Origin of the sequence: Thermus caliditerrae (genome assembly GCF_021462525.1) — a bacterium.
Classification (GTDB): domain Bacteria; phylum Deinococcota; class Deinococci; order Deinococcales; family Thermaceae; genus Thermus; species Thermus caliditerrae.
In genome coordinates this window covers 54,551-108,265 of sequence record NZ_JAKEDT010000002.1, presented here as the reverse complement: position 1 = coordinate 108,265, position 53,715 = coordinate 54,551, and the positions used below count along the sequence as shown (strand labels likewise).

Below are 53,715 nucleotides of genomic sequence, written 5' to 3'. Positions count from 1 at the left end.
AAGGGCCTTTACGGCCGCCCCTCGGAGGAGACCTTCACCCCGTGAACCAAGCCCAGGCCTTCGCCAAGAGGGTGCAGCGGGTGGCGCTGAACCGCCAGGGCACGGAGGCCCAGGTCTTCCTCGAGGCAGGCTTCCTCTACCTGCGCCAAGACGCCTTCGCCCGCTTCGCCCAGGGGGAGGGGGCGGAGGCGCTTGCGGGCTTTGTTTTGGAAAGGGGTGGGGTGCGCCTCCGTTTCCGGGACGGAAGCACCCTGACCCTCGCCTACCGCCTGGGCCGGCTCCGGGTAGTCCTGGAATGAAGGCTACTTCTCGTAGGGCTTGCCCACCGCCGCCGGGGGCCGGCTCCTGCCGATGAGGCCCGCCAGGACCAGCACCGTGACCACGTAGGGGAAGGCCTGCACCAGAACGGCGGGCAGGATCTCCGTGCCCTGGAGCTGGATGGCCAGGGCGCTGGCGAACCCAAAGAGCAGGGTGGAGAAGAGAATGCCCAAGGGGTGCCACTTGCCGAAGATCATGGCGGCCAGGGCGATGAAGCCCAGCCCCGCGGACATCCCCCGCACAAACTGGTTGAGGAAGCCGATGGCCAGGTAGGCCCCGGCCAAACCCGCCAGGATCCCGGAGAGAACCACCCCCACGTAGCGCATGCGGTAGACGTTCACCCCCAGGGTGTCGGCGGCCTCGGGGTGCTCGCCCACCGCCCGGAGGCGCAGGCCGAAGGGGGTCTTGAAGAGGACCCACCAAGACAGGGGCACCAGGAGGAAGGCCAGGTAGACCAAGGGGGAAAGGGCGAACCCCTCGGGCCCCCAAAGCGGGAGGCGGTTCACCACCTCCTTGGAGCTGGTGGCGTTGCCGTAGAAGTAGGTGAGGACCAGGCTGGGAGCCCCCAGGGCCAGGAGGTTGATGGCGGTGGCGCTGATGATCTGGTCGGCCCGGTACCGGATGGAGACCACCGCATGCACCAGGGCCACCAGCCCTCCCACCGTCATGGCGCTCAGGACCCCCATCCAGGGGAGCCAGGGGTGGGGCCCAGGGCCTAACGCCGCCTCAAACCGCTCCACCACCACCGCCGCCGTGAGGGCCCCGAAGAGGATGATGCCCTCCAAGGCGATGTTCACCACCCCGCTCCGCTCGGAGAACATGCCCCCCAAGGCGGTGAAGAGGAGGGGCGTGGTCTGCCGCAGGGTGGAGAGAAGAAGGGCCGCAAGAAAAGCCGTGTCCAGGTTCATCTCGCCTCCTTCGCTTCCTCGGCTTCCCGCTTGCGGGCTTCCTCCTTGAGCTCCACCTCCGCCGCCCGCAGGGGGTCGGTGAAGTAGCGGGGCAAAAAGCCCCCGGCGGCGATGAAGAGGACCACCAGGGCCTGCAAAACCGCCACCAGCTCCCGGCTGATGCCAAGCTGCAGGTTCACCTGCAATCCTCCCGTAAGGAGGATGCCGAAAAGCCAGGCGGCGAGGCCCACCCCCAAGGGGGTGTTCTGGCCCATGAGGGCCACGGCGATGCCGTCAAAGCCCACGGAGTAGGGCAGGGACTGCTTCAGGCGGTACTCGTCAATTCCCCCGCCCAGCACGTAGTGGGTGGCGGCCAGGCCCGCCAGGGCCCCCGCCAGGAACATGATGAGGACCATCTTTCTCCCCGCCAGCACCCCCCCGTACTCCGCCGCCTTGGGAGCCAGGCCCATGGCCCTTAGCTCGTACCCCCCTACGGTGCGGAAGACGTAGAAGTGGAAGAAGAGGAGGGCGAAGAGGGCCAGGAGGAAGGCCCCGTTGAGCCTTACCGAGGTGAGGTCGGGGCCGAAGGCCACCGCGGGCCCAGGCAGGAGGCCGCCCAGCACGTAGCCCGCCACCACCCCCAGGAGGCCAAAGAGCACCCGATGGCCCAGGCTCCTCCGGACCAGGAAGTAGCCCAAAAGCCCCAGGAGGAGGGCCAGGGGCAGGGCGAAGGAAAGCTCCCCCCCGGGGGCCACCAGGTCGGTCCAGTGGGGGATGCGGGCTTCCGGGCGGATCTCGTGGCTCCGGGCCTCGTAGCCGGGGTACTTGAAGGGCAGGAAGAGGGTATTCCCGAAAAACTTGTACTCGTTGGCGGAAATCAGGAAGAGGAAGAGGCTGGCAGCGATGTAGTTCAGCATGATGGTGTTGATGACCTCATGGGCTCCGAAGCGGGCCTTGAGCCAACCGGGCAGGGCACCCCATAGCCCGCCGGCCAAAGCGGCGGCCAGGATGGCGAGGGGCAGTACCAGCCACCTGGGCCCTGGCAGGTACACCCCCACCAGCATGGCGGCGATGGCCCCCAGGATGAGCTGCCCCGGGGCTCCAATGTTGAAAAGCCCCCCACGGAAGCCCAGGGCCACCGAGAGGCCGGTGAAGATCAGGGGCGTGGCCAGGAGGAGGCTTTGCAGGAAGCCCGAAGGGTTCACCAGGGGGCTGTAGAGGAGCTGGTAGGTGTAGGTGATGAGGTCCAGCTTGAGCATGGCGGCTTCCCGCCAGGAGGCGGCCTCCCCGGGATTTTCCTTCAGCACCGCCACCATGACCCCGCCCAGAAGGGAGGCCAGCAGGAGGGAGAAGACCGGCACCACCAGGCCCCGCCTGCGCACCAGGAAGGCCAGCCCCCCAGGGGAGAAGACCCGGGCCAGGAGGAGGAGGTAGAGGCCAAAGGCCAAGGTGGCGTAGCTTCCCAGCCCCAGGCTGTACCGTCTGAGGAGGGGCCTTTCCGCTCCGGCGTTCACCTGGGCTACGCTGGCTTGGAAGAGGAGGTAGGTGAGGAGGAAGAGGAGGAGGCCCGCAAAGCCTGCCCAGTAGAGCCCCCGGGTAGGGGCCTTGGTCCAAGGGGCAAGGAGGGCCAGGAGGAGCCAGGCCAAGGAAGCGTAGAAGAGCAGCCGAAGCCAGCCGTCGGAATAGCCTGGGGGCAGGCCCCCCTGGGGGAGGTGGTGGCCGAAGGGGTTGAGGAGGACGCCCTCGCCCCCAAAAAGGCGGTGGGGTACAGCCCAAGGGGCCAGGTACCAGAGGAGGAGGAGCACCCCGCCCCCCAAAAGAACCAGAACCCCTAGGCGCCTATGGTCCTTCAACACGCCCACGATTGTACCCTAGTCCCGTGGGCCAAACGCCCCCTAAGGTGCTAGACTGCCCCCGTGGCGCTTTCGCCCGAGGAAAAGGCCAAGCAGGTGCGGCGGATGTTTTCGGAGATCGCTCCCCGGTACGACCTCCTAAACCGCTTCCTCTCCTTCGGGACCGACCTAAGGTGGCGGCGCCGGGCGGTGCGGCTGGCCTTGGAGAAGCGCCCCGGGCGCGTTTTGGACCTGGCCACGGGCACCGGGGACCTGGCCCTTCTCCTGAAGCAAACAGCTCCGGGGGCGGAGGTGGTGGGGGCGGACTTCGCCCCCCCCATGCTGGAGCTTGCCCGCAAGAAGGCCCGGGAGAGGGGGCTTGCGGTGCGCTTCCTCGAGGCCGACGCCCTGGCCCTGCCCTTTCCCGAGGGCGCCTTTGACGCCATCACCATCGCTTTCGGCTTCCGCAACTTTGCTGATTACCGGAGGGCTCTGGGGGAGCTCCACCGGGTTCTGGCCCCGGGGGGCAGGCTGGTGATCCTGGAGTTCCCCCCGCCCCCCAAGGGGGCCTTCGGCCTGGTCTACCGGGTTTACTTCCAAAGGTTCCTGCCTCTTTTGGGAGGTCTCATCTCGGGAAATTTCGGCGCCTACCGCTACCTGCCCGAGAGCGTGGAGGCCTTTCCTCCCCCTGAGGCCCTGAAGGCCCTCATGGAGGAAGCGGGCTTTTCTGTGCGCTACGAGCTCCTCACCTTTGGGGTAGCGGCCATCCACGTGGGGGACAAGGCCTAAGTACCCCGTCGTGGCGTAAGCCACGACGGGGGCCCCAAAGAGGCCATGAGCACGCCACTTTGGCCTTGACCAGGGGGGCAACCTTTGCGTGCGGGTACTTAAGTACCCCCCGAGGATTAGGGGCACGACGAGCGGACCCTTGCCTATGGGGTAACTTTGGCGCAAGGGCGCTTCGTGCCGCCTTATACCACCCCACGCGGACTTTGTCCGCATGGCGGCCCCGGCGAAAGGGTACCCAGGGCCTCCGCCAGGCGAAGGGAGCGAGCCCCAGGGGGTGCTCAGGCGCCCCAAGCGGCCTGGGCCAGGGCCTCGTCGGAGGGTACCTGGCCTTCCTTTAGGTTTCGCACCAGGAAGAGGCTCATCCGCCCCAGGGCGTCCCGCACCCGGCGCCATTCCTCCAGGGGTTTCCCCGTGGGGTCGGGGAAGGAGACGTGGCGTTTTAGGGTACGTGCGGGGTAAGCGGGGCAGGCCTCCTTGGCTTGGTCGCAGACGGTGAGCACCAGGTGGAAGTTCCAGGGGTCGGGGACCTCCAGGAGGGTTTTGGAGCGGTGCCCTTCCAGGGGGAGACCCACTTCGGCCATCGCCCGCTGGGCCTCCTCTTTCACGTAGGTCTTTTCCGTGCCCGCGGAGTGGACCTCGAGGTCCACCCCCAGCTCCTGGGCGAAGTGTTTAAGCCAGGCCTCGGCCATCTGGCTGCGGGCCGAGTTGTGGGTGCAGAGGACGAGGAGGCGCATGACTCCCAAGGTAGCTTCCCCAGGTCAGGAAAGCGTCAAGAGCACCCCGTTGTGGCCACGGCGGGGTATTTAGGCCAGGCGCCTCTCCAGCTCCTCCACCTTCTCCGCCAGCACCCTCATCCCTTTGCGCCAGAAGTCCACGCTCTCCAGGTCAAAGCCGAAGCGGGCGGCGAGCTCCTTGGCGGGGTGCATGCCGCTAGCCGCCAGGAGCTCCTCGTAGCGTTGGGCGAAGGCAGGGTCTTCCTTGGCCTCCTGGTAGACCGCTAGGCCGAAGAGGAGGCCGAAGGTGTAGGGGTAGTTGTAGAAGTCAGCGCCGTAGTAATGCCCCTTCACCGCCCACATGTAGGGGTGATGGGTGGCAAGGACCTCCCCGTAGGCCTCCTTCTGGGCCTTCAGCATGAGTTCCTTGAACTCCCTAGGAGAAAGCTCCCGGGCCTTCCTCCTTTCAAAGACCCAAGACTCAAAGAGGTAACGGCTGTAGATGTCCACCACCACCTGGGCCGCCCCCTGGAGGTAGGCGTCCAGGATCAGAACTCCCTCTTCCGGGGAGGCTTCCTTAAGGGCTGCCTCCACCACCAGGGTCTCGTTCATGATGCTGGCGGTCTCTGCCAGGGTCATGGGCACCTCCCGGAGGCTGGCGGGCACCCGGGCCAGGGCGAAGTTGTGGTAGGCGTGGCCCAGCTCGTGGGCCAGGGTGGAAACCGACTCAAAGCTTTCCTCGTAGTTGGCCAGGATGAGGCTTTTGCCCCCGCCCCTTCCCATGCAGTAAGCCCCGCCGATCTTGCCCTTGCGGGGCAGGAGATCCATCCAGCGCTCCTGGAAGGCTGCCTCCGCCACGTGGGCGGCGTTTTCGCTGAAGGCGGCGAGCTTTTCCACGATGAAGCGCCGGGCCTCCTCCAGGGTCCACTTCCGGCCCTGGCCGATGGGGGCGAAGAGGTCCCACCAGTCCAGCCTCTCCTTGCCCAGGGCCTTGGCCTTCAGGAGGAAGTAGCGGTGGAAGAGGGGAAGGTTTTCCCGCACCGCTTCCAAGAGAGCCATGAGGGCTTTCCGGGTGATGCGGTTTCGGTGCAGGCTGGGCTCGAGGTCGTCCCGGTAGCCCCGCCTGCGGTTCAAGATGCCCGCTTCCCCCTTCACCCCGTTCAGGGCGTAGGCCAGGGGCACCTCGTGGCGCTCCCAGGCCAAAAGCTCTGCCTCGTAGGCCTTCTTGCGCACCTCCTCCTCGGGGCGGAAGTAGAGGTTCCGCACCTGGGTGATGGGCAACTCCTCCCCGTCCACCACCGCGGTGATCTGGCTGGTGAGGTTCTCGTGGAGCTTGGACCAGGCCTGGCGTCCGGAAAGGGATAGCTCCGCCGCCAGGACTTCTTCCCCCTCGGGCATCATGTGCAGGGCTTCCTCCCGGGCCTCCTCCACCAGGATGCGGTAAGGCCCTGCCTCCTCCGGGTCCTGCAGGGCCAGGTAGCGGGTGAGGCGGGGCCTGAGGCGCTGGAAGTCCAAAAAGAGCACCTCCAGCTCGGAGAGCTTGGCCAAAGCGGCCTCGTCGGCGGTGTCGGCGGTGAAGCGGGCGTAGAGGTAGGCCCAAAGGGGAGTGGATTCCTCCAAAAGGTTGTCCAGGGAGGCCAGGACCTCCTTTAGAGGGGCTTGTTGGTCCACCTGCTCCTTGAGTTGGCCAATCCGTTTCCTCACGCCTTCCCAGGCTGCCTGGAACTCGGGGCTTTCCAGGCCGGGGAAAAGGGGGGTTAGGTCCCACGTGGTTTCCATGGCCCCACTATACCTGACCCGCGGGTCAGCCCTGGTATACTCTGGCTTCGTGGAGGGTTTTCCCGTATCCGTACCCATACAGGTACGCTTCCGCGACCTGGATGCCCTGGGGCATGTGAACAACGCGGTCTACCTCACCTACTTTGAGGTGGCCCGCGCCGCCTACTTCCAGAGATTGGAAAGGGACTGGGTGGAGAAGGGGCATTTCATCCTGGCCCGGGCGGAGGTGGATTTCCTGAAGCCCATTCTCCTCGAGGATCCCGTGGAGGTGGGGGTGCGGGTGGTGCGCATCGGGCGGAGCAGCTTTGACATGGAGTACCTCCTCCTGGCCAGGGGGGAGGAGGCCGCCCGGGGCAAGACGGTTCAGGTTTGGCTGGAAGGAGGCAGGCCTGCGCCTTTGCCCCCGGTCATCCGAGGGCGCATAGAGGCCCTGGAAGGCCGCTCCTTCTAAGTGCCCCGTCGTGGCTTGCACCACGACGGGGGCCCCAAAGAGGTCATGGGCAAGCCGCTTTGGCTTTGGCCGATGGAGCGGCCTTTGTCCGTGGGTGCTTAGCTCTTCAGCACCACCACCGTGACCCCGTGCCCGCCCTCGTGGGGAGGGGCGTCAGCGAAGGTTTCCACCCGTTTGTCCCGCCTTAGGGCCTCGCGGATGGCCTGCCTGAGGGCCCCCGTGCCCTTGCCGTGGAGGAGGCGCAGGGTGGGAAGCCCCAAGGCCTTGGCCTCTTCCAGGGCGCTGTCCACCTCGAGGAGGGCCTCTTCCACGGTGAGCCCCCTGAGGTCCACCTCCTTCACCTCCCGCCTGGGCCTGGTGGAAAGGGCTTTGGGGGCTTCGGGGGCCTTGAGGGGCTTGAGCTCCTTGGCCTTCAGGGTCATCCGCACCGGGCCCACCTGGACCAGGGCCTCCTCACCCCGAAGCTCCAAGAGCCGCCCCTGGCGGCCCAGGGAGACCACCTCCACCAGCTGGCCCTCGGCCAGCTCCGCGGGGGGCGGGGGTGGGGGAGCCTTTTTGGCGTAGCGCTCCCTTAGGGCCATAAGCTCCCTAAGGGCGTCTTTCTTGGCTCCCACCCGAGCTTTTTCCTTCAGGGCCTTGAGCTCGGCCTCCACCTGGAGAAGCTGCCTGCGCACCTCCTCTTCCAGGGCCCGCATCCTTTCCGCCCGCTCCTCCTCGTAGCGGGCCTCGCGGGCCTCGAGGCGCCGCCTCAGCTCCTCCGCCCGGGCGAGCTCTTCCCGGAGTCTGCGCTGTTCCTCTTCGAGGGCGAGCCTTTCCGCCTCCAGCTTTTCCAGGAGGGTCTCCAGCCTACCCCCCTCGGGCAGAAGGGCCTCGGCCCGCTTCAGCACCCCTTCGGGCAGGGCGAGCCTCCGGGCGATGGCCAGGGCGTAGCTCCGCCCCGGCACCCCCAGGACCAGCTCGTAGGTGGGGCGAAGCCCTTCCAGGTCAAAGCGCATGGAGGCGTTCTGGATGCCCTCCTTCCCCTGGGCGAAGGCCTTCAGGGGGGAGAGGTGGGTGGTGACCATGCCCTTCACCCCCCGCTCCAAGAGGGCTTCCAGGATGGCCTGGGAAAGCGCCGCTCCCTCCTCGGGGTCGGTGCCGCTGCCCAGCTCGTCGATGAGGACCAGGCTTTGGGGCGTGGCCCCCTCCAGCATCTCCTTGAGGCGGCGGAGGTGCCCGGCGAAGGTGGAGAGGCTTTCCTGGAGGGACTGCTCGTCCCCGATGTCGGCAAAGACCCGGTCGGGCCAGGCCAAAAGGGCCCGCTTGGCCCCCACGAAGAGGCCGGACTGGGCCATGAGGACCGCCAGGCCCAGGGTCTTCAAGAGGGCGGTTTTGCCCCCCATGTTGGGGCCGGAGATGAGGAGGAGGCGGTGGGCATCGTCCAGGGCGAAGGAGTTTTTGACGGGGTTTGGGATGAGGGGGTGGAAGGCCTCCCAAAGCTCGTAGCGCTCCCCGAAGCGGGGACGGGTGAGGCCCAGGTCCCGGGCCAGGGCCGCCTGGGCCTGCACCAGGTCCAGAAGGCCCAGGGCCTTCAGGGTGCCCGGTACCCCGGGGTCCTGGGCCAGCCTCTCCGAGAGCTCCCGCAGGATGCGGTTCACCTCCTCCTCCTCCTGCAGGCGCAGGGCCTGGAGGCGGTTGTTGAGCTTCACCACAGAAGGGGGCTCGATGAAGAGGGTGGCCCCGGACTCGGACTCGTCCAGGAGGAGGCCCGGCACCTTGTGGGCCATGCCCGCTCGCACGGGGATACAGTAGCGCTCCCGCCTTAGGGTGACGAAGCGGTCCTGGATGGCCTCCCGCTGGCGGTCCATGAGGGCGTGGAGGCGGTCCAGGATCTCCTGGCGGAGGGGCAGGAGTTCGCGGCGGATCTGGGCCAGGCGGGGGCTAGCCTCGTCCCGCACCGCTCCCTCCTCGTCCAGGGCCTTTTTGACCCGGGCGAGGAAGGCGCTGTGGTCCCCTATGCCCTCCGCCACCTGGCTCAGGGCGTTTTGCAAGGGGAGGAGCTCCGCTTTGAGGGCCATGGCCTCCTCGAGGGCCTGGGCCGCCCGCAGGAGCTCAGGGCCCGAAAGCCTTCCCCCTTCTAGGGCCCGCCGGTAGGCCTCCTGCAACGCTCCCGCCTCGGGGAGGGCGTAGGGGTAGGCCAGGGCCTCCTGGGTGAGCCCGTGGCGCCTTTCCGCCTCCTCCTGGGGGAGGGGGGCAAGGGCCAAGGCCAGCCTTTGCCCTAAGGGGGTCTTGGCCCTTTCCGCCAAGAGGGCGCGGACCTTGGGGAACTCCAGGACCTCGAGGACATCCCGCACAAAGGAAGAGTATACCCCGGAAAGGGGTTAGCGTCTTAGAAGCCGCAGGAGAAGGCCCAAAAGGGCCTGGCCCTCGGGTCCGGCGGCCCGCTTCAGGAGCCATCCCACCCGCCCCAGCCGCCCCAGGGGTAAGAGGGCCAGAAGCCCGGTAAGCAGGGCGAGAAAGCGTTGCCTTTCTTCCGGGGAGAAAGAACCCCAGCGGCGTTGGGCTTCCCGAAGGAGCCCCAAGAGCCGCCTGCGGAAGCCTATAGCCCTGCCGCCTTCTCCCTTGAGCGCTTCGGCTTGCGCCAGGAGATCCCCGCGGGAAGCCTCCTTCCGCACCACCCGCCTCACCCTGCCGGAAAACCGCTTCAAGCGCACCCCCTTCAGTTTAAGGGTTGGAAGAGGAGGTATTGGGCCTCCACCTCCCCCGCCACCTCCTCCTCCCGCAGGAGGTCCACCCCCCTGGGGAGCCTTAGGCGCGCCCCCTCCTTGGCGAAGAAGGCCCAGACCTCCGCCCCCCGGTACCGCCTCCGAAAGGCCAGCACCCCCTCCGGGGCCTTCAGGGGCAGAAGGCTTCCCCGGCGCAGGGCGGGGTGGGTCTTCTTGAGGCGCACCAGGCGCCTCAAGAACCCCAGTGCCTCCCGGTTCCAAAGGGCCTCGTTCCAAGGGAAGGGAGCCCGGCAGTAGGGGTCTCCCTGCCACAGGGTGTAGGGGTTGGGTTGGGAGAGGCCCACCTCGTCCCCGTAGTAGATGGCGGGGCTCCCGGGGAAGGCGAAGAGGAGGGCGTAGGCCAACTGGAAAAGCTCCTGGTTGCCCCGAAGCCGCCACAGGGCCCGGGGGATGTCGTGGGAGGAGACAAAGGTGTACATGGCGTGGCGCACCTGCAGGGGCAGGGCCCGGTAGTGGTCCCAGAGCACCTCCCAGGCTTCCTCTGCGCTCAAGGTCGCTTCCCGCCCGTACACGTCCCGCCCGGAGAGCCAGGCCATCACCGGGTGGGCGAAGCCCGCGTAGTGCATGGCCCCGTCCAGGGTGTGGGCGCGCAGGGTGGGGGTGGCGTCGTAGGAGAGTTCCCCGATGACCAAGGCCTCAGGCCTTTCCTCCTTGGCTGCCCGGGCCAGGGCGCGGAGCCAGCGGGCGTTTTTGCGGTTCGTCCCCCCTTCCCCGATGGAGTGGGCCACGTCCAGCCGCCAGCCGTGGGCTAGGCGCATCCAGTGGCGGATGGGGGCCTTCCTGCCAAAGACGAAGCGCTCCTGGGTGAGGGGGGAGGCGTAGTCCAGCTTGGGCATGGACTTCACCCCCCAGAAGGCGGCGTAGGAGCCATCGGGGTAAAAGGTGAACATGCTCCGTTCCGGGCTCTCCAGGTCCTTTAGGGCCCTTTGAAACCAAGGGTGGGTGGCCCCCACATGGTTGAAGACGCCATCCAGCACCAGGTGCATGCCCCTTTTTTCCAAAGCCTGGAAGAGGGCTTCCAGGGCCTCTTCTCCTCCCAGGTGGGGGTCCACCCGCAGGTAGTCTTCCGTGTCGTAGCGGTGGCTGGAGGGGCTTTGGAAGATGGGGGTGAGGTAGAGCACCTCCACCCCTAGGCCCTCCAGGTGGGGAAGGGCCTCGAGGATGCCCCACAGGTCCCCCCCGTAAAACTCCCAGGGGCCTTCGGGCCCTGGGGGCTCGTGCCAGGCCTTCCTCCGGATGGGCCTCCCCTGGTAGCGCCAAGCCCCGTCCTGGGGGGCGAGTTCGGGGCGCCCCATGCGGAAGCGGTCGGGGAAGATCTGGTAGTAGACCGCCCCCTGGGCCCACTCCGGGGGCTGGGGTCCCGCCAGGAGGTGGAAGAAATGGTCGTAGCGGGGGAGGGCCTTTTCCAGGCCGTGGCTTCCCAGGAAGCCTTCCGGGAGGCGGAAGACGTAGCGGAAGGGGCTCGTGGGCAGGAAGACGCGCACCCTTAGGCCCCCTTCCGTCCTTTCCATGGGTTTTTGGTGGATCTCCCCGTCCTTCTCAAAAAGGAGAAGCCCCTCCTTTGCCGGGGTTTCCAAGGAGAGGACCACCTCCTCCCCCAGGTCGGGAAAGGGAGGGTCCACGTGTTCCAGGTCGTGGAGGCTCATTCCTTCACCGCCCCCGCGGTGTAGCCGGAGACGAAGTACTGCTGGAATCCGTAGAAGAGGAAGAGGATGGGCAAGGAGCCCAGGACGCTGGCCGCGGCGAAGACCCCCCACTTGGTCTGGAACTGGCCGGTGGTGAAGCTCCTTAAGCCCACCCCCACGTTCCAGCTCTCCACCCCGGTGAGGACCAGGTTGGCCAGAACGAACTCAGAGTAAGTGCCCACGAACTGCAGGAGGAAGATGAAGACGAACATGGGGGCGGAAAGGGGGAGGAGGATCCGGGTGAACACCTGCCACTTGGTGGCCCCGTCCACCATGGCCGCCTCCTCGAGGCTCGGGGAGATGCTCTCCAGGTACCCCTTGTACACCCAGGTGCCGAAGCTGATGATCCCCCCGGAGTAGGCCAGCACCAGCCCGGTGAAGGTGTTCAGGAGGTCCAGCCGGGAAAGCAGGTAGTAGATGGCCACCAGGGCCAAAAACCCCGGGAACATCTGCACGAAGATGAAGAAGAGGAGCATGGGGTAGCGGCCCGGCAGGTGGCGGAAACGGGCGAAGGCGTAGCCGGCGGTGGCGGTGAGGAGGACGGCCAGAAGCCCCGTGAGCCCGGAGATGAGGAAGGTGTTCCGCACCCAGAGGAGGAACTTGGCCTCCGTGCCCTGGCCGGTGAACTGCTTGGGGGAAAGGAAGAGGGCCAGGGCGAATACGGCAAGGGCTAAGACCAAAAGAAGCCTCCCCTGCCAGAGGTCCATCCAGCCGTCCGGGAGCAGGAGCCGCCTCAGGAGGCCGATGAGGGCTACACCCAGAAGGGCGAGCCCCCCGAGGAGGAGAAGGCCCACCTGGTAGGGGTAAAGCACCACCCCCTCCACCAGCTTGGCGTAGTTTTCCAAGGAGGGCTCGGGCACGTAAGGGATGACCTTGGCGTCCAGGAGGAGAAACCCCGTATCCGGCCTGCGGAAACTGAAGAGGTTGTTGGTGGGATCAAAGCTGGCGGCCACCACCTGCACCACGGGGTAGTAGACGAGGAGGATCAGCACCCAGAGGAAGAGGTGGGTCACCCCTTGCCAGAAGAGGGGCCAAGGGCTTCGCTTGCGCCCTTGGATGCGGTTGGCCAAGGCGGTGTGAATCACGCTGTAAAGGAGAAGCAGGAGGACCAGGCTCAAAAGGATGCCCAGGGCATAGGCCCAGCCATAGGGCACGAAGACGCTACCGAAGGCCACCTGCTTGCGGTAGGAGCCCTCGTCAAAAAGCCGGTGGACGGCGAACCAGTAGGCTCCATAGAGGATAAGGCCTGCAAAGAAGAAATAGAGCAGGCGCCGCATCTATCTCACCTCCCTTAGGGCCCCCGTGACCCGGAAGTTCACCAGGCTGATGGCTACGGTGATGGCGAAGATGAGGAGGCTGATGGCCGCCCCCAGGCCGTAGGCCGACTGCCCTTCGGCGCTGAAGGCGGTCTTGTAGGCCCAGGAGATGAGGATGTCCGTGGCCTGGGCTGTGGCCAGGCGCCCCTCCTGGGCCGGACCGCCCCCGGTGAGCAGGTAGATGATGTAGAAGTTGTTGAAGTTGAAGGCGAAGGAGGAGAGGAGGATGGGCACCATGGGTTTTTCCAAAAGGGGCAGGGTGATGCCCCAAAGGGCCTGCCAGGGAGTGGCTCCGTCCACCTTGGCCGCCTCGTAGAGCTCGTCGGGGATGGTGGAAAGGGCTCCCAAGGTGGCGGTCATCATGTAGGGGAAGCCCAGCCAAAGGTTCACCAGGAGGATGGCCACCTTGGCCCAGTCGGGGTCGTTGAGCCAGGGGATGGGGTAGATGCCCAGGACCCCCAGGAGGCGGTTGATGGCCCCGAAGTTGTAGTTCAAGAGGGCCACCCAGACCTGCACGGTGATGACCCCGGGGAGGGCCCAGGACACGATGAGCACCGTGCGGTAGAAGTTTCTTAGCTTCAGGGCCTTGTTGTTCAAGATGAGGCCCAGGACCAGGCCCACCAGGGCGTTCAAAAGCACGGTGGCGCCGGCGAAGACCACGTTCCAGGCGAAGACGGGCAGGAGGGCCTGGCTGGCCTGGGAGAGGATGAAGGCGAAGTTCTTGAGGCCCACGAAGCGGAAGGCGTTCACCTTGGCCACGAAGGCCGCCGGGAAGGGGAGGGCGCGGTCCAGGAGCAGGGTGCTTCCCTCGGCCTCGAGGACCTTGGCCCGCGCTCGGTGGCCTTCCGCATAAACCTCCACCGGTTCCCCCCGGCAGGGGTCGCAACGGAGAGCCTCCCGCACAGGTTCTTCCAGGGTGAGCCGGTTACCCTCCTGCTTCACCACCCGGGTTTCCGTGGAGCGGTCGGGGAAGCCGTTTTTGGCCCCGGAGTAGTCGGTGAAGGCCAGGTAGAGGGTGAGGCCGATGGGGTAGAGGGTGAAGACCAGGAGGAAGGAGAGGGCGGGGAGGAAGTAGTACCAGTCCGTGAGCCAGGGGAAGAGGCGCCCTATCAGGATGGCTCCAGGGACTAGGACCAAGAGGGCCAAAAGCAGGAGGGTCCAGCCGGGCGGGGCAAAGTAGGCCTCGAGGGCCAGGTAGCCCAGAAGGGCCACCCCCGTGGCCAGGACGAGGAGGCCCAGGAGGAGGCCGAGGGCCAGGAGAAAGCCTTTCAGGCCAGGCGGGTGCTTCATGCTTTAACGATACGCCCCCCACGGGGGAGGATGGTCCCGTAGGGGGCGGGCATGGGCCTTATTTGCCGATGGCCTTTTTGATCTCGGCCACCATGTCCTCCACGATCTTCTTCACGTTGGAGTCGGGTTTCTGCACCGCCAGGCTGATGGCGTTGCCCCAAGGGCCCCAGACTTTGCCCATCTCGGGGATGTTGGGCATGGGGGTGCCCAGGGCGAAGACATTGGCAAAGCCCGCCACCACCGGGTCCTTCTCCAGGGTCTTGGCGGCGCTCTTAGAAACGGGGATGCGGCCACCTGCCTGGTTGAAGGACACCAGGTTCTTGCCGGAGATAAGGGTCTTGGCGAAGTTGACCGCGGCGGTCTTGTTCTTGGAGTAGGCGTTCACCACCACCCCCTGCACGCCCAGGAAGGGGCCCCAGGGGTTCTTAGCCCCGGGCGGGGTGGGGAAGGGGGCGATGCCGAAGTCGATCTTCGCCTTCTTGTAGTCCCCCAGGGCCCAGGGGCCGTTGATGATCATGGCCAAGGCCCCGTCCTTGAAGGCTCCGTCGGCTACGCCGTAGTCCACGCCCTCGGGCACCAGGTTGTAGCGGTAGCGGAGGTCCTTGATGAAGGCCAGGGCCTTCTCTCCCACCTCCCCGCCCAGGAGGAGCCTAGCGGGGTCCAGGTTCCCCTTTGCGTCCTTGGCGAAGACGTTGTCGGCGCCAAAGGCCTTGAAGAAGCCGAAGTTGAAGTAGGGGTCGCCGATGTTGTAGAGGAAGCCGAAGGTGGAGCCGGTGGTGTACTGCCGGGCCAGGGCCAGGAACTCGTCCCAGGTCTTGGGGGCTTCCTTCACGTACTTCTTGTTGTAAATGAGGGCCACGCTCTCGGCGAAGGCGGGCAGGCCAAAGAGCTTACCTCCAAAGGTGAAAGCCTCCACCGCCACCCCCTGGAGATCGGAGAGGTAGCTTTGCGTTACGTACTTGCCCATGGGCTCCAGCACCCCGGCCTGGGCCATCTCCCCCAGCCAGTCGTGGGGGATGGAAACCACCAGGTCCGCCGCCTGCCCCTGCGGGGCCCCCAGGATGAACTTCTGCTTGATGTCCCCGAAGGGAACCTCCACCACCTCCACCTTGGTGCCGGAGGTTTTCTCGTAAGCCCGGGCCTGGGCCTTCAGCCACTCCAGCTCTGGGCCGCCGAAATGGGTCCACACCGTGATCTTCCCCTGGGCGAGGGCCAGGGAAAGCCCGAGAGCCAGTACCGCCAGTGCTTTCTTCATATCCCACCTCCGGGCGCGTGGTAGCGCTTCCGCTAACGTTTTTACCGCGCCCTGCTCCCCAAGCATACCACTCGTCCCAAGGACGCAAGTCCCAAAGACCCCTCCCCGGCAGGGGAAGCGGCGGCTTGGGGTTTAGTGCAGGGCCCGCACCACCTCAAAGGCGATGAGGGCCAGGATGCCCACCTCTACCGCCTGGCTCCTTAGGTGGACCACCTCTTCCGTGACCATCTCGTAGGTGGCCTCGAGGACCCTGAGCTTTTCCTCCAGGCTCCTTTCCAGCTCATGGGCCCCGTAGAGTTCCAAGGCCGCCCGGTAGATCTTGGCGTAGAAGAGGTCCTCGGTGATGCGCAAGGCCCCTTCCATCCGGGCCCGCACGTCGGCGATTTCCGCATGCCGGGCCATGAGGCGGCGCCTCAGGCGCTGCAGGCGCCCGTAGCCCCAAAGCCCCCGGGGCCGGAGGACCTGGGGCACTGCCTCCAGCTCCTGGGTGAGAACCCCGTCGTAGTAGGAGAGCTCCAGGAGCTGGGCGTGGACGAACTCCACCAGGTCGGCCACGTCCCAGATGCCCTCCGAGTCCAGGATGAAGACCCGGTCAAAGCCCAAAAGGGCCAGGTCCTCGGTGGAGTAGCTGTAGCGGTAGCGCTCCATCTCCCGCCGCACCTCGGGAGCAAACTCCTCCTTGGCCCCCATCCAGAGAGGGGTGAGGTCCACAGGGGGGCTTGCCGCCTTGTGCCCCTCAAACCCCAGGGCGTGGTAGACGGTGAACTCTTCCGAGAGGCGCTTCTCCTCCGGGCGCAGGAGGGCGCCTTGCAGGTAGGGCTCGAGGGCGGCCAGTTCCGCCAGGAAGAAGCCCTCCCAGAAGGGCAGGCTGGGGATGCTCAGGGCCTTCTCCAGGAAGGCTTCCCACGGCACCCTTTCCCCCAGGTGCACCTGAAAGGAAAGGGCGGCCACCCCGAACTCGTAAAGCCGGGCGGTGAGGAGGCCCGATATGCCCTCCACGCTCCGTACCCCAAGCTCCACCTGTGCCGGGGGGTTTTCAAAGCGCACCGCTCCCAGCCTGGGCCGGGAAAGGCGCAGGCGGGGGGTGGAGAGGCGGGAGAGGTCGATCTCGTCCGCCAGGTCGTAGAGGCGGTAAAGGGCGATGTGCGGCGAGAGGAGGTCCATGATGCACCGGACTCACTCCAGTTTGGAGATCTCCCTGGGCGGAGGGCCTTTTTCGTAGGCCTTTAGAAGGGCCAGGAGGGCCTTGCCCCGGTGGGAGTAGCGGGCCTTTTCCTCCAGGCTCATCTCGGCGAAGGTCTTGCCCGCTTCGGGCACGTAGAAGAGGGGGTCGTAGCCGAAGCCTCCCTCCCCCCGGGGGGCCTCGAGGATGTACCCCTCCACGCTGCCCTCATAGGCCTCCGCGTGCCCGTCGGGGTAGGCCAGGACCAGGACGGCCACGAAACGGGCCTTGCGCTCCTCCCCCTTCAGGTGGCGCATCCTTTCCAGAAGGTAGACGTTTCTTTCCCTATCGGTTTCCCGGCCTCCGTAGCGGGCGGAGTAGACCCCGGGCTCACCCCCCAGGGCCATGACCTCCAGGCCCGAGTCGTCGGCCAGGGCGGGGAGCCCCGTGGCCTTGGCCACATAGGCCGCCTTGAGGAGGGCGTTTTCCAGGAAGGTGGCCCCCTCCTCCTTGGGCATGCGCAAGGGAAAGTCGGCCAGGGAAAGGAGGGTCCAGCCCATGGGGGCGAGCCCCTCCTTGAGCTCCCGCACCTTGCCGGGGTTGGAGGTGGCCAGGACCACGCGCATCCCCTTCAGGATACTCCCTTGAGGGCCTCCACCACTTCCTCCGGGGTGTCCAGGGGGGTGAGGAGGGCGAGGTCCTGGGGGTCGATGGCCCCTCGTTCCTTCAGGAAGGCCATCCAGGAAAGGAGGCCTTCCCAATACCCCCGGTCCAAGGCGAAGACGGGAAAGGGGTGGACCTTCTGCGTCTGAATGAGCACCAGGACCTCCGATAGTTCGTCCAAGGTGCCGAAGCCCCCGGGGAGGAAAACGAAGGCGTGGGCGTAGCGCACAAAGAGCACCTTGCGCACGAAGAAGTAGCGCAGGGTGAGGGCGTGGGTCTGGTAGGGGTTAGGCTTCTGTTCGTGGGGAAGCTCGATGTTCAGGCCCACGCTTACCCCGCCCGCCTCAAAGGCTCCCCGGTTCACCGCCTCCATGACCCCTGGCCCCCCACCCGTGACCACCCCGAAGCCCGCTTGGGCCAGGGCCCTTCCCAAGCGGTAGCCCAAGGCGTAGGCGGGGTGGTCTTCCCCAAAGCGGGCGGAGCCGAAGACGGAAACCAGGGGGACCTCTATTTCCGAAAGAGTTTCAAATCCCTCCACGAACTCGCCCAGAATGCGGAAAAGCCGCCAGGCGTCCTCGTGGTGGAGCTGGTCAATCAGAGGTTTCTTGGCCATACGCCTTTGTATCACCCTTGGGTTCCCTTTGCCCCCGGATACGGGGGCTTCGACCTTAAAGCTCTTCCAGGCTCACCCGGCGGAGCTCGGCCACCTCCACCCCCAGGCGCCCGGCCAGGTTCTTGTAGCTCTCTGGGTCCCCGGTGACGAAGTGCACCACCCTGCCCGTGCCCTGGGGGTTCAAAAGCCCTTCCCGCCTCAGGGCTTCCGCCACCCTCTCTGCGGTGGCCTCGGCGGAGTCGATGAGCCGCACCCCGGGGAGGACCTTCTGCAGGGTGCCCTTCAGAAAGGGGTAGTGGGTGCACCCCAGGATGAGGGCCTCGAGGTCCTTGGGCGCCTCCTCCAGGTAGTGCCGGGCCACCAAGAGGGCCACGGGGTCGTTCCAGAGCCCTTCCTCCACCAGGGGGACGAAGAGGGGGCAGGCCTTGGCCCAGGCCAGCTCCAGGAGACGCTCGTAGGCCCGGCTATCCACCGTGGCCTGGGTGCCGATGAGGCCCACCTTGCGGTAGGTGCGGGCCACCTCCGCCGCCGGCTCCAGCACGCCAAAGACGGGCACGGAAAGATCCTCCGCCAGATCCGGCAACGCCGCGGAGCTGGCGGTGTTGCAGGCCACCACGATGGCCTTCACCCCCTGCCGGAGGAGGAAGCCAGCGATTTCCCAAGCGAAGCGGCGGACCATGGAAAGGGGCTTCCCCCCATAGGGCACCCTGGCGGTGTCCCCGAAGTAGAGGAAATCCTCCTGGGGCAAGGCCTTCTTGAGGGCGGAGAGGACGGTGAGCCCACCCACCCCCGAGTCAAAGACGCCGATGGGCCTCCTAGGGTCCTTCACAAGCCGCCATCATACCTGGACGACCAAGGGGGGGTGCTATACTATCAGGGTTGCCCCGGCAGGGGCGTAGAAGGAGGTGCGCAAGTTGAGGCTGGTCACGTCCGAGTCGGTCACGGAAGGTCACCCCGATAAGCTGGCGGACCGGATTTCCGACGCCATCCTGGACGCCCTCATCGCCCAGGACAAGAGGGCGCGGGTGGCGGCGGAAACCCTGGTCACCACCGGGCTCGTGTTCGTGGCAGGGGAGATCAGCACCGAGGGCTACGTGGACATCCCCGGCCTGGTGCGCAAGACGGTGCGGGAGGTGGGCTACACCCGGGCCAAGTACGGCTTTGATGCCGACACCTGCGCGGTGCTTACCGCCATCGACGAGCAGTCCCCGGACATCGCGGGCGGGGTGAACCTCTCCTACGAGTGGCGGGTGCTCAAGTCCACCGACCCTTTGGACCGCACGGGCGCAGGGGACCAGGGCCTCATGTTCGGCTACGCCACCAACGAGACCCCCGAGCTCATGCCCCTGCCCATCACCCTGGCCCACCGCCTCACCATGCGTCTGGCGGAGGTGCGCAAGACGGGCCTTCTTCCCTACCTGCGTCCCGATGGCAAGGCCCAGGTCACCGTGGTCTACGAGGGAGACCGGCCCCTTTACGTGAAGACGGTGGTGGTCTCCGCCCAGCACTCCCCCGAGGTGGAGCAGGACCAGCTCCGCGAGGACCTCATCCGCGATGTGGTGCGCCAGGCCATCCCCCCCGAGTACCTCAGAGAGGGGGAAACGGAATACCTCATCAACCCCTCGGGCCGCTTCATCCTGGGGGGACCCCACGCGGACACCGGCCTCACCGGGCGCAAGATCATCGTGGACACCTACGGAGGGGCGGTGCCCCACGGGGGCGGGGCCTTCAGCGGTAAGGACCCTACCAAGGTGGACCGCTCCGCCAGCTACTACGCCCGCTACATGGCCAAGAACCTGGTGGCGGCGGGGCTAGCTCGGCGGGCTTTGGTGGAGCTGGCCTACGCCATCGGCAAGGCCCGGCCCGTTTCCTTGCGGGTGGAAACCTTCGGCACCGGGGTGCTGCCTGACGAGAAGATCACCGAGATCGCCGGGAGGGTGTTTGACCCCCGGCCCTTGGCCATCATTGAGGAGCTGGACCTCCTCCGGCCCATCTACACCCCCACCAGCGCCTACGGCCACTTTGGCCGCGCGGGCTTCCCCTGGGAGGAGACCGACCGGGTGGAGGCTCTGCGGCGCGAGGCCGGGCTTTAGGCTACGGCCCGGGCCAAGGTTCAAGGACGCGGCCCCTTGGGGCCGCGCTTCCTTATGGGCGGCTTCGGCCCTTCTACCTTTAGCGCTGAACCCCTACCCCGATGGCAGGCTCCGTCCATGGCCTCGCCGGGGCTTGGGGCAAGGGGTGTTAGCTTACCTCCACCCGGTTTTTCCCCCGGCGCTTGGCCCGGTACATGGCCTCGTCGGCCCGCTTGATGAGGGAAAGAGGGGAGTCGGTGGGGGTGGCTTGGGTCACGCCCACGCTGACGGAGAGCGCCGCCACCGGGGGCACCTTCAGGGCGGCCACCGCCTGGCGGAGCCTCTCCCCCAGGCGTGCGGCCTGGGCCAGGGAGGTTTCGGGCAGGACCACGGCGAACTCTTCCCCCCCCAGGCGCACCGCCCGGTCGCTTTGCCGGACATGGGCCTCGAGGCAGGCGGCCAGGGCCTTGAGCACCCGGTCCCCCACCTCGTGGCCGTGGGTGTCGTTGACCTGTTTGAAGCCGTCCAAGTCCAGGACCATGAGGGAGAGGGGGCGGCCGTAGCGCTGCACGCGGAAGAGCTCGCGCTCCAGCACCAAATCCAGGTAGCGCCGGTTCCTCAGCCCGGTGAGGAAATCAGTGTAGGCGTCCAGCTGGGCCTCCATGTAGCCTTCCTTGATGCGCACCAGCATGTAGAGGAGGCCCACGTAGGCCAGGTTGGCTCCAAAAAACTGGGCTAGGGCGTTCAGGTGCGCCACCTGAAAGTGGCCTCGGAAACTTCCCAGTACGGAGAGGAAGCCGAGGGTAACGAGGTAGAGGAGGGCGAGGCGGACTGCCTGCCGCGTCTGAAAGAAGAGGAAGCTGGAAAAGTAGACGAAGGGAACCCAGAAAGCGGCTGGGGAAAGGCCCATGGGGTTGGGGCGGAAAAGGAGCTGGAAGGCCAGGGTGCTGAGCAGGTACAAGGCGATGAGCCCGTGCGCCGAGGGCAGGACCCAGGAGGCGGAGCGGGGGAAGCGCCACAAGGCGGCGGCCAGCCCCGCGAAGCCTACGGCCAAAAGGGGCAGGAAGAAGCGGTCCACGGGGTCCAGGCCGCTTAGGTGAGAGGTCCAAAGGGCTACCAAGGCCAGTACGGCCCCCAGGGGTAAAAGCCAGAGGGCCATCCGGCGCCGGACGGGGTTCAGCGGGTCCAGAAGCTCCAGGGTGGGGTGCAACCTAAGCCCAGTATAGCGGCTCTTCCCCCAGGCCATACCTCCAGGGTGGCCCGCCTCCCCTTAACAGGGCCTTAACCCCCCTTAGTCTTCCAGGTAGGTGTACCCCTGGAGCTCCCGGGCGTACCGCTCCAGGAAGGCTCCCTTTTCCGCGGGGGAGAGGCGGCTTTGCCGCACCAGGCGCTCCACCCCCAAGGAAAGCTCCCGGGCGGTGAAACCCATCTTCTCTATGACCTTCTCCGCACTTTCCCCGGGGACAAAGCGCTCAATGGCGAAGCCTTCCTCGTCCACCACCACGTGGGCCTCCCCCACCTGGCCGAAGAGGTTGTGGTTGCTCCCGAGAACATCCTGGTAGGCCCCCACCAGGAAGACCCCCAGGTAGTAGGGTTCCCCGGGGCGGATGGGGTGGACCGGAAGGCTCTGGCGCACGTCGTGCAGGTCGATGAAGCGGTCGATTTTGCCGTCGGAGTCGCAGGAGATGTCCACCAGGGTGGCCTGGCGGGTGGGGGGCTCGTGGAGGCGGCTTAGGGGCACGATGGGGAAGAGCTGGTGGATGGCCCAGGCATCGGGAAGGCTCTGGAAGATGGAGAAGTTGCACACCAGCTTGTCGGCCAGGAGCTTCTCCAGGTCCTCAAACTCGTCGGGAGCGTAGGGCAGCTCCTTCACGATGGCATACACCTTGCGGGCGATGTGGTAAAAGATCTCCTCGGCCAAAGCCCGGTCCCTTAGGGACACTAACCCCAAGTCGTAGAGGGTTTGCAGGGTTTCCTTGTCGGCGAAGGCGTCGTGGTAGACCTCGCGGAAGTTCTTGGGGGAGAGGGTTTCCAGGCTCTCCCAGAGCTCCTTGACCAGGGGGTGGGCCTCCGCGGGCGGGGGGGAGGGCCGGGTTTCCCCCGGAGGCGTGATGACGTCGATGACCTCCAGGACCAGGACCTCGTGGTAGGCGGTTACCGCCCGGCCCGACTCCGTGACCAGGGTGGGGTGGGGTTCGCCCTGGGCTTCCACCACCTCCTTGGTCACGTAGACCAGGTCCTCGGCGTACTCGGGAAGGGTGTAGTTGGCGGAGGCGTAGAAGTTGGTCTTGGAGCCGTCGTAGTCCACCGCCAGACCCCCGCCCAGGTTCAGGTAGGTGAGGGGGGCCCCCAGCTTGCGGAGTTGCACGTAGGTCTGGGCCGCCTCCCGCACCGCCGCCTTGATCCGGCGGATGTCCGTCACCTGGCTGCCGATGTGGGCGTGGACCATGACCAGGGTGTCCAGGAGGCCTTCCTCTTTTAGGATCTCCACCGCCCGCACGATCTCCGGGGTGGTGAGGCCGAACTTGGCGTTTTCCCCCCCGCTGGCCTCCCACTGCCCCGCCCCCTTGGCCTTCAGCTTGTAGCGGATGCCGATCTGGGGGCGCACCCCCAGCTCCTTGGAAATGCGCACCACCCGGGCCAGCTCAGCGAACTTTTCCAGGGTGATGACCACGTTTCTTCCCAGCTTGCGCCCGGTGAGGGCCAGGCGGATGAAGTCGTCGTCCTTGAAGCCGTTGGTGGTGATCAGGGCTTCCTTGGAAAGGTCCTGGGCCAGGATGAGGGCCAGCTCGGCTTTGCTGCCCGCCTCAAGGCCGTAGTGGTAGGGCCTCCCCGCCCGGGCCACCGTTTCCAGCACCAGCCGCCGCTGGTTCACCTTCACCGGGTAGACCCCGCGGTAGCCTCCCGCGTAGCCGTACTTCTCCATGGCCCGCTGGAAGGCCTCGTTCAGCTCCCGCACCCGGGCCTCGAGGATCTGGGGGAAGCGGAGGACGAGGGGCAGGGGCCTGCCCTCGTCCCTCAGGGCCTCCACGATCTCCAGAAGGGAGGCGGAAGGCCCCTTCTCGCCCATGGGGGTCACTTCCAGCTCCCCGTCCCGCCCCACCCGGAAAAACCCTGCTCCCCAGTAGGGCACCAGGTAGATTTCCTCGGCTTCTTTGGGGGAAAAGCGCCTGGCCGTTTTCAAGTTTCGCCCTCCGGGCCGACCGATCTGGGTCAACCCCCGCTATGAGTGTAGGGCGGAAGGGGCGGCTTGTGAAGACGTGCCGGTGCGCGCTCCCTCACCCTTCGGAAGCACCCTTGGGGGCCGTGCGGTAGAGGTACCCTTCCCCCTCTTGGGGTACCTCCACCGGGTCCACCAGGTAGAGAAAGGGCCCTCCCGCCTCGTTCACCAGGGCGTACCCCCGTTCCCTCAAGAGGGGCTTCAGGGGCACTTCCCCTTCAAAGGCCAGGGGAACCGGGCCCACCTCGGCTAAGACTTCCTCCAAGAGGTCCAGCCAGCGGGCGAAGCCCTCCGGGGCCACGTCCTGGGGCACCTTCAGGCGCACCGCCCCCGCCTTGGGGCCGAAGAGGCGAAACCGCCTCAGGAAGCGCCGTAACCTCCGCCGCTCTTTGCCAGAGGGGAGGAAGGTGAGGTGCTTGTGGCCATAGACGCTGAAGCGGAACCCTTCCGGGGCCAGGGACCGGAGGCGGCTTATGGTCCTCTTATCCCCCACCCGGTGCCACCAGGAGAGTTCCACCGTGGGGAAGGCGTTGCGGTAGGCTCGGAAGCCCCCCGGGTAGCCCCGGTAGCCCCTGAGTCCCTGGAGGAGCATCCCTTCCCCCTCAGAGCCAGGCCTGCAAAAAGGCCAGGCCCATCCGGGCCATGAGGGGGGTGATGACGTGTCCCGCCCCCTCCTCCACCAAGCGGGCCAGGCGCCCCTCGGGGTAGTGGGGCCTCAGGGCCTCCACCGTTTTCTCCATGCGGGTTAGGGGCACGATCAGGTCCTTGGTGCCGTGGAGGTGCAGAAGGGGCACCCCGCCATAGGCTTCCCCCTTGAGGGCGGGCGGCTCCTCGTAGAGGGCCCGCACCCCGGGGTCCTCGACCTCCTGCCCCTGGGGCAGCTTCATGGGGAAGCCACTGCCGATAAAGGCCAAGGCCGCCTGGGGCCTCAAGCCGCGGGAGAGGAGGAGGTGGACCACGAAGGCTCCCAGGCTCCCCCCCGCCAGGAAGAGGGGCAGGCCGAAGCGCGCCTGGGCCTTCCGGGCCACTTCCTGGGCCTCTTCGGCGAAGCGTAGGGCCACCTGGTACACCTCCTCCACGTACCGGGGGCTTTTGGAGGAGGGGGGTGGCCCCCCCCGCTCCCCGTGCCGGGGGGCATCCAAGGCCAGCAGAAGAAAACCGGCCTCTGCGTATCCCGGAAGGAGGGAGAGGATGTGCTCCTTGGAGCCCTGCAGGCCATGCAGGGCCAGCAGGAGGGCCTTCGGCTCCTTGGGGACCCGGGCCAGGAGGGGTAGCCCTGCCAGTTCTAAGCGTTCCGTGCGCATGGCCTTAGGTGAAGAGGCTGGACACCGATTCCCCCCGGTGGATGCGCCAGATGGCCTCGGCGAAGAGGGGAGCCACGGTAAGGGTCTTGAGCTTATCGCCTTCCTTGGGCAGACAGGTGTCGGTAGCGGCCACCTCCTTGACCGGGCTTTGGGCGATGCGCTCCAGGGCCGGCCCCACGTAGACCCCATGGGTGGCGGCGGCGTAGACCTCTTTGGCCCCCGCCTGCAACAGAGCCTCCACCGCCTCCACCAGGCTGCCAGCGGTGGAGATCTCGTCGTCCACGATCAGGGCCGTCTTCCCCTCCACTTCCCCCACCAGCATCCGCACCCGCACCTCGGTGTCGGAGACCCGCTCCTTGTCGATGAAGGCCAGGGGCAGGCGCAGGCGGCGGGCCAGGGAGCTGGCCCGCTTGAGGTCCCCGGCGTCCGGGGCCACCACCACGGCGTTCTCCAGGTCCACCCGGGTGGCGAAGTGATTGGCGATCACGGGTTCGGCGGAGAGGTGGTCCACAGGGATTTTGAAGAAGCCATGGACCTGAGGGGAATGCAGGGTCATGGTGAGCACCCGGTCGGCCCCGGCGGTCTGCAGGAGGTCGGCGATAAGCCGGGCAGCGATGGAGATGCGAGGGGCGTCCTTCTTGTCGCTCCTGGCGTAGGAAAAGTAGGGGATGACCGCGGTGACCCGGGCGGCGCTGGCCCCCTTGGCGGCGTCCACCATCATCAGGAGCTCCATGAGGTGATCCTGCACCGGAGGGGTGAGGGACTGAACGATGAAGACGTCCCCCTCCCGGAGGCTTTCCTCAAAGCGCACGAAGAGGTTGTCGTTGGCGAAGCGCAAAGTGGTGCTTTTGCCCAAAGGTAGGCCTAGGGCCTCGGCGATGGCCTGGGCCAGGGGGCGGTTGGACTGGCCGGAAAAGATCAGCAGGGGGCGGTCCATGCCGTCCCCCAAGATACCACGCCCCCGGGGTATGCCTAGAGGGGGGTGATCTCCTGCTGGAGGGGGGTGGTGACCTCGGGCCCTTCGGGGCGCAAGTAGACGTCCACCTCGGTGCGCACCCCAAACTCGCCGGGTAGGTAGAGCCCCGGCTCCACGGTGAAGGCCAGCCCCGGCACCAGGGGGCGGAGGTCGTGGGTTTCCAGGTCGTCCAGGTGGGGTCCGGAGCCGTGCACCTCCTCCCCCAGGTTGTGCCCGGTGCGGTGGCGGACATAAGCCCTGTACCCTGCGGCCTCCAGCACCCCCCGGGCCACCCGGTCCACCTCGTACCCTTTGGGGTGGCGGCCTTCCCGGTAGGTCTGGGCCACAAAGCGGATGGCCTCATCCCGGGCCCGGGCCACCGCTTGGAAGGCCCGGTGGGCCGCTTCTGAGGCCCTTAGGCCCGCCATCCAGGTGATGTCGGCGTAGACTCCACCCGGCTCCTTGGCCCAGAGGTCCAAAAGGGCCACCTCCCCTTCCTCCAGGCGCTTGTCCCCAGGTTGGTGATGAGGGTTGGCGGCGTTTGCACCGAAGGCCACCATGGGCGGGTGGTCAAAGACCAGGCCCTGGGCCGAAAGCGCCTGGGCGAGAACCTCCTGGACCTCCCGCTCCATGGCCCTGGGGCGTTCCCGCAGGAAGGCCAAGGCCCGCCCTTTGGCTGCCTCCAGGCCTGCCGCCGCGCGGCGGTGGCTTCCCAGCTTCTCCTCCCCCCAGGTTTGAAAGGTGAGGAGAAGGGGCCAGGAGGAGGCGAGCTCTAGCCCCATCCCCCGCAGGAGGTCTAAGGTGCCCCCGTCCACCCGGGAGAGGTAGGGGATCATGCCCCCGGGCACGTACTCCAAGGCGATGCGCCTGGCGCCGTGCAGAAGGCGGGCGAGTTCCTCCTGGAAGCCCTGCCAGCTCTGGTAGGTGCGCCGCTTTCCCGGAAGGAGAGGAAAAAGGCTGGCCTCTATGGCGTGGCAGAGGAGGGTGGGTTCGCCTTCTCGGGGGATGAAGTAGGCGAAGCGGCGGGTGAGGTGGACCTGGACCAGGCCGAGGGCCTCGAGGGCCAGGGGGTTGCTTCTGCCGAATGAAAAAAGGAGCCAGCCATCCAGCCTTTCTTCCTGGAGGATGCGTTGAAGGGGGAGAGGATCCATGCCCTTATGCTATTCCCCTGGAACCTGCTTCACATTCCCTACCCTTGCATGGGGTAAGGTGGGGGGTAAGGAGGTTTGCGGGATGGTAAAAACGCAGGAAGCGGTTATCCGCATCACCCCTCTGGCGGCGGAGAAGGCCAAGGAGATCCTGGCCCGCTACGGCAAGGAGCATGCGGCCATTCGGGTCTACATCAAGTCCGGCGGGTGCTCCGGCTTCCAGTACGGCATGGCTGTGGATGAAAGGGAGCTCGAGGGGGATACCCTCGTGGAGATGCACGGGGTGCGCCTGGTGGTGGACCCCAGGTCCTTGCCCTACCTGGTGGGCTCGGAGATCGACTGGATGGAAAGCCTCATGGGCGGCGGGTTTACCGTGCACAACCCCAACGCCGCCAGCACCTGCGGTTGTGGCCACTCCTTCCGCACCAAGGACCAGGAGGGGGAGGCCCGCACCTGCGGTCACTGATCTGCGCTAGAGGCGCTCTGGAGGGGCCTGGCTTCAGGCCCCTTTAGCTTTCTTCCCATTGACCTTCATTGGGGGCGCCGTATAATAGCCTCGGCCACTAAGGATAGTGCCGCGACCACGAAAGGAGGCCGTATGAGAAAAGTAGGCAAGCTGGCTGTACTCGGTTTAACCGCCTTGGGCCTGGCCCTAGCAGGTCCCCAGGACAACAGCCTGGTCGTAGGGGCTTCCCAGGAGCCTAGGGTGTTGGCGGGGGACTTCCTAAGCGTCATCTCCAACCAGGCCATCAAGAGCGAGATCGAAGGCTATCTCTTCGCGCCCTTTATCGGTTTCAACGCGGATAGCCAGAACTTCCCCGTTCTGGCCACCGAGGTGCCCACCCAGCAGAACGGGCGCCTGCGGGTGACGGACATCGGTGGGGGCAAGAAGCGGCTGGAGATGGACCTCACCATCCGCCCAGACGCCCGCTGGTCCGACGGCAAGCCCATCACCACCGAGGACGTGGCCTTCTACTACGAGGTGGGCAAGGCCAAGGGCATGCCCGTCCTGAACCCCGACTACTGGGAGCGGGTCCAGCTCCGGGTACGGGATGCCCGCAACTTCACCGTGATCTTTGAGCCCGCCTACTACTACGACACCTACGGCGGCACCTACGGCTCCCCCATCGGCTACGCCCCCAAGCACATCATGGGCCCCGAGTGGGAGAAGGTGAAGGCGGCGGCCCGCAACCTGGACCCCGACAAGGACGCGGAGAAGCTCAACGAGCTCTACCGCAACTTCTTCCTCAAGTTCGCCACCCCCCAGGCCCTGAACCGGGGAGCCATGGTCTACTCGGGTGCCTTCAAGCTGAAGCGCTGGGTGCCGGGGAACTCCATCGAGATGGAGCGGAACCCCAACTTCCCCATCAAGCCGGAAGGCGGGGAGAGCAGGTACGTGCAGAAGGTGGTCTACCGCTTCATCCAGAACACCAACTCCCTCTTGGTGGCGGTGATCGGCGGTTCCATCGACGCCACCTCCAGCGTGGCCCTCACCTTTGACCAGGGCCGCTCTAAGCAGCTCACCTCCCGCGCCCCCGGCCGCTTTGACATCTGGTTCGTGCCCGGGGCCATCTGGGAGCACATCGACATCAACAAGTTCAGCAACTGCCAGCAGGTGAAGGACCTGGGCTTGGACGATGTGCGCACCCGCCAGGCCATCCTCCATGCCCTGAACCGCGAGGGCTTGGTGAAGGCCTTCTTTGACGGCCTGCAGCCCGTGGCCCACACCTGGATCGCCCCCGTCAACCCCCTCTTCAACCCCAACGTCAAGAAGTACGAGTTTGACCTAAAGAAGGCGGAGGCTCTCCTGGCGCAGATGGGCTGGCGCAAAGGGCCTGATGGCATCCTCCAGCGCACCGTGGGCGGGCGCACGGTTCGCTTCGAGATCGAGTACGTGACCACCGCGGGCAACGCCATCCGCGAGCGCACCCAGCAGTTCTTCGCCGAGGATCTCAAGAAGATCGGCATAGCCGTCAAGATCAACAACGCTCCCTCCGCCGTGGTCTTCTCCGACGACTACATCCAGCGGGCTTCCGAGTGCAAGTGGACCGGGATGTTTGAGTTCGCCTGGGTCTCCAGCCTGCAGGAGGACGGTGGCCTCTTCCAGTACAAGAACCTGAACACCGGGGCCATCCTGGTGCCCACCAAGGAGAACAACTACCAGGGCCAGAACATCGGCGGCTGGCGCAACGACGAGTTTGACCGCCTGACCAGCCAGGGCGTCCTGGAGTTTGACGAGAACCGCAGGAAGCAGCTCTTCGCCCGGGCCCAGGAGATCTGGGCCGAGGAGCTCCCCGCCCTGCCCCTCTACTTCCGCGCCAACCCCTACGTGGTGCGCCAGGGCCTCGTGAACTACGTGGCCAGCGCCTACTCCGGCGGCTACGGCTACCCCGGCTGGAACGCCTGGGAGATCGGCTGGGCCAGCCGCGGGGCCGTGAAGAAGTGGGACCAGGCGAAGTACGCTCTTTCCGTCAAGTAGCCTGGGTGGTATAGTGGGGCCCGCTGGGCTTTGGCCCAGCGGGCTTTTTGAGTGTCATAAACGGGAGGTACAAAGGTGTTCGCGTACACGGTACGTCGGCTTTTGCAGATGGTGCCCTTGCTCCTGGCCGCCAGCGTGGTGATCTACGCCCTGCTGGCCCTGCAGCCCGGGGATCCTTTGGAGGAACTGAAGCGGCAAAACCCCCGCATGACCGCCGAGCAGTTCGAGGCCTTGAAGCGGGCCTACGGCCTGGACCAGCCCCTGCATATCCGCTACTTCAAGTGGCTTTCCCGGGCGGTGCGGGGGGATCTTGGCTATAGCCGCACCTACGGCATCCCCGCGGCGGAGTACATCTTCGTGCAGCGCCTGCCCAAGACGCTGATCCTTTCGGGACTGGCCCTTACCCTGGCCTTGGTGGTCGCCATTCCCGTGGGGATCTTCTCGGCGGTGCGCCAGTACTCCCTGGCGGACTACGCCATCACCTTCCTCTCCTTCGTGGGTTTTTCCATGCCGGTCTTTTTCCTGGGCATCTTGCTGCTTTACCTCTTCGCCATCTGGCTACCGGACCATATCCCAGGCTTCCCTCGCTTTCCCACCGGAGGGGTGCCGGGGGTCCTGCCGGAGGACGTGCGTCTGGGCAACGTGACCCTCTGGGGGTTCCTGGGGCAGTGGGCGTGGCACTTGATTCTGCCTGTGCTGGCCCTTTCCTCCCTGCAGATGGCGGAGTGGACCCGGTTCATGCGGGCCTCCCTTTTGGAAGTCCTCTCCCAGGACTATATCCGCACCGCCCGGGCCAAGGGGCTTTCCGAACGGGTGGTGCTTTACAAGCACGCCCTCAGGAACGCCCTCATTCCCATCGTGACCCTGGTGGGCCTGGCCATCCCCGGCGTCCTGGGCGGGGCCACCATTACCGAAACCATCTTCAGCTACCCGGGCATGGGCCGGGCCATCTTTGACGCCCTGGTGGAGAAGGATTACAACGTGGCCATGGCTGCTCTGGCCTTCTTGGCCATGATGACGGCCCTTTTCAATCTGTTGGCGGACCTGGCCTACGCGGTGGTGGACCCCCGCATTCGTTACAGCTAGAGGTGAACCATGGCAACGCAAGCTGTGAAGGCCAAACCCCGCACCTTCGCTAGCCTTTTCTGGCGCCGCCTAAAGCGGCACAGGATGGCCATGGCCGGCCTGGTGGTCATCGTGTTGCTCATCTTGATGGCCATCCTAGCTCCCTGGATCGCTCCTTACGACCCCACCGCCCAGCCCACGGGGGAAGACGTGGGGCAGTACTACTTCAACCCCCCTTCCCGGGAGCACCTCCTGGGCACGGACGACCTGGGCCGGGATGTGCTTTCCCGCATCATTTACGGTTCCCGCATCTCCCTACTGGTGGGCTTCGCCGTGGCCTTCTCCAGCGTGATTTTGGGGACCATCATGGGCACCCTGGCGGGGTACTTCTCCGGCAGGCCCCTGCGCTTTTACCTTGGCCCCCTACGGCGAGAGCGGGAAGGGTTTTACCCCTGGGGCTTTGCCCTCTGGCGGGTTCTTTCCTGGTTCCTTTACTATGGGGCTTTGTACCAGGTTCTCTCCATCGCCTGGACGCTTGCCGAGGACGGCGTGCGGGCGGGGAGCGTGGGAAGCTACCTGGGCTTTGGCCTAACCCTAGCCTTGGTGCTCTGGGCTGCCTGGTACGGCCTTAAAGGGCAGATCCGCCTGGACCTGGACGTGGCCATCAGCCGCCTCATTGACTTCATGCTGACCATTCCCACCCTGCCCCTCCTCTTGGTGCTCTCCGCCCTCCTGCGCGACCCTGGGGTGAAGGTGGGGCAGTGGGCGCAAGGGGTCTTTGGGGATGCGGCTAGCGTGTTCATCATCATCACCATCCTGGTCCTCTTCGGCTGGCTGGGCACCGCGAGGCTGGTGCGGGGGAACATCCTCTCCTTGAGGGAGCAGGACTACGCCACCGCCGCCCAGGCTTTGGGGGCCGCGGACGCCCGCATCATGTTCCGCCACCTGGTGCCCAACACCATCGCCCCCCTCATCGTGCAGGCCACCTTGCAGATCGGCGGGGCCATCCTGGTGGAGGCGGCCCTTTCCTTTTTGGGCTTCGGCATCCAGCCTCCGGTGGCTACTTGGGGCAACATGCTCACCAACGCCCAGGAGTACATCTTCACCGCGCCCTGGCTGGCCCTGCCTCCGGGCTTTATGATCTTCATCACGGTGCTGGCCTTCAACTACCTGGGCGACGGCCTCCGGGACGCTTTGGACCCGAGGAGCCGCCTCTAGGCTCCGGTCTTTGGGAAGGGTCGGGGCGTGCCCCGGCCCTCAGCCTTTTGGGGAGAGCCGCTCCTCGGGGTAGCGGGCCTCGAGGAAGTAGAGCCCCTGGGGCGGGGCGCTGGGGCCCGCCAGGCGGCGGTCGGCGGTTTCCAAAATGAGCCTCAGGCTTTCGGGGAGGCGCTTCCCCAGGCCCACCTCGAGGAGGGTGCCCACCATTCCCCGCACCTGGCCCCGGAGGAAGCTTTGGCCCCGGAAGTAGAAGCGTAGCTCCCTACCCGCTTCCCCTTCCACCTCCTCCATGCGGGCCTCGTAAAGCTCCCTTTCCCCCGCCCGCACCTCTTCCTTGGCAAACCCCAGGAAGTTGTGCCGCCCCGGGAGGTGGGCCAGGGCTTCCCGTAAGGCGGCTAGGTCCAGGGGCTTCCTCAGCCAAAGCGCCCGCTGGCGCAGGAGGGGGGAGGGGTGGGGCCTTAGGAGGACGCGGTAAAGGTAGGCCCGCCAGAGGGCGTCCTTGCGGGCGTGGAAGTCGGGGGCCACCTCCCTTGCGGCGAGCACCTTGAGGTCCTCGGGAAGGAGGCGGTTGAGGGCCTCGGGGATCTTCTCCGTGGGGATCCTCCCCGGGAGGTTGAAGTGGAAGGGCATGGCCAGGGCGTGGACCCCAGCGTCGGTGCGGCCCGCGGCCACCGCCTTGGGGAGGGCCCCGATCCGGGCCAAGGCCTTTTCCAGCTCCCCCTGGACGGTGCGCAAGCCTTCCCCTTGGCGCTGGAGCCCGGCGAAATGGGTGCCGTCGTACTCGGCGAGGACGAGGATGCGGCGCACGGCTTTAGCTTAAGCCCCTGCGGCCTCGGCATTCTTCAGGGGCCCCCGGCTTGGGCGGCGAGGCCCTCAGTCCGTGCCCACGGGAGCCTTGGTGGGGTGGCCCTCGAGGGCCACGCCTTTCCCCACCACCCCCACCCGCACCCGGTCCCCCACGCGGAAGGGGCTTTCGGGCACTTCCTGGACCAAGAGCTCCTTTTCTGGGGAGAGGAGGCGCACCCGGTAGGTGAGGTCGTGCCCCTTGAACTCCCGGGCCACCACCTGGCCCAGGGCACCCTCGGGCGCCTCCGGGGGCAGGAGCTTGAGCGCCTCGGGGCGCAGGGAGAGGAGGAGGGGCCCGTGGGCGGGCTCGGCCAGCGGAACGGGACCCAGGCAGGTTTCCGCATACCGGCCAAAGCCCTCTCCCGAAAGGAGGTTGGTCCGCCCCAGGAACTGGGCCACGAAGGGGGTTTTGGGCTTCAGGTAGACCTCCTCCGGGGTGCCCAGCTGCTCTAGCCTTCCCCCCCGCATGACCCCCAGGCGGTCGGCGAAGGAAAGGGCCTCCTCCTGGTCGTGGGTGACCAGGAGGGCGGTGGTCCCGGTTTCCTTGAGGAGTTTGCGCACCTCCTCCCGGGTGCTGGCCCTAAGGCTAGCGTCCAGGCTGGAAAAGGGCTCGTCCAGGAGGATCAGCTTGGGCCCCGGGGCCAGGGCCCGGGCCAGGGCGATGCGCTGCTGCTGCCCCCCGGAAAGCTCCGAAGGCTTGCGGTCCTGGAAGAGGGTCATGCCCACCCGCTCCAGGGCCCGTTTGGCCCTTTCCAGGCGGTCCTTCCCTTTGAGCCCGAAGGCCACGTTGCCGAGGGCGGTGAGGTGGGGGAAGAGGGCGTAGTCCTGGAAGACGAAGCCGATGCCCCGCCGTTCTGGCGGCAGGTGGGTGACGTCTTGGCCTTCCAGGAGGACCCGTCCCGCATCGGGGCTTTCCAGCCCCGCCACCACCCGCAGGAGGGTGGTCTTGCCGCAGCCCGAGGGCCCCAAGAGGGCCAGGATCTCCCCAGGGTTGACCGAAAGGTCAATCCCCTTCAGCACCGCGTGCTCCCCGAAGCGCTTGACGATGCCCTTGAGCTCTAAAAGCGGCGTTCGCTCCAAAGCAACACCCCCACGAAGGCCGCCGAGAGCAGGACGATCAGGAGGGCGAAGGGGGCAGCCTCGGCGAACATGGCTTCCTGAGTGTAGCTGAAAACCCGCGTGGCCAAGGTGGCGTAGCCCATGGGCGCCAGGAGGAGGGTGATGGGCAGCTCCTTCACCGCCCCGATGAAGGCCAAGGCTCCTCCCGCCACCGCCCCGCGCCAGAGGAGGGGGAAGGTCACCCGGAAGAAGGCATGGGCTGGGGAGTGGCCCAGGGTCCGGGCCGCTTCCTCCAGCCGCTTGGGTACCTGGTATAAAGCCCCCCGCACCGGTCCCAGGCTTTCCGGCAGGAAGTGGAAGGCCAGGACCAGGACCAGGAGCGGAAGGGTGCCGTAGAGGAAGGGGAGGCTTTTCAGGCTGAAAAAGATCCAGGCCAGGGCGAAGGCCAAAGGTGGGATGGCGTAGCCCAGGTAAGCCAAGCGCTCCAGAAGCCGGGAGGCTGGCGAGGGATGCCGCGCCGCCAGGTAGGCCATGGGGAGGGCCATGCCCAGGGCGAGAAGGGCGGCGGGGAGGGCGGCCAGGGCGGAGTGGGAGAGGGCTTCCCAAAGCCCGGTGAACTCCCCTGAGGGGAAGCGGCGGGCCAGGTGAAGGAGGGCGTAGAGGGGGAGGACCAAGGCCAGGAGGGGGGGAAGGGCCGCCAGCAGGTAGGCCAGGGGTGCCAGCCGCCCCAAGGGCACGGGCCGGGCTTTCTTGCTGCTGCCCTTGCCGGTGCGGGCCAGGCTGAGGCGGCGGAGGAAGGCACCTTCCAGGAGGAGGAGCCCCCCGGTGAGGAGGAGGAGGAAGAGGGCCAGCCAGGCGGCGTACACCCGGTCGAAGGCGGCGCTGTACTGCAGGTAGATGGCGTAGGAGAAGGTTTCGTAGCGCAGGAGGCTCACGGTGCCGAAGTCCCCCAGGACGTGCAGGCCCACCACCAGGTACCCGGAGAGGAGGGCGGGGAGGAGCTGGGGAAAGGCGGCCCGGAAGAAGGCGGCCAAGGGGCCAAGACCCAGCGTCCGGGCGGCCTCCTCGAGGCCTGGGTCCAGGCCCAAAAAGGCAGCGCGAAGCCCCAGAAAGAGGTAGGGGTAGGTGATGAGGGAAAGGACGAGGAGGGCACCCCAGTACCCCTCGGGCCGGGGCAAGGGGAGGAGGCCCCCAGGCCCCGTGGCCGCCAGGAGCACGTAGGCCCCCACGTACCCAGGGATGGCCAAGGGCAGGGTGAGGAGGAGCGAGAGGAGGCGCTTCCCTTTGAGGTCGGTGCGGGTGGTGAGGAAGGCCAGGGGGAGGGCGATGAGGGTGGTGAGGAGGAGGACTCCCAGGAGGAGGGCCAGGGTGTTTCCCAATAGCTCCAGGTTTTTGGGGCGAAAGAGGACGGCTTGCAGGGTGGAGGGGTCGGCCTCGAGGGCCCTGAGGACCAGGTAGAGGAGGGGCAGGGCCACCCCGCCCCCCGTGAGGAGGGCGGGCACCAGGAAGGGCAGGAGCCCAGGAAGGTGGGAGAGCCGGCGCGCTCGGGTCATGGGCCGGAAGGCTTGCAGCGCCTAAAGGATGCCGAGCTCCCGCAGGAGCTTCAGGGCCTGGTCCAGGGGAAGCCTCTCAAAGTCCAGCTTGGGGCTTTTCCGAAGCGCTTCGTCCAGGGGGAGGAGGTGGGGGTCGGCCACCACCCCCTTCACCAGGGGATACTCGCCCACATTCCCCACGAAGTACTGCTGCCCTTTGGCCGAGAGCAGGTAGCTGAGGAAGCGGTTGGCGGCCACCAGGTTCTTGGAGGTCTTGAGGATGCCCGCCCCGGTCACCAGGGCCAGGTTGCCCGCATCCCCGTCCTTGAAGTGGTGCATTCCCAGGTTGTAGCCTGCCCGGCGGAAGCGCACCACGTAGTAGTGGTTGGTGGAGCCGAGGTCGATTTCCCCGGCGCGGATGGCGTCCAGCATGGCCGGGTTGGAGGCGTAGCCCTTGGGGCTTAGGGCCTTCATGGCGGAAAGCCACTCCCGGGTTCGGCCCTCCCCGTAAAGGGCGATCATCCCCGCCACCATGTCCTGGAAGCTGGAGTAGGTGGGGGTCCAGCCCACCCGGCCCACCAAGCCCTTTTCCTGGGCGAAGCGGGGGAGGTCCAGGATGCTGGCGGGAAGCTCTTCCGGTTTGAGCTTTTGGGGGTTATAGGCCAGCACCCTTAGCCGCAAGGTGACGGGAACCCAGGACCTCGAGGCGGGCGCAAAGGCCACGGGCTGCTTCAGGAGGGTATCCCCCAGGGGGCGCAGAAGCCCTTTGGCCGCGGCCTGGCCCAAGGCCCCAGCGGTGTTGGCCCAGAAGAGGTCCGCGGGCGAGCGGCTGCCCTCCTCCTGCAAGGCCGCCAGGATCTGGGCGTCAGTGCCGTAGCGCACCTGGACCCGGATACCGGTTTCCGCCTGGAACTGCCTCACCAAGGGTTCCACCAGGCTCTGCCCCCGTCCGGAGTAGAGGGTTAGGGTCTGCTGCTGGGCAAAGGCCAGTCCTAAAGCCCCAAGGCCGATCAGGGTTATGAAGCTTCTAAGCCGCATCTCGCCTCCTTCCCGCATCCCCAGGGGTTTCCCGGGGCGAGGGCGCTCTCTGCCTGGGGACTTTACCCCAAGGGGGGATTAAAGTCAAGTATTCCGGTCGGATTTTATAAGTTTAGAAGTGATAATCACTTGCAGCCAGGAAAACACCCCCACCAGGTCTTGCGGCCAGAAGGGGGGTTCCCCGGTATACACCAGGGGTACGGGGTTACGGGTGTGCCTGGGGTGCCAGGGCTCCTCGGCGTTGCCGTGGTCGGAGGTGAGGAGGAGGGTGCCCCCTTCCTCCAGGAAGCCCTTCAGGAACTGGGAAAGCTCGCGAAAGCGCTCGGGAAGGGTGTCCGGGAAGCGATGGCCGGCAAGGTCCAGGGCCCAGTACTCCAGGACCACTAGGTCAAAACTTCGGGCCAGGGCCGCCACCTTAGCCCCCACCCCGTAGGGATCCTCCCAAAAAGCGGGCGGGAGGGCCAGGGGGTGGTCCTGGGGCAAAAGGGGTAGCCCCGCCAGGAGGGCAGCCTGGGCGAAGGCGGAAAGCATCAGCCTCCTCCCCTCGGTGGCCCTCGCCAGGTACTCCGGGCGGTAGGCGTTGGCGTGGAGCACCTTCAAGCCCTTTTCTTGGGCCCAGGCATACAGGCTTCGCCGCAGGAGGGGTCTAAGACGGGGGCTAGGGAAGGGGCCCTGGTGGTGGCCCAGGAGCCTGGCGGCGTTCACCCCGGTGAGGAGGGCGGTCTGTCCTGTGCCCGACTGGGGCAGGCCCTCCACCCCTAAGGTGGCGTCTAGGGCCTTGGGCTTGAGCTCCAGGAGAAGAGGGAAGAGGTCTTCTAGGGCCTCTCCCAGGCCCAGCCCGTCCACGAAGAGGAAGAGCATAAGACGAGTTTGGGGCAAGAAGGGCCCAAGGTCAAAGGGAAAGGTGCCTTGGTTCCCACCCGCGAGCCTGGTTGCGGGTATCCTGGGGCCGGAGGGAAAGCTATGCCTGTGAGAAAAGCCAACGCGGTATGGGAAGGCGGCCTGCGAAGCGGCAAGGGCGTGATGCGCTTGCAGAGCCAGACGTTTGAAGGGCCCTATTCCTTCCCCTCCCGGTTTGAGGAGGGGCCGGGCACCAACCCCGAGGAGCTCATCGCCGCCGCCCATGCAGGGTGCTTCTCCATGGCCCTCTCCGCGGCCCTGGAGCGGGAGGGCTTCCCTCCCAAGCGGATCGCCACCGAGGCCCGGGTACACCTGGAGATGGTGGAGGGGAAGGCCACCCTGACCCGTATTGAGCTCGTCACCGAGGCGGAAGTGCCGGGAATAAACCCGGAGAAGTTCCAGGAGATCGCCCAAGCGGCCAAGGAGGGGTGTCCGGTGTCCCGGGCTTTGGCGGGGGTGAGGGAAATCCTGCTCCAGGCCAGGCTGGTGGGCTAGGGGGGATTGCGGGTTCAGTCCCCCTTCCAGAGGAGGCGCCCGCAGGAGGGGCAGCGGGTCAGCTGCCCCTGGATCACCTTCTGGGCCACGTGGGTGGGGAGGACCACGTTGCACCCCTCGCAGCGGAAGACCTGGCCCTGGCGGAGCATGCGCACCACCCCCGTGCCCTTACGGGCGCGACGGATGGCCTCGTACTCCTTCAGAACGGGGGAGGGGATGCTTTCGGCCATCAGGGAGCGCTCCTCCAGCCGCTGGGCGATTTCCTGACGGAGGGCCTCCACCCGGACCTGGTTGGCCTCCAGAAGCTCCTCCAGGCGGGGCTTCAGGGCGGCGAGTTCCGCCTCTACCCGGGCGATCTCCTTCTCCAGGCCCTCCATGGCCTCCATGATGGGGGTGGAAAGCTCCAGGAGCTCCTTGATGCGGTCCTTGATCTGCTGGATACGGTTTTCGTACTGGGTTTGCTCCCGGGCGCTTTGCGCCTGGCGCTGCTCGGCTTCCGCCTGCTTTTCCTTGGCGGTGAGGTCCTCGATGTCCAGGCTGTGGCGGTTGTACTCCTTGCGCAGCTCGCTCTGGCGCTCCAGAAGGCTTTCCAGCTCCCGCTCCAGGGCCTCCACCTGGGCTTTTACCGCAAGGAGCTCCTCGGGTAGGCTCTCCGCCTCTTTCTGTAACCGGTCTATTTCCAGGTCCTTCTCTTGAAGGCCGTAGAGTGCCTTGAGTGCCTCCGCCCCGTTCACGTTTCCCATTCTAACCCTGTGAGGAAGGGGTTGGTTTGGGCCTCGAGGCCCAGGGTGGTGGCGGGTCCGTGCCCAGGATGGACCTCCGTGGGGGCGGGCAGGCTGAGGAGGCGCTTTAGGGAGTGGAAGAGGGCTTCTTGGCTGGCTCCGGGGAGGTCAAAGCGGCCGATACTCCCCCGGAAGAGGAGGTCGCCGGAGAAAACCTGGGGGGCCTCCCCAGGGTAGAAAAAGGCCACGTGCCCCGGGCTGTGGCCGGGAAGGTGAAAAACCTGGAAGCCGAAAAGCCGCATCCCCTCCTCCAAGGGCTCCACCGGCAGAGGAGGCTTGGGGATGGAGAACCCCCACATGCGGGCGGCCTCCGCCGCGTGGCGGTAGAGGGGAAGGTCCATGGGGTGGAGAAAGACGGGGAGGGCCAAGGCCGCCACCAGCGGGGCCACAGCCCCCACGTGGTCAAAGTGGGCGTGGGTGAGGAGGATGGCCCTAGGGGCGAGGCCCGTGGCCTCGAGGAGGGCCAGGATGCGCCCTGGCTCGTCGCCGGGGTCGATGAGGACGGCCCCCTCCGGCCCTTCCACCAGGTAGGTGTTTTCCCGCAGGGGCCCCACTTCCAGGCCGAAGACCCTCATGGCTCGGTGGGGAGGCCCTCCTGAAGCCACTCGTGCATGGAGCCCAGGTAGTTGCGGGCCCGCACGCCCAGGCTCCGCAGGACGAAGAAGGCTACGGCGCTCCTGGCCCCGGAGTGGCAGTACACCCCCACCTCCTCCCCGGGGGCGATGCCCAGCCGCTCCAAGAGCCCCTGGGGGTCCAGGAACACCTCCAGGGGGGCGTTTTTGCTCCCAGGGATGCGCCCGCCCCGGGGGCAGCAGGGGGGGTGTACCTTCCCCTGGAACTCCTCGGGGGTGCGCACGTCCAGGAGGAGGGGGTGCTTGGCCGCCTCGTCCGCGGTGAGGAGCCAGTCCCGCCGCAGGCGGGCCACGGTGTTCGTGCGCTCCACCCGGGGTTCCCCCCGCTCCGTGGCCTGGGGTTCCCAGCCCTCCGTCCAGAGCTCCACCGCAAGCCCCCCAAGCCCCAAGAAGAAGGCGGTGCGGCAGAGGCGGCTGGTGAGCCCTTCGTCGTAGAGGACCACCGGGCTCCGCAGGCCCAGCTCCTGGAAGAGCTCCGTCAGGCCGGCCTCGAGGGCCCTGAGCTCCCTCTCCTCCCGCAAGCGCAGCTTGGGGGCGGAGAGGTCCAGGTGGCGGGCCCCCGGCAGGTGCCCGGCCTCATAGGCGGCTCGGGGGCGGGTGTCCACCAGGACGGCCTCTGGAGGGGGTTTCATACCCTGAATTATAGCCCATAGGGAGGATGGGCTAAAAACCCCCTAAAGATACTTGACAATAAAAGGCGCAGGTGATATTAGTAAAAGCGGGAGGTGATGGTATGGCCCTGGTGCGTAGGGATGCTCGTCCCACCGAGATCACGCCCTTCCGTACGTGGGGTCCGCTCTCCCTGCTGGAGGAGGCCAACCGGCTCTTTGAGGAGGTTTTGGGCGACTTCGGTCGTCCTGCGGTGGTCTACGTGGCTCCGGCGGACCTCTACGAGACGGATGAGGCCCTGATCCTGGAGATGGCCGTGCCCGGCCTGGCTCCTGAGGATCTGGAGGTGAGCCTCGAGGGCAACAAGCTCACCGTCCGCGGCCAGGTGAAGCCCATGGAGGAGGCCAAGGTGCGCCGCTACTACCTGCAGGAGGTGCCGCACGGCTCCTTTGTGCGCACCTTCAGCCTGCCGGTGGAGGTGGACGCCTCCCAGGCCAAGGCGGAGTTCCGCCACGGCATCCTCCGGCTCACCATGCCCAAGGTGGCCGAGGCCCGGGCCAAGCGGATCCCCATCGAGGTAGTCCAGTAAGGCCTGTTTGGAAAAGGCCCCCTGGTTTGCCAGGGGGCCTCTGGCCTTGGGCAGCGGCTAACCTGCTTTCCGCAGGGCTTCTTCCAGGCGCTTCAGGCCCTCCTCCAGCACCTCGGGGTAGGTGGCGAAGTTGAGGCGCACGTAGCGGTCGTACCCCTCCCCGAAGTTCTCCCCAGGGTTCAGGGCCACCCGCGCCTCCTGAAGGAAAAAGGCGGCCGCTTTGGGGATGGGGGTCTTGAGCCAGGCCAGATAGGTGCCCTCCGGGGGGAAATGCCCAAGACCCACCTTCTGGGCCCAGACCGCCACCCGGTCGCGGTTGGCCTCAAGCCGTTTCAGGACCTCCTGGAGCCAGGGCCCCGCCTCCAAGAGGGCCGCCTTCCAGGCGGCCATGGCCAGGACGTTGGGGAAGGTGTGGGGGAGGTGGCGCTTCAGGGCTTCCACCAGGGGCTTGGGACCCACCGCTGCGCCTAAGGGCAGGCCGGCCAGGTTGTACGCCTTCCCCGGGCCCAGGAGGGTCAGGGTGCGTTCGGGGAGGAAGCGGGCCAGGGGCACGTGGGGGCGTTCGTAGGTGAGGGGGGCGTGCAGTTCGTCGGAAACCACGATGAGGTCGTGCTTGCGGGCGATAGCGGCCACCGCCAGGAGCTCTTCCTCGGTGAAGACCCGCCCCGTGGGGTTCTGCGGGTGGCAGAAGAGGAGGAGGCGGGTGGCGTAGGCCAGGCGCTCGAGGCCCGAAAGGTCCAGGCGGTAACCGGCCTCGGTTTCCCGCAAGGGATTGGCCAGAACGGTGCGCCGCTGCTCGCGGATGGCGGCCAGGAAAGGGGGGTAGATGGGCACCTGGGTCAAGACGCCTTGGCCCGGGGCGGTGAAGGCGGCCACCGCGGCGTAGAGCCCCACCACCACCCCGGGCATGAAGGCCACCTCCTCCGAAAGCCCCGTCTTTTCCAGAAGGAGGGTTTTAAGCTCGCTGTCCCCTTCCCGCGGGGGGTACCCCAAGAAACCCTCCGCCCGCTCCTGGATGGCCCGGCGCACGGGCTCGGCCACCGGGAAGTCCATGTCCGCCACCCAGAGGGGGAGCACCTCCTCGGGGTAGGCGCTCCACTTGAGGGAGTCCTTGCGGGGAGGAAGCACCATGGGGCTATCTTACCCAAAGGGCAACCCCCTTCAGGTGTGGTCCTGTAGCCTCTTCAGGCCTAAAGCTTCCAGGTGTTCCACTAGGGCCCGCACCGCCTCCTTGACCCCCTGGGTGATGAGGGGGCTTCCGAAGCGGCTTACCCCCGCGTAAATGCCCCGGGCACTTGGGCGCACCTCCAGAAGGAGGTCCTGGGTGAGGTCTTCTTCCTCCACGTGGGTGAGCACGTAGTGGCCTTCCTCTCCCCGGGCCACCTCCAGAAACACCGCTACCCCTCCGGGGAAGGGAACGGGCCGCTTGCTCAAGGGGAGGGTTTCGGGAAGAGTTCCTTCCAAAAGGGCGTGGGCCATGGGGTACCTCCTAATGGGGGGCCAGGGTTCGGGGTCCTCGGCCACCTTGACGAAGGCGGCATGGAAGAAGGCCCGGCCTGCCTCCTTCCACTTCAGGGCGTACTTGGTGCGCAGGTGGGCTTCCGGGGGAGGGCGCACCTCCACCCGGTAAAGCCCGGTTCGCTCCGCTTCCTCCAGGGCGAAGCGGAAGTAGGCCTCGTGGTCGGTGGTGAGGAGAAGCGCCCCGCCTTCTTGGAGCCTGGTGGAAAGCCTGCGGAAGAAGCGCTCCTGCAGGAGGCGCCTTTCCTGGTGCCGTTTCTTGGGCCAGGGGTCGGGGAAGTTCACGATGACCCGATGGAGGCTTCTGGGAGGGACCAGGTTTCGGAGGGCGAAGGGGCCTGTCCCTTGGTAAAGGCGCACGTTCTCAATGCCCTCCAGGCGCATCCGCCTCAGGGCCTTCAGCACGCTGGTGGCGGAAACCTCCGCCCCCAGGATGCACCAGTCGGGATGGGCTTTGGCCAGCTCCGCGGTGAAGCGCCCGTCCCCGAAGCCCACCTCCAGGACAAGGGGGCCTTCGGCGCCGAAGAGGTCCTTGGGTGTAGGGGGCCAGGTGGAAAGAAGGGCGGGCCGCACCAGCACGAGGGGGGATTATAGCAGTTTTTCAAACCCCTTTCACAAGGAGGGGCTACGGTGGAGCCTGGAGGAGGTTGGTTTATGGCCCTATTTGGAAGCCTCAATTCCCTGCCCCTGGAGGAGCTTCTCCAGCTTCTCGCCCACAAGGAAGGGGCCTTGGAGATTTGGAACCTGAAGGGTATTCCCCCCACCACCATCTATCTGAAGCCGGGCCACATCCGCTCCCTGGACCAAAACGGCAAGCCCCTGGACCCCATGGCGGCCAAAGCCACGTTGCAGGCCCTCCTCCAGGCCCGGGAGGGGAGCTTTGAGTTCCTGCCCGGGGCGAAGCCCAAGCACAAGGTGCGGCTGGGCTGGCCGGTGGAGAAGGTCCTCCTGAGCACCATCACCCTCCAGGACGAGCTGGATCGCTACCGGCCCCACCTGCCTCACCCAGAGGCCCGCTTTGAGCTGGCGGGAAGCTCTCCCGAGGACCCCCGCTTCAAGGACTTTTTCCGCTTGGCCCTGCCCTATCTCAAGCGGGGTGTTTCCCCCCAGGAGCTGGCCCAGGCCCTGCGGCTTCCCCTGGATCAGGTGCGCTTTTACCTCTACCGCCTCCAGCTTTTAGGGGCGGTGAAGCGCGCGGCCCCCAGGCCCAAGGCCCACCCCCTGGCGGGGAAGCTCCTCGCCCACCTGAAGGCCCTATGGAGCCGCTGAAGATCCTGGTGGCCGGCCCGGTGGGGGCGGGAAAGACCGCCTTCGCCAGAAGCCTCTTGGGGGAGGAGGCCCTCACCACCGAGGCCAAGGCCAGCGAGGACCTGGGCAAGGAGACCACCACCGTGGCCATGGATTTCGGGGTGATGGCCGTGGGGCCTTATAGGGTGCATCTCTTTGGGGCTCCCGGCCAGGCCCGCTTTGACTTCATGTGGGACGTGTTGGCGGAAGGGGCCCTAGGCCTTTTGCTCCTTCTGGCGGGGGATAAGCCAGAACACCTGCCCGAGGCCCGCCACCTCCTGGACTACCTCCTCTCCCGTCACCCTATCCCCCACCTGGTGGGGGTGACGCGGCTGGACCTGGGCCGGGCCTGGGAACCGGAGGAGGTGGCGTTGTACCTGCGCCTGCCCCCTGAAAGGGTGGTGGGTCTGGACGCCAGAAAACGGGCGGACGCTTTTGCGGTGCTCACCCGCCTGGTGGAGATGGCGGTGGAGGTAAGGGATGCTTGAAGCCATTGTGCTGGCCCATCTGCGTTATCTGGAGAACGTGGAGCGGTTTATGGAGGGAGGGCCAGAGCCCGCCCTGACCCCGCCCACAGAGTGTTCGTTGGGGCGGTGGCTCGCCGGAGAAGGCCGAGGGGCTTACGGGCACCTGCCTGCCTTCCAAGAGGTGGTTTCCCTCCACGAGCGCTTCCACAGCCTTACCGCGGAGGCGGTGTCCCTGAAGCAGGAAGGGAAGGAGGCAGAGGCCAGGGAGAGGATGAACGAGGCTTACCGGCTGTTTGGCCGGATTGAGCACCTGTTGTTGCGGCTGGACGAGGAGAGGCTATGACAAGACAAGAAGAGCTTTTGGCACTGATTAGGGGTTTGAGGACGGCGGTGCCCGAGATTGCCGGGGTGATGGTGGCCTCGGCGGATGGCCTGCCCATGGCGCACGACTTCCCCGAGGCGGAAGCGCCCCGGATCGCGGCCATGGCGGCCACGTCCTTGGGGCTGGGCAAGCGGATCGCCACCACCCTGCGCTTGGGGGAGCTTCAAGAAACGGTGATCCGGGGGCAGAGCGGGTACTTCGTGGTCTACGAGGCCGGGGAGAACGGGGTGCTGGCCGTGGCCCTGCCCGCTGGGGCCAACCTGGGGTTGGTGCACCTCGAGGCCCGGGAAGCCGCCAAGCGCTTGCGGGAGCTGCTCTAGGAGGCTTCTATGCGCGTGCTCGTGGTGGACGACGACCCGGTACAGCGCCTCCTCCTCATGCGGGCCCTGGCCCCCTTGGAGGTGGAGGTCCAGGAGGCTAGGAACGGTCAAGAGGCCCTGGACCTCTTGCGGGACGGCCTTCCCCATGTGGTCCTTACGGACCTGCACATGCCCCTGGTGGACGGGCTGGAGCTCACCCGCAGGATCAAGGCCCTGGACCCCCTCCTCCCGGTCATCCTCCTCACCGCCGACGGGGAGCGGGAGGTGCGCCTCAGAGGCATTGAGGCGGGCGCCGACGACTTCCTGAACCGGCCTGTGGACCTTTCCGAGCTCCGCCTGCGGGTGAAGGGCCACCTGGAGCGGCGCAAGCTTCAAGAGCGCCTCGAGGACCTGGAACGGACCCTCTTGGCCTTGGTGCGGGCGGTGGAGGCCAAGGACGCCTACACCGCGGGCCACGGGGAGCGGGTGGCCCAGTACGCCCTCTGGACGGCGGAGGAGCTGGGGGCCAAGGAGGCGGAGCTCGAGGACCTGCGCATGGGAGCCCTCCTCCACGACGTGGGCAAGATCGGCATCCCCGACCACATCCTCCGGGGGGACTACACCCTTACCGAGAACGAGTGGCGCCTTATCCGCGAGCACCCGGTGAAGGGAGACGAGATCATCCGCCCCTTGCGGGCTTACCACCGGCTCAGGCCCTACGTGCGCTGGCACCACGAGAAGCTGGACGGCTCCGGCTACCCCGATGGCCTCACCGAGGTGCCCCTCCTGGTCCAGGCGGTGAGCGCCGCCGACATCTACGACGCCCTCACCAGCGTGCGCACCTACCGCGCTTTCCTCAAGCCCGAAGAGGCCCTTAAGGTACTGGAGGAGGAGACCCGCCAAGGGCGGCTTCACCGGGAGGTGGTGCGGGCCTTCCAGAGCGGCCTCCTGCGCAACCGCGCCCTGCGTACCACCTAGAGGCCGTACTCCTCCCAGCGGCTTTCCACCAGGGCCTTGATGCGCTCGTCCATGCGGATGCGCTCGGGCCAGACCCGGTGGAAGCCTTCCTCGGGGAGCTTGCGGGTGCCGTCCAGGACCAAAACCGGACCCTCCACCCCCGCCATGACCCGGGCGTCCCGCTCCGGGTCGATGTTGTTGAGCACGGCCCAGAGGAGCTCCTCGGGGGTGAGGGCAGTGTCGTGGTCCGCCAGCAGGAGGAGCCGGATGCCCGCGCTGGCCGGTGTCTGCAAGAGGCGCTCCGCCAAGGCCCAGGCCTGGCCCGGCCGCGCCTTGCGCAGGGTAATCCCCCAGACCCCGGGCCACTGCCTTTGGGCCAGGGCCTCCGGGTCCTGGGGGAGCTCCGTGTGGACCCTGGGAGCCCAGGGTACCTCCCCGCCCTCCTCAGGGAGCTTGCGGGTGCCATCGATGAGGAGCTTCCCCCCGAAGGCGAAGGCCCGGGCGCTGTGGTCCAGGACGTCTATGGGCCCCCGGAGGAAAAGGGTGTCCCGGCCGGGGAGAGCGTGTTCCAGGGCTTTCAGAAGGGTGGCGAAGCCGGGCCGCACGGGCACGTCCGCGTCCACCGCCACGATCACCTTGGCGAACATCATCTGCCCCAGGCCCAGCATCCCGTAGGCCACCTTGTAGGCCTGGCCGGGGTACTCCTTCTTTAGGGCCACGTTCACCCAGTTGTGGGCCACGCCCTCGGGGGGCATGTGGTAGTCGGCCACCTCGGGGAGGACCAGGCGCAAGGGGGGAAGGAAGAGGCGCTCGCTGGCCTCGATGAGGTAGGCGTCCTCCATGGGCGGCATGCCCACGATGGTGGCCGGGTAGATGGCCCCTTTCCGGTGGGTGATGGCGGTGACGTGGAAGCGGGGGTAGAGGTCTTCTGGGGTGTAGAAGCCGGTGTGGTCCCCGAAGGGCCCTTCCACCACTAGGGGCTCCTCCGGGTCAATGTAGCCTTCCAACACGAACTCCGCCTCCGCGGGCACGGGGAGGTCCACCGTGACCCCTCGGACGAGCTCGATGGGGGCCCCCCGCAGGAAGCCCGCCAGGTGGAACTCGCTCACCCCCGGCAGGGGGGGGAGGGGGGCGGTGGCGGCGTAGGTGAGGACCGGGTCGCCCCCCAGGGCCACGGCCACGGGGAGCTTCTTCCCCAACCTTCTGGCTTTCTCCAGATGGCGGCGGCCCACCTTGTGGAGCTGCCAGTGCATGGCGGTGCTCCTTTTGTCCAGCACCTGCATGCGGTACATGCCCAGGTTGAGCTCCCCGGTTTCCGGGTCCTGGGTGATGACCAGGGGCAGGGTGAGGAAGGGCCCTCCGTCCAGGGGCCAGCACTTGAGGATGGGAAGGCGGTTTAGGTCCACCGCCTCCCCCTTGAGCACCACCTCCTGCACCGGGGCTTTGGCCACCCGTTTGGGGAAAAATCCCTTGAGGAGGGGGAGCTTGGGGAGAAGGCCCATGAGGGCAGAAATCCCCCCTCTTCCCGGCTTCAACTCCAGCAAGCGGGACACCTTCTCAGAAAGCTCGTCCAGGTCCCCAACCCCCAGGGCGAAGGCGGTGCGCTCCCGGGTGCCGAAGAGGCCGATGGCCACGGGGAAGTCCTTACCCACCACCCTTTCAAAAAGGAGGGCAGGACCCCCCCTCTTCACCATGCGGTCGGCGATCTCGGTGATCTCCAGGTCGCTGCTTACGGGCACCTTTACCCGCTTGAGCTCGCCCCGCCGTTCCAGGGCCTCCAGGTACGCCCCGAGGTTCCTAAACACCCCCAAGCTTACCGGATGCCCGGGGAAGAGGCTCGGGGCGGGCTACACTTCCAGGACCAGGTGCTCCAGGCGGTGCGCTTTGGGGGTGCCGTGGACCAAGACGGCCTCGAGGCGCACCGGGAGGTCGTCTCGCCCCAGCAGGAAGCGGGCGCTTTGGAGCAGGCGGGCCACCTTCCCGGGGGTGAGGGCCTCGAGGGGCGTGCCGAAGGCCCCTGTGCTGCGCTGCTTCACCTCCACCAAGACGTGGACCCCGTCCTTCTCCATGAAGAGGTCCACCTCTCCGAAAGGGGTGCGGCGGTTTCTGCCCAGGAGCCGGTAGCCCTTCCCCAAGAGGTAGTGGAGGGCTGCTTCCTCGGCCCAGGCTCCCTTCATGGGCTTAAGGGCTCCACTCCTGCAACACCTCCCCGTCCAGGTAGAGGCGGAAGCGGGCCTCTCCCTGTGCCCGGTAGGTGCCTTCCAGGTGGAGCCCCGCCTGCCCCAGGCCCTCGTAGAGCACCTGTTCCCCCCGGGCGTCCAGAAGGGTGAGCCGCACCGGGCGCCCTTCGGCCTCCGGGGGCAGGTCCAGGCTTAGGGCTACCTCCCGGAAGGCGGGTTCTGGCGGGGGTGGGGGGGTGGTGGGAAGCTGGACCTCCCCTTGCACCGCCACCCGGAGGCGCACGCCGCTTCCCGGGGGTATGGGGGTTCCCGGGGCGGGGTCTTGGGCTAGGACCAAGCCCGCGGGGGCTCCCGAAGGCACTTCTTCCACCTGGGCCTGCAGGCCCGCGGCGTTCACCAGGAAAAGGGCCTCCTCCCGGGTCAGGCCGGTGAGTTTGGGCAGGGGGCTGGCGTGGCCCTGGCTCTGCCCCGCGGACACCAAGAGGCGCACGCCGCTCCCCAGGGCCAAGGGGGTGCCTGGGGGAGGGGAGGAGGCGAGAATCACGCCTAGGGGTTCGGCGCTTTCTATCTGGGCCGTGCCCTCCAGGCGGAGGCCCAACTCCCGGACGCGGGCCTCGGCCTCCTCCTGCCGGAGGCCAGCGAGGTCGGGGAGGGGGTTGAGCCGGGCTTGGTTGAGCACCAGCCGCACCGTGCGCCCCTCCCGCAGCCGGGTGCCGGGAGGCGGTTCCTGGGCCAGGACCACCTCCTTGGGCTTGCTGGGGTCGTTGCCCTCGGCCACCTCCAGGCGGAGCCCGGTGTCTTTGAGGAGCAAGAAGGCCTCCCGGGCGGACTTTCCCACCAGCTCAGGCACGGCGTACTCCGGGGGGTTGAAGTAGCGGTAGAGCCCTTGGGAAAGGAGCCAAAGGCCCAAAGCCCCCAGGAGGAGGCCCGGGGCCACCCCCACCAGGAAGCCAGGCCGGAGGCGATGGGGCCTTTCCCGAGCCCCCCGTGGGCTGAGGGGCCAGGGGGAAAGGTAGGCCACCCCTTCCTCGGCCATGGCCAGGTGCTCGCGGCCAAAGCCCAGGGGGGCCAGGGCCTCGAGGGCCGCCTTGGGCGGGGGCTTGCGGGAAAGGGGTTTTTCCGGGAAGAAGGCGTAGTGGCGCCCCGGCTTCAAGGAGACCTGGGCTTCCAGAAGGCCCAGGTCCATGAGCCGCTTCAAGGCTGCCCGGTAGCGGTAGAAGCGCTCCCGCTCCTCAGGGGTGTGCACCTGGAAGAAGTAGACCCGTCCCCCCTCCACCCGGTAGAGGGTGATGCCCTCCCGCTCCTCGAGGGTTTCCAGCACCGGGTAGCGGTCGTCCAAAATCATGCGCCGCCGATTATACCTTGCCTTCTCCCCTTCGTTCCTGGCCCATATACTCTAAAAGGTATGTGGGATGTTCTCGTGGTAGGTGGCGGCCCCTCGGGTCTTTCCGCGGCTCTTTTTCTGGCCCGAGCCGGGCTGAAGGTCCTGGTGCTGGATGGAGGTCATTCCAAAATCGCCCAGGTAAGCCGGGTTCCCAACTACCCCGGCCTTCTGGACGAACCCTCGGGCGAGGAACTTCTAGAGAGGCTGAAAGAGCACGCCCGCCGCTACGGGGCAGAGATCCAAAGGGGCGTGGTCAAGGGGGTGCGTGACCTGGGGGGGGTCTTTGAGGTGGAGACCGAGGGGGGCGTGGTGGAAGCGGAAAGGCTTCTCCTCTGCACCCACAAAGACCCCACCCTACCCTCCCTCTTGGGCCTCACCCGCAAGGGAGTCCACATAGAAACCGACGAGGCCGGCCGCACCAGCTATCCCAGGGTCTACGCCGCCGGGGTGGCCCGGGGCAAGGTGCCGGGACACGCCATCGTGAGCGCAGGGGATGGAGCCTACGTGGCCATCCACTTGATCTCCGACCTGCGGGGAGAGCCCTACAAGGACCACGCCACGTGATGCCCTTTTTCGCCACATCGGTAAGGGCCTAAATGGTGCGGGCTAAGTACCCGCACGCAAAGGTTGCCCCACCGGCCAAAGCCAAAGCGGCGTGCTCACGGCCTCTTTGGGGCCCCCGTCGTGGCTTGCGCCACGACGGGGTACTTAGGGATTGGCCGGGCCCCCTACTCTGGCAAAACCAGGGTGGAGCAGCGCTAGACTGGCCTACCCGCCATCATGAAGCTCGCCGTCATACCCCCGTCCACCACCAGAATGGCCCCGGTGATGAAGCTCGCTTTTTCCGAAGCTAGGAAAACCACTGCCTCCGCCACTTCCTCGGGCTGGCCCAGCCTCCTCAGGGCGTGAAGGTCCTCCCAGTCCCGGCGGGTCCTCTCCGGGTCCTCGGAAAGGGCGATGGCCTCCAGTACCGCCTCCGTGGCGATGGCCCCCGGGGCCACGGCGTTCACCCGGATGCCCAAGGGGGCCAGGTCCAAAGCCAAGGAACGGGTGAGGTTGACCAGCCCTCCCTTGGAAGCGTTGTAGGCAGCATTCTCCTGCTCGGCGAAGAGGCCCTGGACGCTGGCCACGTTCACGATGGCCCCCCCGCCTACCTTGGCCATCTCCCTGGCCGCCAGGGCGGAGAGGTGCATGGGAGCGGTGAGGTTCACCTCCAAAACCCTTCGCCACTCGGGGAGTTTTACGGTAAGGGCCGAACCTGGGGCGCTGGTGGCGGCGTTGTTCACCAACACGTCCACCCGGCCCAGGGCCTTGGCCGCTTCTTCCACAAAGCGCACCCGGTCCCTTTCCTCGGCCAGGTCCGCCTGCACGAAGAAGCCTCCGATCTCCTCCGCCACCCCCCGCCCCTCGGGATGCAGATCGCAAAGGGCCACCAAGGCCCCTTCCCGAGCGAAGGCCCGGGCGATGGCCCGGCCGATGCCCCGGGCCGCTCCCGTGACCAAGACTCCCTTTCCCTCAAAAAGCCCCATGGCCTTAGCTTACGAGGCCCGGATCCAAGGCTGCGGCCACCTTTTCCTTGGGCAGGCTTCCCTGGACCACCTCTTTTCCCCCGCCCTTGGCCCCAAGGGCCTTAAGCCTTTCCAAAACCTCCTGCCGGCCGGGGCCCAAGGTGGCAAAGCGACCCTCGAGGGAAAGGAGCAAAAAGGTCTTCTCGCTCCAGGAAAGAAGCCTTTTGGCCAGGTCCCCCAGGACGGGAGCCGGCACCAGGAGCACCCTCTCCTCGAGGGCCCGGGGCAGGAGGGTCTCCACCAAAGCCTCTTTAAGCTCCAGGTTCTCGCCCTTAAGGGCGTATACCTCCTCCTGAAGGCGGCGCACGGGTCTTTCCAGCTCCAGGGGGCTGGTGGAGAAGGAAAGGGCCAGGCGGGAAAGCAGGGCGTGCTTGGCGTGGTAGTCCTCCAAAGCCTCCCACCCCGCCAGGAAGTGCACCCGGGTCCCCCCCTTGTACCGCTCCCACTTGAGCACCTTGATGGGCCCCGCCTGGGCGCTGGTCTTGAGGTGGGTGCCCCCGCAGGCCGCCAGGTCGAAGTCCCCGATCCGCACCAGGCGCACCCGGCCTTGCACCTTAGGAGGCCGCCTCAGAGGGTATTGGGAGAGCTCCTCTTCGGAGACCCAGAAGGCTTCCACCGGGTAGTCGGCGTAAACGGCAAAGTTGGCCAAGGCCTCGGCCTCTTGCAGCTTGGCCTCCGCCACTTCCTCCTTTAGGTCCACGGTGCAGATGGGCCCATCCAGGCTCACGGCCACCGTGTGGTACCCCCCGGCCCGGAGGAGGGCCTGGGAGAGGATGTGCTGGGCGGTGTGGCGTTGCATGTGGCGGAAGCGCCTATACCAGTCGATCTCTCCTTCCACCTCCACCCCTTCGGGAATGGGGGCGGAGAGCACGTGGACCACGTCGCCAAAGGCCTTTTCCTCCTCGTAGGCGTGGAGGACCCGCACCTCGCCAAAGGGGCCCTTGAGGACCCCGGTGTCCGCAGGCTGGCCGCCGGATTCCGGGTAGAAAAGGGTCTCGGAAAGCACGGCATGGTGCCCCTTCTCATCGCTCCAAACCCGCACCACCTGGGCCCGAAAGCGGGTGGCGTAGCTGTCCAGCTGGTAAAGCCTCATGCCCTTTAGGATAAGGAGGATGGTGCCCTTGGACCGGGAGGAAGGAGAGAGATGGCTGGCCCAAGCGCGGCATACCCTGGCCTCTGGGGAGCGTGACCTGGAGGAAGGGGACTACGACTGGGCCAGCTTTAAAGCCCACCAAGCGGGGGAGTACGCCTTGAAGGGGCTCCTCCGGGGCCTTGGGCGGCCCGCCTTCGGCCACGCCCTTTTCCGCCTGCTCCAAGCCTTGGCGGAAACGGGCTTGGTCATTCCCCCGGTCCTGGAGGAGGGGGCGCGGCTCCTGGACGCCCACTACATCCCCGCCCGCTACCCCGACGCCTACCCTGAGGGTAGTCCCTACGAGTACTACACCCCCTCCCGGGCTAAGGAGGCCTTGCAGGCGGCCAGGAGCATCCTGGGATGGGTAGAGGAGGTGTGGCATGGCCTGGAAGGCCCTTGAGGGGCGAAGGGCCGAGTGGGAGAGCCTTCTGGACGAGGCCAAGGCCTTTGCCCAAAGGGTGCGGCAGGCCTTAGGGGAGGCCCGGGTGTACCTTTATGGTTCGGTGGCCCGGGGAGTGTTCAACGTGGAAAGCGACATCGACCTGCTGGTGGTCTCCCCCCATCTGCCGAAAGACCCCTTGGAGCGCTTCACCTTTCTCCAGCGCCTAAACCCGGGCCGGGTGGAGGCCAGGGGCCTCACCCCAGAGGAGTTCGCCAGGCTTCGGGCCAAGGGGGCCCTTTGGTGGCTGGAGGGGGCCCGAGAGCTATGAGGGGGGAGCGCCTGGACCGGCTTCTGGCCCGGCTGGGCCTGGGGAGCCGCAAGGAGGTGGCCCGCCTGGTGCGCGCCGGGCGGGTGCGGGTGGCGGGGGAGGTGGTGCGGGACCCGGGCTTCCACGTCCCAGAAGGGGCCTCCTTGGAGCTGGACGGGAAGCCCCTGGCGGTGCGCCGCCACCACCACCTCCTCCTGCACAAGCCCGCGGGGTACGTGACGAGCCGCACCGAGGGGCCCAGCGTCTACGCCCTGCTTTCGGGCTTTCCCACCCGGGACCTCGCCCCGGTGGGCCGCCTGGACAAGGACACCGAGGGGCTCCTCCTCTTTACCACCGATGGGGAGCTCCTCCACCGCCTCACCCATCCCCGGCACAAGGTGGCGAAGCGCTACCTGGTCCACCTGGAGCGCCCGGCCACCGAGGAGGACCAAAAGGCTTTCGCAGAGGGGCTTTCCCTGGACGGAAAACGGCTTTTGCCCGCGGAGCTCTCCTTTGGGGAAGACCCCACCTGGGTGGAACTCGTCCTCCGGGAGGGGCGCTTCCACCAGGTGAAGCGCATGTTCCAGGCCCGGGGGAACCGGGTGCTCTACCTGAAGCGCCTCGCCCTAGGCCCTATAGAGCTAGGGAACCTGCCCCAGGGGGAGGCTCGGTTCCTTACCCCGGAGGAAGAGGAGGCCTTGTACCGGGCGGTGGGCCTTTTCACGGAGCCTTAACAGGGAACGTGGTAGATTTCGCCCATGTGGCGTTGGACTCCTTGGGTGTTGCTCTTGGGCCTGGCCCTGGCCCAAAGCGGGGGTGGTTCCCCTGTTTTGACGGCGGTGCTGGTTTTGGAAGAGGACGTTTTGGAGGATGGGGTGCTCCGCACCTACGTGGGGAGCCAGACCTTTCACGTGGCCTCAGAGGCGGAACTTCGGGCCCTTTTGAAGAAGCTGGCCCGTGAGCCTAGGCCCCCCCGCTTTGTGTTGCAGGGGGAACGGTGGCGGGGGGTGGAGAAGAAGGGGTTAACCTTCAGCGAGGCCGAGGCCTTGGCCGCCTACCGCCAAGCGCGGGACGCGGGCAGGAAGAGCTTTGTCCTGCCGGTGCGCTACACCTACCCCACGCCCAGCCTGAAAGAGCTCTACGTGCTGGGGGTGCGGGAGCACCTGGCCACGGGGGAGACCAGCTTCCGCGGTTCCAGCCGAGAGCGCGCCCACAACCTCCTCCTGGCCTCCAGCAAGCTGGACGGCCTCCTCATCCCCCCGGGCAGGTTCTCCTTCAACCAGGCCCTGGGGCCCGTGACCCAGGAGGAAGGGTACAAGGAAGCCTTCGTCATCGTGGGCGACCGCACGGAGCAGGGGGTGGGGGGCGGGGTGTGCCAGGTCTCCACCACCCTCTTCCGGGCCTTCTTCTTCGCAGGGCTTCCCATCCTGGAACGCCATGCCCACAGCTATCAGGTGGCCTACTACCGGCCCACCGGCCTAGACGCCGCCGTGATCCAGCCCTACAAGGATCTACGGGTGCTCAACGACACCCCCGGGTATATCCTGGTGCAACGCTCCGTCCAGGGCGCCACCCTGCGCTTTCACCTCTTCGGCACCAAGGACCGGGAGGTGCGCTGGGAAGGCCCCTTTGTTTCCGAGCGCAAGCCGCCCTTACCTCCGAAGGAGGTGGTGGAACCCTCCCTGCCCCCTGGGACGCGCAAGCAGGTGGACTTTGCCGCCGAGGGGGCAAAGGTGGAGGTGCGGCGTACCGTGCGCTACGGGGACGGACGGGTGAGGGAGGACAAGCTGGTGAGCGTGTACCGCCCCTGGGGGGCGGTCTACCTGGTGGGACCTACCCCACCTCCAAAAGCACCGCCCGCTCCACAGGGAGGAGGCGGTGGGGCTCCGTGAGCCGGGCGGCCTCCCCTTTTTTGAGGTGGAGGTAGCGCCCTTCGGGGAGGTCGATGACCAGTTCCCCTTCCAGAAGGAGGTAAAACCCGCTCCCTTCCCGTTCCACGGGTTCCAAGAGGGTGTAGGCCCGTGCGGGCACCCCGGGCACCTCCACTGGCCCCTGCCGGGCTAGCCGCAGAAGGTGGAGTTTGAAGCTTTCCATCAGGGGGCTACCGTCTCCTTTCTGGCCCGTCCCTTGCGCATGCGCAGTTTGAAGAGGGCCCGCTGGGCCAGCTTGGCGTTTTCCGGGGAAAGAGGCTCGCCAAGGGCCAGGGCTTCCACCGCCCCGCGCTCCTCCGGGGCCAGCTCGTGAAGGAAGGGCTTCAGCTCCTCCCAGTCCGAGGGCGGCTTGGGCGGGGAGGCTCCTTGGCCTTGCCCTTTGGCCTTCCTCCCTGTGCGCCTCGAGGCCGAAGCGGCCTTGCGGCGGGCGGGTTTCCCGCCCTTGGAAGCCGAGGTTGCC

58 protein-coding genes (2 of these 58 only partly in view) are annotated in these 53,715 nt (G+C 66.9%); 21 read left to right on the top strand and 37 right to left on the bottom strand.

Annotated features, from left to right (window positions below; translation table 11 throughout):
- On the top strand, positions 1-45 hold the 3' end of the coding sequence (locus L1088_RS02425) for a flavin reductase family protein (RefSeq protein ID WP_234553566.1). It extends 492 nt beyond the left edge of the window; the window shows 45 of its 537 coding nt (coding positions 493-537); the start codon falls outside the window, past its left edge; the stop codon is at positions 43-45.
- On the top strand, positions 42-299 hold the full coding sequence (locus L1088_RS02420; RefSeq protein WP_038048259.1) for a hypothetical protein: 258 nt from the start codon (positions 42-44) through the stop codon (positions 297-299). Before L1088_RS02425 ends, L1088_RS02420 begins: the two co-directional genes overlap by 4 nt.
- Positions 300-302: 3 nt before the next feature.
- Here the strand turns inward: L1088_RS02420 and L1088_RS02415 are convergent, their stop codons facing one another.
- Positions 303-1,226, bottom strand: coding sequence for an ABC transporter permease (locus tag L1088_RS02415; protein WP_234553565.1), 924 nt, complete (start codon positions 1,224-1,226; stop codon positions 303-305).
- Positions 1,223-3,061 (bottom strand): ABC transporter permease, encoded by a 1,839-nt coding sequence (locus L1088_RS02410; protein WP_234553564.1) that lies wholly within the window; start codon positions 3,059-3,061, stop codon positions 1,223-1,225. Before L1088_RS02410 ends, L1088_RS02415 begins: the two co-directional genes overlap by 4 nt.
- A gap of 102 nt (positions 3,062-3,163) precedes the next feature.
- Between L1088_RS02410 and ubiE the strand changes: the two genes are divergently transcribed.
- Positions 3,164-3,826: a bifunctional demethylmenaquinone methyltransferase/2-methoxy-6-polyprenyl-1,4-benzoquinol methylase UbiE gene (gene ubiE / locus L1088_RS02405; RefSeq protein ID WP_234553633.1), complete on the top strand. Its 663-nt coding sequence runs from the start codon at positions 3,164-3,166 to the stop codon at positions 3,824-3,826.
- Between the two features lie 278 nt (positions 3,827-4,104).
- Here ubiE and L1088_RS02400 read toward each other — a convergent pair whose 3' ends face one another.
- Both L1088_RS02400 and L1088_RS02395 read right to left on the bottom strand, forming a co-directional pair.
- On the bottom strand, positions 4,105-4,560 hold the full coding sequence (locus tag L1088_RS02400; protein ID WP_234553563.1) for an arsenate reductase ArsC: 456 nt from the start codon (positions 4,558-4,560) through the stop codon (positions 4,105-4,107).
- Between the two features lie 69 nt (positions 4,561-4,629).
- Positions 4,630-6,318, bottom strand: coding sequence for a M3 family oligoendopeptidase (locus L1088_RS02395; protein WP_234553562.1), 1,689 nt, complete (start codon positions 6,316-6,318; stop codon positions 4,630-4,632).
- Positions 6,319-6,367: 49 nt separating this feature from the next.
- Between L1088_RS02395 and L1088_RS02390 the strand changes: the two genes are divergently transcribed.
- A complete protein-coding gene (locus L1088_RS02390; protein ID WP_038028725.1) occupies positions 6,368-6,769 on the top strand; it encodes an acyl-CoA thioesterase in 402 nt (133 codons plus the stop codon).
- 98 nt (positions 6,770-6,867) lie between these two features.
- Here the strand turns inward: L1088_RS02390 and L1088_RS02385 are convergent, their stop codons facing one another.
- The 10 genes from L1088_RS02385 to murI all read right to left on the bottom strand — a co-directional run bounded on the left by L1088_RS02385 (position 6,868) and on the right by murI (position 18,347).
- Positions 6,868-9,102, bottom strand: a complete 2,235-nt coding sequence (locus tag L1088_RS02385; RefSeq protein WP_234553561.1) for an endonuclease MutS2 — start codon at positions 9,100-9,102, stop codon at positions 6,868-6,870.
- A gap of 27 nt (positions 9,103-9,129) precedes the next feature.
- Positions 9,130-9,462, bottom strand: a complete 333-nt coding sequence (locus L1088_RS02380; RefSeq protein ID WP_234553560.1) for a hypothetical protein — start codon at positions 9,460-9,462, stop codon at positions 9,130-9,132.
- Positions 9,463-9,467: 5 nt separating this feature from the next.
- The gene (locus L1088_RS02375) at positions 9,468-11,180 is read right to left on the bottom strand and encodes a glycoside hydrolase family 13 protein (protein ID WP_038048244.1); all 1,713 of its coding nucleotides are present in this window, start codon (positions 11,178-11,180) and stop codon (positions 9,468-9,470) included.
- On the bottom strand, positions 11,177-12,496 hold the full coding sequence (locus L1088_RS02370) for a sugar ABC transporter permease (protein ID WP_234553559.1): 1,320 nt from the start codon (positions 12,494-12,496) through the stop codon (positions 11,177-11,179). The genes L1088_RS02375 and L1088_RS02370 overlap by 4 nt, the downstream gene beginning before the upstream one ends.
- Entirely contained in the window at positions 12,497-13,825 is a 1,329-nt protein-coding gene (locus L1088_RS02365) for an ABC transporter permease subunit (RefSeq protein WP_234553558.1), read from the bottom strand.
- Positions 13,826-13,883: 58 nt separating this feature from the next.
- Positions 13,884-15,080, bottom strand: a complete 1,197-nt coding sequence (locus L1088_RS02360) for a sugar ABC transporter substrate-binding protein (protein WP_038048233.1) — start codon at positions 15,078-15,080, stop codon at positions 13,884-13,886.
- Positions 15,081-15,212: 132 nt separating this feature from the next.
- Complete coding sequence (locus L1088_RS02355) at positions 15,213-16,244, bottom strand: RMD1 family protein (RefSeq protein WP_038048231.1); 1,032 nt, start codon at positions 16,242-16,244, stop codon at positions 15,213-15,215.
- 12 nt (positions 16,245-16,256) lie between these two features.
- Positions 16,257-16,868, bottom strand: a complete 612-nt coding sequence (locus L1088_RS02350; protein WP_038048229.1) for an XTP/dITP diphosphatase — start codon at positions 16,866-16,868, stop codon at positions 16,257-16,259.
- A gap of 5 nt (positions 16,869-16,873) precedes the next feature.
- Entirely contained in the window at positions 16,874-17,518 is a 645-nt protein-coding gene (locus tag L1088_RS02345; protein WP_038048226.1) for an LOG family protein, read from the bottom strand.
- 55 nt (positions 17,519-17,573) lie between these two features.
- Positions 17,574-18,347, bottom strand: coding sequence for a glutamate racemase (murI, locus tag L1088_RS02340; protein ID WP_234553557.1), 774 nt, complete (start codon positions 18,345-18,347; stop codon positions 17,574-17,576).
- An 85-nt stretch (positions 18,348-18,432) separates the two neighbouring features.
- Between murI and metK the strand changes: the two genes are divergently transcribed.
- Positions 18,433-19,611 (top strand): methionine adenosyltransferase, encoded by a 1,179-nt coding sequence (gene metK, locus L1088_RS02335; RefSeq protein ID WP_234553556.1) that lies wholly within the window; start codon positions 18,433-18,435, stop codon positions 19,609-19,611.
- Positions 19,612-19,759: 148 nt separating this feature from the next.
- Here the strand turns inward: metK and L1088_RS02330 are convergent, their stop codons facing one another.
- The 6 genes from L1088_RS02330 to L1088_RS02305 form a co-directional block, all read right to left on the bottom strand.
- Positions 19,760-20,836, bottom strand: a complete 1,077-nt coding sequence (locus L1088_RS02330; protein ID WP_234553555.1) for a GGDEF domain-containing protein — start codon at positions 20,834-20,836, stop codon at positions 19,760-19,762.
- Positions 20,837-20,881: 45 nt separating this feature from the next.
- Positions 20,882-22,774 (bottom strand): biosynthetic arginine decarboxylase, encoded by a 1,893-nt coding sequence (gene speA, locus L1088_RS02325; protein ID WP_038048222.1) that lies wholly within the window; start codon positions 22,772-22,774, stop codon positions 20,882-20,884.
- Between the two features lie 94 nt (positions 22,775-22,868).
- The gene (locus tag L1088_RS02320; protein WP_038048220.1) at positions 22,869-23,402 is read right to left on the bottom strand and encodes a DUF72 domain-containing protein; all 534 of its coding nucleotides are present in this window, start codon (positions 23,400-23,402) and stop codon (positions 22,869-22,871) included.
- Positions 23,403-23,412: 10 nt separating this feature from the next.
- Positions 23,413-24,114, bottom strand: a complete 702-nt coding sequence (locus L1088_RS02315; RefSeq protein ID WP_234553554.1) for an alpha/beta hydrolase — start codon at positions 24,112-24,114, stop codon at positions 23,413-23,415.
- Positions 24,115-24,118: 4 nt separating this feature from the next.
- Entirely contained in the window at positions 24,119-25,051 is a 933-nt protein-coding gene (locus tag L1088_RS02310; protein WP_234553553.1) for a ribose-phosphate diphosphokinase, read from the bottom strand.
- Between the two features lie 35 nt (positions 25,052-25,086).
- A complete protein-coding gene (locus L1088_RS02305) occupies positions 25,087-26,220 on the bottom strand; it encodes a M24 family metallopeptidase (protein WP_234553552.1) in 1,134 nt (377 codons plus the stop codon).
- A gap of 82 nt (positions 26,221-26,302) precedes the next feature.
- Here L1088_RS02305 and erpA point away from each other — a divergent pair, with 82 nt between their 5' ends.
- The 4 genes from erpA (at position 26,303) to L1088_RS02285 (ending at position 30,979) form a co-directional block, all read left to right on the top strand.
- Positions 26,303-26,683 carry an iron-sulfur cluster insertion protein ErpA gene (gene erpA / locus L1088_RS02300; RefSeq protein ID WP_234553551.1) on the top strand — a complete coding sequence of 127 codons (381 nt, stop codon included), beginning with the start codon at positions 26,303-26,305 and terminating at the stop codon, positions 26,681-26,683.
- 132 nt (positions 26,684-26,815) lie between these two features.
- Positions 26,816-28,696: a peptide ABC transporter substrate-binding protein gene (locus tag L1088_RS02295; RefSeq protein WP_234553550.1), complete on the top strand. Its 1,881-nt coding sequence runs from the start codon at positions 26,816-26,818 to the stop codon at positions 28,694-28,696.
- Positions 28,697-28,771: 75 nt separating this feature from the next.
- Entirely contained in the window at positions 28,772-29,782 is a 1,011-nt protein-coding gene (locus L1088_RS02290) for an ABC transporter permease (protein WP_038048208.1), read from the top strand.
- Between the two features lie 9 nt (positions 29,783-29,791).
- Positions 29,792-30,979, top strand: a complete 1,188-nt coding sequence (locus L1088_RS02285; RefSeq protein WP_038048206.1) for an ABC transporter permease — start codon at positions 29,792-29,794, stop codon at positions 30,977-30,979.
- A gap of 39 nt (positions 30,980-31,018) precedes the next feature.
- On the opposite strand, the gene truA is transcribed toward L1088_RS02285, so the two are convergent.
- The 5 genes from truA to L1088_RS02260 all read right to left on the bottom strand — a co-directional run bounded on the left by truA (position 31,019) and on the right by L1088_RS02260 (position 36,315).
- The gene (gene truA, locus L1088_RS02280; protein WP_038048204.1) at positions 31,019-31,786 is read right to left on the bottom strand and encodes a tRNA pseudouridine(38-40) synthase TruA; all 768 of its coding nucleotides are present in this window, start codon (positions 31,784-31,786) and stop codon (positions 31,019-31,021) included.
- A 66-nt stretch (positions 31,787-31,852) separates the two neighbouring features.
- Positions 31,853-32,905 carry an ABC transporter ATP-binding protein gene (locus L1088_RS02275; protein ID WP_038048202.1) on the bottom strand — a complete coding sequence of 351 codons (1,053 nt, stop codon included), beginning with the start codon at positions 32,903-32,905 and terminating at the stop codon, positions 31,853-31,855.
- Positions 32,884-34,437: an ABC transporter permease gene (locus tag L1088_RS02270; protein WP_038048200.1), complete on the bottom strand. Its 1,554-nt coding sequence runs from the start codon at positions 34,435-34,437 to the stop codon at positions 32,884-32,886. The genes L1088_RS02275 and L1088_RS02270 overlap by 22 nt, the downstream gene beginning before the upstream one ends.
- Positions 34,438-34,458: 21 nt before the next feature.
- On the bottom strand, positions 34,459-35,454 hold the full coding sequence (locus L1088_RS02265) for an iron ABC transporter substrate-binding protein (protein ID WP_234553549.1): 996 nt from the start codon (positions 35,452-35,454) through the stop codon (positions 34,459-34,461).
- 84 nt (positions 35,455-35,538) lie between these two features.
- On the bottom strand, positions 35,539-36,315 hold the full coding sequence (locus tag L1088_RS02260; protein ID WP_038048196.1) for an alkaline phosphatase family protein: 777 nt from the start codon (positions 36,313-36,315) through the stop codon (positions 35,539-35,541).
- 102 nt (positions 36,316-36,417) lie between these two features.
- Here L1088_RS02260 and L1088_RS02255 point away from each other — a divergent pair, with 102 nt between their 5' ends.
- Positions 36,418-36,849: an OsmC family protein gene (locus L1088_RS02255; protein WP_038048194.1), complete on the top strand. Its 432-nt coding sequence runs from the start codon at positions 36,418-36,420 to the stop codon at positions 36,847-36,849.
- A 14-nt stretch (positions 36,850-36,863) separates the two neighbouring features.
- Here the strand turns inward: L1088_RS02255 and L1088_RS02250 are convergent, their stop codons facing one another.
- From L1088_RS02250 to L1088_RS02240, 3 genes are read right to left on the bottom strand one after another with little or no spacing between them, the layout of a single operon-like run.
- Positions 36,864-37,592 (bottom strand): zinc ribbon domain-containing protein, encoded by a 729-nt coding sequence (locus tag L1088_RS02250; protein ID WP_038048192.1) that lies wholly within the window; start codon positions 37,590-37,592, stop codon positions 36,864-36,866.
- Positions 37,580-38,206, bottom strand: a complete 627-nt coding sequence (locus tag L1088_RS02245) for an MBL fold metallo-hydrolase (protein WP_038048190.1) — start codon at positions 38,204-38,206, stop codon at positions 37,580-37,582. The genes L1088_RS02250 and L1088_RS02245 overlap by 13 nt, the downstream gene beginning before the upstream one ends.
- Positions 38,203-38,895, bottom strand: coding sequence for a sulfurtransferase (locus L1088_RS02240; RefSeq protein WP_038048188.1), 693 nt, complete (start codon positions 38,893-38,895; stop codon positions 38,203-38,205). The genes L1088_RS02245 and L1088_RS02240 overlap by 4 nt, the downstream gene beginning before the upstream one ends.
- A 101-nt stretch (positions 38,896-38,996) precedes the next feature.
- Between L1088_RS02240 and L1088_RS02235 the strand changes: the two genes are divergently transcribed.
- Entirely contained in the window at positions 38,997-39,461 is a 465-nt protein-coding gene (locus tag L1088_RS02235; RefSeq protein ID WP_234553548.1) for an Hsp20/alpha crystallin family protein, read from the top strand.
- Positions 39,462-39,518: 57 nt separating this feature from the next.
- Here the strand turns inward: L1088_RS02235 and L1088_RS02230 are convergent, their stop codons facing one another.
- Together L1088_RS02230 and trmB are read right to left on the bottom strand one after the other, a co-directional pair.
- Positions 39,519-40,592, bottom strand: a complete 1,074-nt coding sequence (locus L1088_RS02230) for a cystathionine beta-lyase (RefSeq protein ID WP_234553547.1) — start codon at positions 40,590-40,592, stop codon at positions 39,519-39,521.
- 30 nt (positions 40,593-40,622) lie between these two features.
- Positions 40,623-41,558 (bottom strand): tRNA (guanosine(46)-N7)-methyltransferase TrmB, encoded by a 936-nt coding sequence (trmB, locus tag L1088_RS02225; protein ID WP_234553546.1) that lies wholly within the window; start codon positions 41,556-41,558, stop codon positions 40,623-40,625.
- A 75-nt stretch (positions 41,559-41,633) separates the two neighbouring features.
- Between trmB and L1088_RS02220 the strand changes: the two genes are divergently transcribed.
- The 5 genes from L1088_RS02220 to L1088_RS02200 are packed head-to-tail and all read left to right on the top strand — an operon-like array spanning position 41,634 to position 44,392.
- Positions 41,634-42,248 (top strand): DUF4388 domain-containing protein, encoded by a 615-nt coding sequence (locus tag L1088_RS02220; RefSeq protein ID WP_234553545.1) that lies wholly within the window; start codon positions 41,634-41,636, stop codon positions 42,246-42,248.
- Positions 42,236-42,754: a GTP-binding protein gene (locus L1088_RS02215; RefSeq protein ID WP_234553544.1), complete on the top strand. Its 519-nt coding sequence runs from the start codon at positions 42,236-42,238 to the stop codon at positions 42,752-42,754. The genes L1088_RS02220 and L1088_RS02215 overlap by 13 nt, the downstream gene beginning before the upstream one ends.
- The gene (locus tag L1088_RS02210; protein WP_038041184.1) at positions 42,747-43,076 is read left to right on the top strand and encodes a CZB domain-containing protein; all 330 of its coding nucleotides are present in this window, start codon (positions 42,747-42,749) and stop codon (positions 43,074-43,076) included. Before L1088_RS02215 ends, L1088_RS02210 begins: the two co-directional genes overlap by 8 nt.
- The gene (locus L1088_RS02205; protein WP_234553543.1) at positions 43,073-43,435 is read left to right on the top strand and encodes a roadblock/LC7 domain-containing protein; all 363 of its coding nucleotides are present in this window, start codon (positions 43,073-43,075) and stop codon (positions 43,433-43,435) included. Before L1088_RS02210 ends, L1088_RS02205 begins: the two co-directional genes overlap by 4 nt.
- Positions 43,436-43,444: 9 nt before the next feature.
- Complete coding sequence (locus L1088_RS02200; protein WP_234553542.1) at positions 43,445-44,392, top strand: HD-GYP domain-containing protein; 948 nt, start codon at positions 43,445-43,447, stop codon at positions 44,390-44,392.
- Here L1088_RS02200 and L1088_RS02195 read toward each other — a convergent pair.
- The 3 genes from L1088_RS02195 to L1088_RS02185 are packed head-to-tail and all read right to left on the bottom strand — an operon-like array spanning position 44,389 to position 47,896.
- Entirely contained in the window at positions 44,389-46,176 is a 1,788-nt protein-coding gene (locus L1088_RS02195) for a menaquinone biosynthesis decarboxylase (RefSeq protein ID WP_234553541.1), read from the bottom strand. The genes L1088_RS02200 and L1088_RS02195 overlap by 4 nt on opposite strands.
- A gap of 42 nt (positions 46,177-46,218) precedes the next feature.
- Positions 46,219-46,548, bottom strand: a complete 330-nt coding sequence (locus L1088_RS02190) for a YraN family protein (protein WP_234553540.1) — start codon at positions 46,546-46,548, stop codon at positions 46,219-46,221.
- Positions 46,549-46,552: 4 nt separating this feature from the next.
- The gene (locus L1088_RS02185; protein ID WP_234553539.1) at positions 46,553-47,896 is read right to left on the bottom strand and encodes a PASTA domain-containing protein; all 1,344 of its coding nucleotides are present in this window, start codon (positions 47,894-47,896) and stop codon (positions 46,553-46,555) included.
- Positions 47,897-47,956: 60 nt separating this feature from the next.
- Between L1088_RS02185 and L1088_RS02180 the strand changes: the two genes are divergently transcribed.
- On the top strand, positions 47,957-48,499 hold the full coding sequence (locus tag L1088_RS02180; RefSeq protein ID WP_038048175.1) for an NAD(P)/FAD-dependent oxidoreductase: 543 nt from the start codon (positions 47,957-47,959) through the stop codon (positions 48,497-48,499).
- Positions 48,500-48,693: 194 nt separating this feature from the next.
- On the opposite strand, the gene L1088_RS02175 is transcribed toward L1088_RS02180, so the two are convergent.
- Complete coding sequence (locus tag L1088_RS02175; protein WP_038041173.1) at positions 48,694-49,464, bottom strand: SDR family NAD(P)-dependent oxidoreductase; 771 nt, start codon at positions 49,462-49,464, stop codon at positions 48,694-48,696.
- A gap of 4 nt (positions 49,465-49,468) precedes the next feature.
- A complete protein-coding gene (locus L1088_RS02170; RefSeq protein ID WP_234553538.1) occupies positions 49,469-50,596 on the bottom strand; it encodes an alanyl-tRNA editing protein in 1,128 nt (375 codons plus the stop codon).
- A gap of 19 nt (positions 50,597-50,615) precedes the next feature.
- On the opposite strand from L1088_RS02170, the gene L1088_RS02165 reads away from it, so the two are divergent.
- Genes L1088_RS02165 through L1088_RS02150 form a run of 4 tightly spaced genes read left to right on the top strand, consistent with a single transcriptional unit; the run spans position 50,616 to position 53,216 of the window.
- A complete protein-coding gene (locus L1088_RS02165; protein ID WP_234553537.1) occupies positions 50,616-51,035 on the top strand; it encodes a HEPN domain-containing protein in 420 nt (139 codons plus the stop codon).
- Positions 51,016-51,345 (top strand): nucleotidyltransferase domain-containing protein, encoded by a 330-nt coding sequence (locus L1088_RS02160; RefSeq protein WP_234553536.1) that lies wholly within the window; start codon positions 51,016-51,018, stop codon positions 51,343-51,345. Before L1088_RS02165 ends, L1088_RS02160 begins: the two co-directional genes overlap by 20 nt.
- Positions 51,342-52,058: a pseudouridine synthase gene (locus L1088_RS02155; RefSeq protein WP_234553535.1), complete on the top strand. Its 717-nt coding sequence runs from the start codon at positions 51,342-51,344 to the stop codon at positions 52,056-52,058. Before L1088_RS02160 ends, L1088_RS02155 begins: the two co-directional genes overlap by 4 nt.
- A 24-nt stretch (positions 52,059-52,082) precedes the next feature.
- On the top strand, positions 52,083-53,216 hold the full coding sequence (locus tag L1088_RS02150) for a VanW family protein (RefSeq protein ID WP_234553534.1): 1,134 nt from the start codon (positions 52,083-52,085) through the stop codon (positions 53,214-53,216).
- On the opposite strand, the gene L1088_RS02145 is transcribed toward L1088_RS02150, so the two are convergent.
- The gene (locus L1088_RS02145) at positions 53,158-53,418 is read right to left on the bottom strand and encodes a hypothetical protein (RefSeq protein WP_038041148.1); all 261 of its coding nucleotides are present in this window, start codon (positions 53,416-53,418) and stop codon (positions 53,158-53,160) included. The two genes, L1088_RS02150 and L1088_RS02145, sit on opposite strands and share 59 nt — an antisense overlap.
- A protein-coding gene (topA, locus tag L1088_RS02140) for a type I DNA topoisomerase (RefSeq protein WP_234553533.1) crosses the window boundary here: on the bottom strand, positions 53,418-53,715 show its final stretch. It continues 2,273 nt past the right edge of the window; the window shows 298 of its 2,571 coding nt (coding positions 2,274-2,571); its start codon lies off the right edge, out of view — the gene reads right to left on this strand; its stop codon occupies positions 53,418-53,420. Before topA ends, L1088_RS02145 begins: the two co-directional genes overlap by 1 nt.

Coding starts and splice junctions, on each gene's coding strand:
- L1088_RS02265 (WP_234553549.1), bottom strand. CDS start 35,454: ATGCGGCTTAGAAGCTTCATAACCCTGATCGGCCTTGGGGCTTTAGGA.
- L1088_RS02235 (WP_234553548.1), top strand. CDS start 38,997: ATGGCCCTGGTGCGTAGGGATGCTCGTCCCACCGAGATCACGCCCTTC.
- L1088_RS02305 (WP_234553552.1), bottom strand. CDS start 26,220: ATGGATCCTCTCCCCCTTCAACGCATCCTCCAGGAAGAAAGGCTGGAT.
- ubiE (WP_234553633.1), top strand. CDS start 3,164: ATGTTTTCGGAGATCGCTCCCCGGTACGACCTCCTAAACCGCTTCCTC.
- L1088_RS02220 (WP_234553545.1), top strand. CDS start 41,634: ATGGCCCTATTTGGAAGCCTCAATTCCCTGCCCCTGGAGGAGCTTCTC.
- L1088_RS02285 (WP_038048206.1), top strand. CDS start 29,792: ATGGCAACGCAAGCTGTGAAGGCCAAACCCCGCACCTTCGCTAGCCTT.
- L1088_RS02230 (WP_234553547.1), bottom strand. CDS start 40,592: ATGGTGCTTCCTCCCCGCAAGGACTCCCTCAAGTGGAGCGCCTACCCC.
- L1088_RS02415 (WP_234553565.1), bottom strand. CDS start 1,226: ATGAACCTGGACACGGCTTTTCTTGCGGCCCTTCTTCTCTCCACCCTG.
- L1088_RS02200 (WP_234553542.1), top strand. CDS start 43,445: ATGCGCGTGCTCGTGGTGGACGACGACCCGGTACAGCGCCTCCTCCTC.
- L1088_RS02210 (WP_038041184.1), top strand. CDS start 42,747: ATGCTTGAAGCCATTGTGCTGGCCCATCTGCGTTATCTGGAGAACGTG.
- L1088_RS02350 (WP_038048229.1), bottom strand. CDS start 16,868: ATGCGCGTGGTCCTGGCCACCTCCAACCCCGGCAAGGTGCGGGAGCTC.
- L1088_RS02365 (WP_234553558.1), bottom strand. CDS start 13,825: ATGAAGCACCCGCCTGGCCTGAAAGGCTTTCTCCTGGCCCTCGGCCTC.
- L1088_RS02215 (WP_234553544.1), top strand. CDS start 42,236: ATGGAGCCGCTGAAGATCCTGGTGGCCGGCCCGGTGGGGGCGGGAAAG.
- L1088_RS02145 (WP_038041148.1), bottom strand. CDS start 53,418: ATGGAAAGCTTCAAACTCCACCTTCTGCGGCTAGCCCGGCAGGGGCCA.
- L1088_RS02250 (WP_038048192.1), bottom strand. CDS start 37,592: ATGGGAAACGTGAACGGGGCGGAGGCACTCAAGGCACTCTACGGCCTT.
- L1088_RS02260 (WP_038048196.1), bottom strand. CDS start 36,315: ATGCTCTTCCTCTTCGTGGACGGGCTGGGCCTGGGAGAGGCCCTAGAA.
- L1088_RS02240 (WP_038048188.1), bottom strand. CDS start 38,895: ATGAAACCCCCTCCAGAGGCCGTCCTGGTGGACACCCGCCCCCGAGCC.
- L1088_RS02320 (WP_038048220.1), bottom strand. CDS start 23,402: ATGCTCCTCCAGGGACTCAGGGGCTACCGGGGCTACCCGGGGGGCTTC.
- L1088_RS02190 (WP_234553540.1), bottom strand. CDS start 46,548: ATGAAGGGAGCCTGGGCCGAGGAAGCAGCCCTCCACTACCTCTTGGGG.
- L1088_RS02395 (WP_234553562.1), bottom strand. CDS start 6,318: ATGGAAACCACGTGGGACCTAACCCCCCTTTTCCCCGGCCTGGAAAGC.
- L1088_RS02150 (WP_234553534.1), top strand. CDS start 52,083: ATGTGGCGTTGGACTCCTTGGGTGTTGCTCTTGGGCCTGGCCCTGGCC.
- L1088_RS02310 (WP_234553553.1), bottom strand. CDS start 25,051: ATGGACCGCCCCCTGCTGATCTTTTCCGGCCAGTCCAACCGCCCCCTG.
- L1088_RS02375 (WP_038048244.1), bottom strand. CDS start 11,180: ATGAGCCTCCACGACCTGGAACACGTGGACCCTCCCTTTCCCGACCTG.
- L1088_RS02160 (WP_234553536.1), top strand. CDS start 51,016: ATGGCCTGGAAGGCCCTTGAGGGGCGAAGGGCCGAGTGGGAGAGCCTT.
- L1088_RS02175 (WP_038041173.1), bottom strand. CDS start 49,464: ATGGGGCTTTTTGAGGGAAAGGGAGTCTTGGTCACGGGAGCGGCCCGG.
- L1088_RS02255 (WP_038048194.1), top strand. CDS start 36,418: ATGCCTGTGAGAAAAGCCAACGCGGTATGGGAAGGCGGCCTGCGAAGC.
- L1088_RS02360 (WP_038048233.1), bottom strand. CDS start 15,080: ATGAAGAAAGCACTGGCGGTACTGGCTCTCGGGCTTTCCCTGGCCCTC.
- L1088_RS02165 (WP_234553537.1), top strand. CDS start 50,616: ATGGTGCCCTTGGACCGGGAGGAAGGAGAGAGATGGCTGGCCCAAGCG.
- L1088_RS02330 (WP_234553555.1), bottom strand. CDS start 20,836: ATGGCCTGGGGGAAGAGCCGCTATACTGGGCTTAGGTTGCACCCCACC.
- L1088_RS02355 (WP_038048231.1), bottom strand. CDS start 16,244: ATGGACCTCCTCTCGCCGCACATCGCCCTTTACCGCCTCTACGACCTG.
- L1088_RS02295 (WP_234553550.1), top strand. CDS start 26,816: ATGAGAAAAGTAGGCAAGCTGGCTGTACTCGGTTTAACCGCCTTGGGC.
- L1088_RS02400 (WP_234553563.1), bottom strand. CDS start 4,560: ATGCGCCTCCTCGTCCTCTGCACCCACAACTCGGCCCGCAGCCAGATG.
- L1088_RS02370 (WP_234553559.1), bottom strand. CDS start 12,496: ATGCGGCGCCTGCTCTATTTCTTCTTTGCAGGCCTTATCCTCTATGGA.
- L1088_RS02205 (WP_234553543.1), top strand. CDS start 43,073: ATGACAAGACAAGAAGAGCTTTTGGCACTGATTAGGGGTTTGAGGACG.
- L1088_RS02315 (WP_234553554.1), bottom strand. CDS start 24,114: ATGCGCACGGAACGCTTAGAACTGGCAGGGCTACCCCTCCTGGCCCGG.
- L1088_RS02155 (WP_234553535.1), top strand. CDS start 51,342: ATGAGGGGGGAGCGCCTGGACCGGCTTCTGGCCCGGCTGGGCCTGGGG.
- L1088_RS02245 (WP_038048190.1), bottom strand. CDS start 38,206: ATGAGGGTCTTCGGCCTGGAAGTGGGGCCCCTGCGGGAAAACACCTAC.
- erpA (WP_234553551.1), top strand. CDS start 26,303: ATGGTAAAAACGCAGGAAGCGGTTATCCGCATCACCCCTCTGGCGGCG.
- L1088_RS02180 (WP_038048175.1), top strand. CDS start 47,957: ATGTGGGATGTTCTCGTGGTAGGTGGCGGCCCCTCGGGTCTTTCCGCG.
- L1088_RS02345 (WP_038048226.1), bottom strand. CDS start 17,518: ATGGCCAAGAAACCTCTGATTGACCAGCTCCACCACGAGGACGCCTGG.
- L1088_RS02270 (WP_038048200.1), bottom strand. CDS start 34,437: ATGACCCGAGCGCGCCGGCTCTCCCACCTTCCTGGGCTCCTGCCCTTC.
- L1088_RS02170 (WP_234553538.1), bottom strand. CDS start 50,596: ATGAGGCTTTACCAGCTGGACAGCTACGCCACCCGCTTTCGGGCCCAG.
- L1088_RS02185 (WP_234553539.1), bottom strand. CDS start 47,896: ATGATTTTGGACGACCGCTACCCGGTGCTGGAAACCCTCGAGGAGCGG.